Origin of the sequence: Alteromonas sp. Mac1 (assembly GCF_001562125.1) — a bacterium.
In the GTDB taxonomy this organism is placed as follows: domain Bacteria; phylum Pseudomonadota; class Gammaproteobacteria; order Enterobacterales; family Alteromonadaceae; genus Alteromonas; species Alteromonas stellipolaris.
The window spans coordinates 346,030-403,700 of record NZ_CP013932.1; the positions used below are offsets into that span (position 1 = coordinate 346,030).

Genomic DNA, 57,671 nt, shown 5'->3' on the forward strand with positions numbered 1-57,671 from the left:
GTGTGGTTACTCACATTACTGATAATTGTGCTAGTTACAATGAGGTTGAGCGCGACGGTTCAAAAACAAAGTGCAGTGTTAAACCAAGCGCAAGAGCGAACTATCCAGCTTGATGAAGACTTAGCCATGGCGAAATCTCAATTAGCTGAACGAAAGCCATCACAAGTTTTATCTGAAGAGCTCGAAACGTTAAACCTTTCGGTCAGCCAAAAAACTTTACTTATAGAAGAATTGAGTGGGCAAGAAACCAGAGAGCAGGCGCCATTTTACCAAGCCCTAAATGGTTTTGCCGATATTGCAGATGGTTCTCTATGGCTAACGCGATTTGTGGTGCACAGTGAGCGATTGTCATTATATGGAAAGGTAAACGACCCAGGTGCATTGCCAGCGTGGTTAAAACGACTAGGAAACGCTACCTACTTTGAAGAAAAAGAATTTGAAGTCATTAAATTAAGCCGTGATATCAACAAAGATGGCAATCCAAATGGTGTGTTGTCGTTTGAGTTACTCAGTGAACCAGCTGATCAAGACGGTGAGGTGGCACCAGAATGAGCAAAGATAGCTTGAACAGTAAACTAGCCGCCATGAGCCCCCGAGAACTCATCATGCTCTTCGTTGCGGGCTTAGTGGTGATTGTCCTTATTGGTTTTACGTTTTTCATCGAGCCACTTTGGAAAAAGTCGCAATCGATGGAAAGAAGGCTTGCGTCTGAAGCCACGCAAGCCTCTTCATTAAACCAACAATTGCAAATTTATCTCGAAGCGCTAGAAGAGGATCCCGACAAGGCCTTGATATCAAGCATTGCAGAATTAGAAGAAAAAGATGCGATATTGGAACAGCGATTTAGAGATGAACTTAAAACCCTAGTCACCCCCGATGAAATGCCAGCTTTGGTTAGTCGTATGTTTGACGATGCACAACAAGTGCGCTTGGAATCTATGGCAACTATTGCGCCGGTTAATATATTTGCAGGACGTGAAGACTTATCGGAGCTTACGCTTTATCGACATGGCCTAACCCTAATTTTCAGCGGTAGTTATTTTGATATAAGAGACTTTCTTCAACGTGCTCAAAAAGAAAATATAAAGCTTTATTGGGAAGCGATGGATTACCAAGTTAGCGATTACCCTAACGGAAAAGTGACAATAGAGTTTTATACCGTTAGCACGCAAAGGACATTTATCCGTGTTTAAACTAATACTAACGATAGTGCTCACTTTTAGCTCATTTTTGTTGTTTGCACAGCAAGACCCAACTCGCCCTGGAAATACCAAAATGGCAGGCATTGGTGCTACGCAGCAAGGGGAGTTTTCCTTAAGTGCCATTATGTATTCTGCGCAAAGTAAGCATGCCATTATTAATAATAAAGTGGTCAGGGAAGGGGATGATATTGCCGAGGGTAAAGTAGAAAGCATAACTAAGAATACCGTGGTAATTTTGAAAACCCGTTATGCCAAGCCCGTACGAACTGTATTGTCTCTAGCGCCAATAACAACAATTAAAAAAAATGTATCAGAGGATCTGTAAAATGGGCAAGTTACCCCGTCTGTTTGGAGTATTAAGCATAGCTTTAGCGATGACAGGTTGTCAGAGTACATCAGAGCCTCAGCAGCTCGTGTCAAAAGTTGAACAAGACTTACAAGAACAAATTGATACAGAAAAAGCGCGTAAATCTTCTCAAGTAAATACCCCAGTGCCCATTCCCTCTGCGGTATCAGCTGCATTGGCAGCACCTGAAAGTGTGTCTTCAACTAACAGTTTGTTCGGGCCACAGCGTTTCGATGTTAACGCGCAAAGCGTGCCTATAAGCGCCTTTTTCGCAGGCTTGGTTGAAGGTACGCCTTACAGTGTTGCTATTCATCCGCAAGTAACTGGGTCGGTATCGCTGCAACTCAAGCAAGTCACAATAGATGAAGTGATGTCATTACTCAGTGACTTATATGGCTATGACATTGCGCGCTCAGGAACGGTTTTTAAAGTGCGCGCTGCAGGTATGCGTACTGAAACCTTTGCCGTTAATTACCTCTACATGCAGCGAAGCGGCACAACCCAAACCAGTATTACCTCCGGCGGTGTAACGCAAAATAATAATCAAAATAACAACAATGGTTCTTCTTCGGGCTCGTACAGTGGCAACTTCAGTAGTTCCGATAGCTATGGAAGTCAGAACAACAGTAATACTAACGGCACAACCATAAACACTCGTACTGAAACAGACTTTTGGGCTGACTTAAAAGTGAGTCTTGAAGCTATGGTAGGTAAAGAAAACGGTCGTGCTGTATTTGTTACCCCGCAAGCTAGTTTGGTTACGGTGCGGGCCATGCCTGATGAGTTGTCTGACATACGCCGCTTTTTGAAAACATCAGAAGCTAATTTAACCAAGCAAGTTATTTTGGAAGCCCGTATTTTAGAAGTTGAACTGAATGACGGTTATCAGCAGGGTATTAATTGGAATGAAATACTGGCCAATACAGGAAATACCGACTTCTCACTTTCAACTACGGCGGGCACCTTAGGTAATGATATCAGCACTACCCTCGGTGGTGTGACAAGCCTCGCATTTTTGAACAAAGATTTCTCTGGGGTATTGTCGTTACTGTCGACGCAAGGGAATGTACAGGTGCTCTCAAGCCCCCGTGTTACCGCGATTAATAACCAAAAAGCGGTTATTAAAGTGGGTGACGATGAATATTTTGTCACTGATGTGTCAAGCGACAGCACGGTAACCAGTACGACAACGTCTATTTCACCGGATATTGAGCTTACACCCTTTTTCTCGGGTATTGCGCTAGATGTAACACCACAAATTGATGACAAAGGCACGGTACTTTTACATGTTCACCCATCGGTTATTGAAACCGCTGAGCAGCAAAAAGTTGTGACCATGGATGATGAGCAAATTGTATTGCCATTGGCACAAAGCACCATTCGAGAGTCAGACACCATAATTCGAGCTGGCTCTGGCGAAATTGTGGTGATAGGTGGGTTAATGCAAACCAGTCAAACCGATATGGTATCAAAAACGCCATTATTGGGTGACATTCCCTTGTTTGGTGAATTATTTAAGAATCGCCAAGTTAGCGAAACGAAAAAAGAACTTATCATTTTACTCAAACCCACTGTTGTAGGACACGACACGTTCGAACAGCAACTAGAAACCAGTCGCCAAAATATGGTGGATTGGTTGTATGTGGATTAAGTATGTACTTGTATCATTTTGGCATTAGAGAGCTTCCGTTTACTTTAACGCCAAACACCAGTTTTTTTTACGGTCTACCCAGTCATATTGAAGCCAGTGAGGTGTTACTCACTGCGCTTAAATCTGGTGAAGGTTTTATTAAAGTAACTGGTGAAGTCGGTACAGGCAAAACCCTTATTTGTCGTAAGTTTCTTAATGAGTTACCCGCGCATTTTCAATCAGCCTATATTCCAAACCCTCTTTTAAGCCCAGACGAATTGCGCCGTGCAGTGGCAAGCGAGCTAGGAGTAGATATTGGGCAAACCTGCGATCAGCAGCGTTTCACCCAATGTATTCAAGAGCGACTTATCGATATTAATGCCCAGCAGCGAAGTGCTGTTTTGGTGATTGATGAAGCGCAAGCGTTACCGGTTGAAAGTATTGAAGCGCTGCGTTTAATGACTAATTTAGAGACCGAAAGCCGCAAACTATTGCAGGTGGTGTTGTTTGGGCAGCCAGAGCTCAATCAAAAGCTTTCAATGCCAGAACTGCGACAGCTAAAGCAGCGCATTACATTCAGTTATTCGCTATCGCACATGGATACTGACCAAATATACCATTATGTAAAACATCGCTTAGTAGTAGCAGGGCATCCAGGCGAAGAGGTGTTCGACCTAGCGTGTTGCCGACTGATGTTTATGGCTACGAAAGGTACGCCAAGACTTGTCAATGTATTGTGTCATAAGGCCATGATGCTGGCGTACGGCGAAGGTAAGTACAAAGTGGATGTATCACACATTAAATTGGCGATTGCTGATACCGAAGCCACCACATTGCCTTGGTACGCTTCTCTTGCTCTATGGCCTTCTTTGGTAGCAGCCGGTGCGGTGGTTTCGGTTACCCTTGCCAGTGTGCTCGAGCTGGGAGGGATGGTATGAGTGTTGTGAATAAAATGCTGAAAGATCTTGAAGCTCGCGAGGGCGTTGAACAACCGCAAGCCCGCTATGAGGCCCCACAAAAAAAGCCAGTAAGTGCGCTTACTGTCGTTGTGGCGTTATTGGTTATCGTGACCATCGCGTTAGTTACGTGGGTGCTACTTAACCCTGCGGCATCGGTTTCATCATCGGTGATATCGTCTGAATCTCCCCCGGTATCCCCCACGGTATTGGCCTCTGAATCAAGGTCGATTACAGATATCGACGAAGTTGCATCAAGTGAGCAAAGCTCCGCTGTCTTGGCTGCCTCTTTGCCCGCCTCCTTGTCCACCCCATCTAATGCAAGCGCTCAACCAAGCACTGAATCTCGCGTTGTGCAAAACGACGACATGGATGCGCAGCAGATTTTATCAACAACTGTGCAGACGTCAGCCCCAGTAGCACCGGTTACTTTTTCAGAAACGGCGAAAAACATAGAGGGTAACGAGGGTAAAGAGGGTGAACCTCAGAAAAGCCCAAGTTCGGTTGCTGCTACTAATGCAAACCCTAACCCTATAACTAGCCCAGATATTAACGCCACTGGCATTGCTGAAGCGCAGACCACATCGAAGTCGGTAGACAGACTAAAAACAGTCGAGTCGGCACCAGTGCCGAGCTTTTCAAAACAGGTTGATAACACTAGAAGCGCCCCTGCGATAGAAGAGCAGGTTCGTTTAGCCCTAGATAATAATGACTACAACACAGCCATTGGGCTAATGCAGCAAAAAGTGCAAAGCCACCCAAGTGATAGTGGCGCTAAGAAGAAGCTAGCGTCCTTACTCTTTGCCAGCGGGCAAATAGACCAAGCGCAGGCATTGTTACAACGTATGCTTGTGAATACGCCGGATGATCACAGTGTTCGCCTAATGTTGTCGCGTTTGTATGTGAAGCAAGGGCTAACTAAAATAGCGATACAGAACGCAAGTGAGGCTGTTTCTTCACCCAGCAACCCACTGACTATTGAGTTACTCAGTTTTAGAGCGAATTTACTGCAGCAACATAGCGTGTTCGACAAGTCTCTTAATGATTATTTAGCGCTAACTAAGCGGCGACCTTTAGAGCCCAAGTGGTGGTTAGGTGCTGCGATAAGTGCTGACAGTCTGCAGCATTCGGCACTGGCGTTAAGCGCTTTCTCCCAAGTAATACAGATTGATACGCAGCAAACCCTATCACCAGACGTACACCATTATGTGCAAGAGCGCATAGCTAGGCTTCGGGAAGTAGTAAATGAATAAACCCAGAATTCGCCTTGGCGACCTTCTTGTTCAGCACAATTTGATCAGTGCTGATGAGCTAATGACAGCACTGTCTGAGCAAAAAAGTACAGGCCGTAAGTTAGGTGCCACATTGATTTCAATGGGGCTGGTGACTGAACACCAAATGCTTGAATTATTATCGCGGCATTTAAATGTTCCGCTTATCGATATCGATCAATATCGCGTGAATCAACAAGCGGTGCTGCTTCTACCTGAAATTCAAGCTAGGCGATATCGCGCACTGGTTATTGATGATAAGGGGGACACCCTGCTAGTCGCCATGTCAGATCCGGCAGATTTAACCGCGGTAGATCATCTTTCAGAAACGTTAAACAGGCAAATTGAACTCGCGGTAGTAAGCGAACAACAGCTGTTTACTGCTTACGATACTTTCTATCGAAAAACCCAAGAAATTGCGAGCTTTGCCCAAGAGCTGGCAGAAGAATACGATACCGAAGATAACTTCAATATAGAGCTTGGTGGTGCAGGGGATCAAGACACAACAGTTGCCCGCTTACTTCAATCTATCTTTGAAGATGCCGTGATAGCAAAAGCGTCTGATATTCATATAGAGCCTGATGAGAATCAGTTGAGAATACGACAGCGAGTGGATGGGGTTTTACAAGAAACTGTTATTCCCGAGAAAAGTATAGCGGCGGCATTAGTGCTGCGCTTAAAACTGATGGCGGGGCTAGATATTTCCGAAAAGCGTCTACCGCAAGATGGCCGCACTCAAATTAAAGTTAAAGGGCACAAAATAGACGTGCGTTTGTCCACCATGCCAGTACAAGGTGGTGAGTCTGTGGTGATGCGTTTGCTCGACCAGTCAGCAGGGCTACTTACCCTAGAACAAACCGGCATGCCTTCAGCGCAGTTAACCCGCTTTAGAAATTTATTACGCCGCCCCCATGGAATGATTTTAGTGACCGGGCCTACGGGTTCCGGTAAAACGACCACCTTGTATGGTGCACTAAGCGAATTAAATACGGCAAAGTCGAAAATTATCACCGTAGAAGATCCGGTGGAATACCGCTTGCCCCGTATTAATCAGGTTCAAGTAAACCCTAAAATCAACCTGACGTTTTCAAACGTACTTAGAACCACACTACGACAAGACCCCGACATTATTATGGTGGGGGAAATGCGAGATCAAGAAACGGTAGAAATTGGACTTCGTGGCGCATTGACCGGTCACTTAGTACTCTCAACCTTGCATACCAACGATGCTATCTCCAGTGTAGTGCGCTTATTAGATATGGGCGCGCCAGGTTACTTGGTCGCAAGTTCTCTTCGAGGCATTATTGCTCAGCGTTTGGTTCGTCGAATTTGTGATAATTGCACCACCTCCTATACACCAACAGATGATGAAAAGGTGTGGCTAAACGGTATTGATGAAAATGCCGCAGATGTTGCCTTTAAACAAGGTCGCGGATGTCAGAAGTGTAATCAAACCGGATACAGAGGGCGAATAGGGGTTTTTGAGTTGCTCGAAATGAGTGAGAACATGATGAATCATTTAAAGGCCAGTGATATTCAAGGGTTTAGCAATGCGGCTACTAAAAGCGCAGGTTATCGCTCTTTACCTCAATCTGCTTTGACTTACGCAAAAATGGGCGTAACCAGTGTGGAAGAAGTCTTAAAATTGGTTGAGATGGTAGCCCAAGATGCCCCCTCTTCTGAAACCACTGACCACGCCACATCACACCACGGCGCAACAGGGCAATGATAGATGGCACGGTTTAGCTACAAGGGGCGCGAACGAAATGGCGCCCTTACTGAAGGCGAGTTAGATGCGAACGATGCAACAAGTGCAGCGGCAATGTTGCGTGCTCGTAGTGTAACGCCCATTGCTATTGCCCCCCTGAGTGCAAAAAAAGAAAGTGTTGTTTCCGGCTGGCAAGGCTGGTTTGTACCAGAAGTTACCTTGGACGATTTAGTTATTTTTTGTCGTCAAATGTACTCACTAACCAAAGCGGGTATTCCTTTACTAAAAGCGGTATCTGGTTTAGCGGAATCCTGTAATTCTATTCGCCTTAAACTTGCTCTTGAAGATGCTATCGTGAGTTTGGAGCGAGGCAGAACCTTATCTTCTGGCCTAAATCAGCACCCTAAAATTTTTAATCAATTGTTTGTGAGCATTATTCATGTTGGCGAGAACACCGGTCAGTTAGAAGATGCCTTCGCTCAATTGGCGGTATATTTAGAGCGTGAGCAAGAAACCCGTAAACAAATTAAAGCCGCCACTCGTTATCCTATCTTTGTGCTTATTGCCTTAGCCGGCGCGTTTGTGGTGCTTAATATCTTTGTTATTCCGAAGTTCGCCGATATGTTTTCTAAGTTTAATGCTGAGTTGCCTTTAATGACCCGAGCACTTATAGGCACTTCAGATTTCTTGTTGAACTATTGGTACATGCTAATTGCTGGCGGGATATTTATTGCCTACATGATTAGGCGTTCATTAAGCACCAACGTTGGGCGTTTGAATTGGGATAGACGCAAGCTTTCACTGCCCATAGTAGGCAGTATTTTCAATCGTTCTTTACTTAGCCGCTACTGTCGAAGCTTTTCAATGATGTTGCGCGCGGGCGTCCCCTTAACCAGTGCACTAAACTTAACCTCAGACGCGGTGGGGAATGTGTATATGGGGCAAAAAATTATTGGGATGCGCGAGCGCATTGAAAAGGGCGAGGGGCTAGCACGAGTGAGTGCAGCAAGCGGACTATTTACACCTTTGGTGATGCAGATGATTCGCGTGGGTGAAGAGACAGGTCGCGTGGATGAATTATTGGTTGAGGCTTCGGAGTTCTATGAACGTGAAGTTGACTACGATCTTAAAAATCTGACAGCAAAGATAGAGCCTTTTTTGATTGTGGTAGTGGCAGCCATGGTACTGGTACTCGCACTGGGTATTTTCACCCCCATGTGGGACATGATGAATGCAATAAAAGGCGTATAACTCCCTATCTTAAAGATGTGCTATAACAGTATGTTAAGAACAATTAATGACTGCTAAAAAGCAATAGCAGCAAGGGTAGTAACATGGTGACGAAAAGCGAAGCCGCAAAAAATAACAACCGATCCCTATTTATCAATATTATTGTGATCACGTTGTTTGCTTCATTAATGGCCGTTTTTATAGTGCGACTGAATACCAGCGAAGCTAATTTTGAGGGCCAAATGCTTAGGCAGTTAGCGCTCAAGTTGGAAGAGTCTGCAGTAACCGCCCATTGGAAGTGGCAGTCAGAAGGGCGGCCAGTTCGCATTCTGCTTACGCACTATGATAGGCAAGGTAATGAAGTTGGACGTACGCCTGTGCTAATGAGTCATGAAGGATGGCCAGAAGTGTCGCCTTCTGTGCAAGGATGTAAGTCCCTTTGGAACGCGTTGCTAACAGTGCCTATGATAGTTAATGGTTTTAATGTACGTGGTGAATATTTCCGTGGTGAGTTAGTCGACGATGAGGCCGTGAATGCGCGTTGCCGATTTTCCTTAAGTGCGGGGGATTACTTTGACTACTTTGTATTTCGTGGTGATGTGGTTCCAGAAGACGAACAGTAGTAAACAAACTGAATTTTAATAATGAGAAAAACTGGGGTGGTCCAAATGAAAAAACAACGGCATCAAATAGCAGCAAAGCAATTAGGCTTTACGCTAATCGAGCTTGTGATTGTAGTCGTATTACTTGGGCTATTAGCGGCCGTGGCGATTCCACGCTTTCTTGATATTACTGAACAAGCTGAAGATGCCACAGTTGAGGGCGTTGCAGGTGGTTTCGCCACAGGTGTTGGACTAGTGCGCGCACAATGGGAGATAGAAGGTCGCCCGGAAGAGAATGCGTCTACCAATCAAACCTTTGTAACCCTTGATGGCATTAATGTTGCGGTTGATCAGGACACCGGTTATCCGACAGGCTTGCTAAATGGTGATGGTAACAGTCAAGATACGGCGATTACCGCATTAGACTGCGAAAGTATTTTTAGCTTAATAATGCAAAGTGCGCCTTCCATCACGTCGAGTTTTTCAGAGTCACCATTTGACGGTTACCGATACTTTGCTACAAATAGTAGTGGCAGCGGCGCAAGTGGTAATGACCTTTGCTATTATTACCTTAGCCAGTCTATAAAAAATCTGAACAGTAGCCCTACGAATGATACACAAGGTGATGGGTTTCTGTACGACCCACGGATAGGTCAAGTTATCGTATTTAGTAATGATTCAAACTCATAATTATGTATCGAGTTGTATACGTAAAGTAGTGATTTTTAAACTAAAGTTTTATATTCAATAACGTCATTTTTGTAATAATAAACGTAATTGAAACAAAAGGAAATTTTTATGCAGCAACGTGGTTTTACCCTTATTGAGCTAGTCATAGTTATCGTAATTCTTGGTATTTTAGCGGTGACCGCTGCGCCTCGGTTTGTAGGTTTCCAAACTGACGCTCGTATTGCTACGTTAGAAGGGGTGGAAGGCGCACTGATTAGTGCTACAGAAGCTATCCATGCAAAAGCAATTATTGCTGGCGCGACTGCATCGTCTAACACAACCATCACTGTGAACGGCACTGACATCAACGTTCGTTATGGTTACCCGTACAGCACATATTTCGATGACAACAACAACACAACGACTGTGCAGTTAGATTCGTACATGAACTTAGATATTCGTGCAGTAAACACCACAGCGGACCAAGGCACGACAGATTGGTATGTGAGTGCTAACGGTACGTGGGCTCGCATTTACCCTGACGGTTTTGAAGGTGCTAACTGTTTTGTTGAATACAGAAATGCGACAGCGGGTGGTTCACCGACTATCACATTGACCTCGACTGCTTGCTAAACATTACCTAGCACATGGCCAGGCATTTCGTTCCTGGCCAGCGTCAAGCCCGGGGCGCTGGCTTTACGCTCCTTGAGCTTATTATTGTCATCGTCGTTATTGGTATTATAGGCGTGGTCGCTTCTGCGCGAATACAAGATGATACCGGCTACACAGAATACTCCCTTCAATTTCGTTTTCTCTCTACCTTACGAAATATTCAAGGCAAAGCAATGCAAGATAACCGCGCAGGCTATTGCTATCGAACTATTGTAAGTTCGTCTGGTGACGGTGCTTACGGCCCTACTGTTGTTAATTACTCCAGTGCAAATCAATCAGCTAGCTGTGGCGCCACTATTGCCACCAATGCGCCCACATTTTTAGCGGCGCGGGGTGACGAAATAGGCGGTAAAGAAGTATCTGTTGCGTTTTCAGAAGGTGTTGCTTCGCCTTCTTATATTGACTTCGATTACCTTGGTCGGCCAATAACCTCCAGCGGAAGTTGCGCATCAAATATTTGCAGAGTGACCTTTTCGGGTACAGCTACAGTAGGCGTTTGCGTTGAAAGTCAGGGGCTTATTTATGCGTGCTGAGCAAGGTTTTACACTACTTGAGATAGTGATTGGCTTAGTGGTGACGAGCATTGTCATGCTAATTGTAACCGATTTACTTGGCGCGCAAGCGCAACAAAGCGTGGCACCTGTTACTCAAGCCCGAGCCAATGTGTTAGCTCAAGGACTACAACGAGAAATACTGAGTAAGGCATTTGACGAAAATAGCGGTGGGCATAATGCTGGTGAACGATGCAGCGACACCATTAGTTGCACAACTAGCGCAAATTTGGGGCCTGATAGTGGAGAAAATCGCAGTACTTTTGATGATGTAGATGATTACCACGGCTACAGCGTCATTAGAAACAGTGCGGGCCAAACCATCACGCAAAGTGGGCAAAGTCTATATCAAGGTTACCAGCTTAACGTAGTGGTGTTTTACGATGATAACCTTGATGGTATTGATGATGCGGCGGGCGTGGGTAGCTATACGGGCAATGCAAAATTGGTACGCGTGTCGGTTCTTACTCCTAACGATGAAACCATTGTCTTTAGTAGCTATCGGTGGAATTACTGATGGTAAATAGCACACCCATGAACCAGGTTCGAGGCTTTACGCTTGTAGAGCTTGTTATCGTGCTAGTGGTAATGGGGGTGATTGCCACAGGAATTGCAAAAGTGGTCACCAGTAGCATGTCTGTATTTGTTGGCGTAAGTGAAAGAGAGCAACTTGTCGCCCAAACGTCTTTTGCAATGAATCGTATGGCTCGTGAATTACAAAGCGCGGTGCCTGCCAGTGTTAGAGTAAGGGGCTCATCGTCTCAGCATTGCTTGCAGTTCGTGCCTGCTGATGTGGTAACAGGTTACAGCGACATTTCTATTCAACCTGCCGCTGAAAATACTATCGATATCTTATTTCCTGTGGACGCTCTCGATAACATTCAGCCCTTTTCCACCAGTGCATCTGTGATTGTTGCACCAAGTAGCGTATTAGATGTTTATAACGCCGCTAATGATTACCGCCAACCTATTGTAAATTGTACCGATGACGGCGATGGCGATTGTGCAACAAGAGACAGCACAGACGATACCCTCGAGGTTACGGTAAATGATGCTTTTGCTGAAGCATCACTCGTAAATCGTGCCTATATTGCTTCAAAAGCGGTGAGCTTTTGCTTAAGAAATTCTGTACTTCATCGGTTTGAGTCTGGGTTTACCACAACACAGCCTTTGGCTTCGGCAAGTAGCCCAAGGCTTGGAGTGGACTTCATTAACGCTTTATCTGCCTCGCCTGCTAGCGGTACCTTAAACGACGATCCTTTTCAAGTTCGTAGTGTGAACGGTGGGGTTAACAATATGGTGATGTTACGCCTACGCGCCCAAAAGGGCGATGAAGTTTTAAGTCTGACGACCGAGGTGGCAATTGAAAATGCGCCGTAAACCTTTGCCTCAAGAACACTCAGTGCATAAAGCGCTTTTAAGGCGTAAGAGCAATAGAACTGGGAAAACACTACCTAGTGTGGCAATGCTAGACGCTTCGTTCTCCACTATCTCGCTAAAACGCCAGCGAGGCAGTATGTTGGTCACGGCACTGTTTATTATGATAGTGCTGGCGCTGTTAGGCTTAACCCTAGCTTCGTCACTTTCTTCTACTGGTAACAAAGTTGTTGCGGATAACATCGGTTTTCGCGCCCAGTTGGCAGCAAAAGCGGGCCTAGAGCATATAAAGGCCACGGCAAACCCCGCAGGTGCAACCCCACTATCTTGCAGCGGTACTATTAATAGCCCCACTTCGTTTGGCCAAGTAAGAGGCCTTGAAGGGTGTGCGTATCAAGCCAGTTGCCAAACAACCAGTACAACGATTGCAGGCGTAGACTATTATTTCTATCGCTTTTCCTCCAACGCCCAATGCACCGCCAGCGAGTTAATTTCAACGCATACATTGACCGACTCAATGATGATTGAACAATAAATATCTGTATTTAAATGAAACTTGTGGTTCAAATGCTTGTCTACTCCACTGGTTTAAAAATAGCCGCTTAACAAGAAGTTGGTATGAAGTGAGTACAAGGTGCAGTGGGTTTCCACTTAATCGCAACCTAATCGTTTAAATAATGGTTCTCTGCTTGCCCAAATATGCCCCCATTGTTAAAGTGTGCGGATAAACATCGACTTCACGTTAAAGCGCTGTCATCTCACCCTTGCTAACACGCGATAACACAGAAACAGGAATACACTTTTCATGTTTAAAAAGCTTCGAGGCATGTTCTCTAATGATCTGTCCATCGACCTCGGAACAGCTAACACGCTGATTTACGTTAAAGACCAAGGTATTGTACTCAACGAACCCTCTGTAGTGGCTATTCGCCAAGAGCGAGCTGCTGGACCAAAAAGCGTTGCCGCTGTAGGTGCAGAAGCCAAACGAATGCTAGGTAGAACACCTGGTAACATTCGCGCTATCCGCCCTATGAAAGACGGTGTTATTGCCGACTTTTATGTCACAGAGAAAATGCTTCAGCACTTTATTAAACAAGTGCATGACAACAATTTCCTTCGCCCTAGCCCTCGTGTTTTAGTTTGCGTTCCATGTGGCTCTACTCAAGTAGAGCGCCGAGCCATTAAAGAGTCTGCGCTAGGTGCAGGTGCACGGGAAGTGTATTTGATTGATGAACCTATGGCCGCAGCTATTGGCGCAGGTTTGCCTGTATCAGAAGCAACCGGCTCAATGGTGGTCGATATTGGTGGCGGTACAACTGAAGTAGCTATCATTTCACTTAATGGTGTTGTGTACTCTTCATCGGTACGTATCGGTGGTGACAAGTTCGACGAAGCTATCATCAACTATGTACGTCGTAACTTTGGTTCACTCATTGGTGAAGCTACAGCCGAGCGTATTAAGCATGAAATTGGTGCTGCTTACCCAGGTGAGGAAGTGCGTGAAATTGAAGTGCGTGGTCGTAACCTTGCTGAAGGTGTACCTCGTGGCTTCACATTGAACTCCAATGAAATTTTAGAAGCCTTGCAAGAGCCGCTTACGGGTATCGTTTCTGCGGTTATGGTTGCCCTTGAGCAATCTCCACCAGAACTTGCTTCTGATATTTCAGAGCGCGGCATGGTGCTTACCGGCGGTGGCGCATTACTGAAAGATTTAGATCGTTTGTTAATGGAAGAAACGGGCATTCCAGTCGTTATTGCTGATGATCCACTAACTTGTGTTGCGCGTGGCGGTGGTAAGGCATTCGATATGATTGACCTACACGGTGGCGACCTGTTTAGCTATGAGTAAACAGGAAAGGCAACCTTAAGGTTGCCTTCTTTGTATTATGGATACTATTTTTACTCGCGGTCCCTCACTGAATAATAGATTAGCGCTGGCAATTGTGTTGTCAGCGTTACTTATTTTTGTGGATCACAAAGTGGAAGGGTTTAAATCGACACGGGTCTATTTAAATTCATTCATGAGCCCCCTTCAGTATTTAGCTAACTTACCTCGGTTAATGCTAAGCGAAAGCGCCCAGCGCTTAACCTCCCATGAAGATCTTCTCGAAGAAAACGACAAGCTAACGAATCAACTGTTGCTCATGAGCGAGAAGCTCCAGCGGTTTGAAGCCTTATCTCAAGAAAACAAACAGCTTAGACATTTACTGGATGCGCCTGTACGTAACGACTTACGTAAAATGGTGGCAGAGCTCATGGCGGTTGATAAAAACCCTTACAGCCAGCAGGTGGTTATTAACAAGGGTGCCATTGATGGAGTGTATTTATCTCAACCCATCATTGATGAAAAAGGCATTGTGGGGCAGGTTATGGAAGTGGGTAGCACTAACAGCCGTGTGCTATTGCTTGCCGATGTGACCCACGCTATTCCCGTTCGCTCCCAACGTAATGACATTCGCTTTATTGCGACTGGCAGTGGGGCGCTCAACGAGCTGTACTTAGAGCATGTTCCTCATAGTGTAGATATTAAAGCAGGAGATGTATTGATTTCCTCCGGCCTAGGAAAAATTTTTCCTGAAGGGTATCCCGTGGGTACAGTAAAAGAAGTACGGCGTGATGAAAGTCGCCCATTCTCTATTGTAACCGTAACACCTATGGCGAAATTAGACCGACTAAAGTACTTGTTACTCTTGTGGGCTGATGAAGGTAAACCTATCGACAGCGATGTGGATAATGAGAGTAAAAGCAACATGATAAGTAATGAGGAGACTGAAGATGATTCGTAAGCGTCATTCGGTTATCGTCACCACGCTATTGATTGCGCTTGTCCTTCAAATCGTGCCATTGCCTATTCAAGTTGATTTATATCGTCCAGATTGGGTTCTAATTGTGCTTGCGTACTGGAGCATGGCGCTTCCCCATCGCGTGAATGTTGGCGTGGCCTTCTTAACCGGCGTGGCGGTGGATATATTGGTGGGTACTACCTTAGGTATTCACAGTTTAAGCTTGAGTATCTCAATTTATATTTTGGCAGCGAACTATCAGCGGCTACGAAACTACTCTGTTTGGCAACAAGCTATCGTTATAGGGTTGCTTTCTTCGCTTTACCACTTGCTCACATTCTGGGTGCAGCACTTACTTACAGATATCTATTTCCAACTGGATTATTTGTGGCCTGTACTTACCTCTATGCTGTTATGGCCATGGGTATTTTGGCTACTCCGTAAAACCCGTCGCCAGTTTTCCATAAGTTAACGTTTGAGGCTCCTATCGTGAATTATTCAGTGGTTTTAGCCTCTGCTTCCCCTCGTCGCACCATGCTTTTAGATCAGATGGGCATTGCTCACTCAGTAAAGCCCGTAGACATCGATGAATCAGCTCTTGTTAATGAAACGCCTGAAGCTCAAGTGGCTCGTCTTGCTGAGCAAAAAGCGAAAACGGCCCTCGTACGGTTAGAGAATGAAGGGGGACTTAGCGAAAGTACGCGGGTGTTAGCCTCTGATACGCTTATTGCCTTTAACGGTGTTAGTTTGGGTAAACCAGAAGATAAAGAAGACGCTAGACGCATTCTTTCAATGTTGTCGGACAACCAGCATGAAGTACTGACGGCCATTAGTGTGGCGTCTACCACCAAGCAAGTCACACAAACTATTACCACCAAGGTAGCTTTTGCCGCATTGACGAACGATGAAATTGACGCATACTGGGACACAGGTGAACCTGCTGATAAAGCAGGTAGTTACGCCATTCAAGGTATTGGCGGTCAGTTTGTAAAAGCAATAAACGGCAGTGCTAGCGCAGTGGTTGGATTGCCTTTGTATGAAACAAGGCAGTTACTTAGAGAATTTGGAGTCGTGTCGTGAGTGCAGAGCTACTAATTAATGTTACACCGTCAGAGTCTCGTGTGGTTCTCATTGAAAATGGGATATTGCAGGAAATACACGTAGAGCGTCATACTAAGCGTGGCCTGGTGGGCAATATATATCGTGGTAAAGTTAGTCGAGTACTCCCCGGTATGCAAGCCGCATTCGTAGATATTGGTCTTGAAAAAGCGGCTTTCCTACATGCTTCTGACATTGTTATACATAATGAAATAGCTGAGGAAGTCTCAGCCAGTCACATTCAAAAACAAGACATTCGTGAGCTTGTTCGAGATGGCCAAGACATCGTTGTGCAGGTGGTGAAAGACCCTATTGGCACCAAGGGCGCTCGCCTTACTACCGACATTACTATTCCAAGTCGCTACTTAGTGTTTATGCCAAGCGTTACTCATGTTGGTGTATCTCAGCGTATTGAAGAAGAAGCTGAGCGTGAGCGCTTAAAAAACCTTGTGCAAGAATTCTGCGATGAAAACGGCGGCTTTATTTTACGTACCGCTGCTGAAGGGGTAGGCAAAGCTGAATTACAGCAAGATGCTGCCTTTTTACGCCGATTGTGGGACAAAATTCAATCGCGAATGAAGAAGCGTAAATCTAATGTTTTGTATGAAGATTTACCGCTGGCACGCCGCGTACTGCGTGATTTCGTCGGCACCGAGTTAGACAGAATTCGAATAGATTCGAAGCTATCTTTCCAAGAACTGTTCCAGTTCACGAAAGAATATGTACCTGAAATGAACGGTAAGTTGGAATATTATACGGGCGACAGGCCCATATTCGACTTGCATGATGTCGAAAATGAAACCCAGCGGGCGCTTGAACGCAGGGTCGATTTGAAATCAGGCGGCTATTTGATTATCGATCAAACCGAAGCCATGACCACCATTGATATTAATACCGGTGCATTTGTTGGGCACCGAAACCTAGAAGAAACTATCTTTAATACTAACACCGAGGCGACACAAGCCATTGCTAGGCAGCTTCGGTTACGTAATTTAGGCGGTATGATCTTAATCGACTTTATCGATATGATTGAACCAGACCACAAAAGACGTGTCTTACATAGTCTAGAAGTGGCGACAAGTAAGGACAGGGCCAAGATTAATATTCACGGGTTTACGTCGCTAGGGCTCATTGAAATGACCCGCAAGCGAACCCGCGAGAGTATTGAACACATACTGTGTGGCGAATGCCCCGTATGTAAGGGCCGAGGTACGGTGAAAACCGTTGAAACCATCTGCTTTGAAATTATGCGTGAAATTGTTCGTGTAAACCGCGCATATGATGCTGATAAATTTGTTGTTTATGCTTCGCCAAAAGTGGTTGAAGCATTAATGGGCGAAGAATCGCATATGCTTGCAGAGCTGGAAGTGTTTGTATCGAAGCAAATTAAAGTACAAACCGAAACCTTGTACAACCAGGATAAGTACGACGTCGTCATGATGTAATGCATTAACTATACGAAGGCGAAGTGTGACAAATTTAACGTCGGTAGCAGCCTATTTAGTTAAAAAAATATGGTTGCTGCTTGCCATCCTGCTTGTTCTATTCGCGCTGTTAATCAGCGCCGCTCGCTATGCGCTGCCGCATATTGAACACAACAAGCACCTGCTGGAAGACTATATCAGCCAGCGCTATGGCGTAAATCTTACTATTAAAAGCGTGCATGCAGTATGGCAACGCTCTGGGCCGAGTATTGTCTTAAATTCGGTCTCAATGGCGCAAAATGATGCGTCTCCTGTTGGGCTCAATATTCGTCAAGTCTATGTTGAATTAGATTTTTGGCAGTCTCTGAGACGACAAATGATCTCATCTACGCGCTTTGAACTTCGTGGTCTTAAGCTAGATGTTGATGCCGATAGGTTCGAGCGTGCAGGCGATAACAACTTCCCTGTTGTCGATGCATTAAAAAGCTTATTTCTAGAACAACTTCAAAGTTTCTCTCTCGAAGAGGGCGAAGTGATCCTCTCTAAAAATAGCCAGCCCCAGTCTTTTATCATCGACCAGTTAACGTGGAATAACAGCGGAAGACGTCACCAAGGCTTAGGGCAAATGAAGGTGGCCGATGTATCGTCGAATTCCGCTTCTTTCATTATTGATGTGACTGGCAATAAAGATGCTTTTGAAGGGGTGTTTTATGCCCGCGCTGAAGAGTTAGATATATCCCCCTGGGTGAGCGATTTGATTAAAACTAAGCGCCCGCTGACTGAAAGCCGAGCCAATTTTGAAATTTGGGCCGACGTACAAAGCAATGGCATTACGGGTGTTCAAGCCCAGTTTGAAGAAAGCTTATTGGAGTGGGGCGGAGAAGAATACTCAACCCTTGTCACGGGTATTCGCGGAGGCAGTATTGAAGCAGCACCCACGCAAGATGGGTGGAGCGTTAGGGTAGATCAATTGGTGATAGACTCTGGCAACGAAACCATAGAAGCTGATTTCGTAGGTAAAGTAACAAATGCAGGCGACGCAGTCGTCAGCATTGTAAAACCGGTTCAGATAAATCCATTTCTGATGCTTCTACCCTTGTTTATGGATGACACCAGCGAAGAGGAAATTCGCGCGTTAAATCCCACAGGGCAACTTGCCACGTTGGAACTTCAATTTAGAAATCGCCGCCCGGAATTAACCGCAAAAATTCTTGATTTGTCATGGGAGCAGGCTGGAAAAACTCCCGGCCTCACGTCGCTAGATGCCGATGTTTATTGGTATAAAGACGCTGGCGCTGTTTACCTAAAAAGTGAAAACAGTACCTTATCTGCCGACAATATCATTAAGCAAAATCTCGATATCAATGCCTTTAACGCCAATCTGTATTTTCACACCCAAGCGATAGGTGATGAAAAACAGTGGGTATTGACGGGTAAAGATCTCTTGTTCGATAGTGAACAGTTAGTGTTAGAGCCAGCATTTCGCGCCAATCTAACCTCAGGCCACCTAGACATATTTGCCAATATTGAACCCTTGGCATTAAACGCCGTCAGTGACTTCTTTCCTGCATCGTTAATGGGGGTTAACACCGATAAATTTCTTACCCGCGCCTTTACGGGCGAAGGTAGCGTAAGCAAAGCGCAAGTGTTGTGGCACGGAAACCCTAAGAACTATCCGTTTAACGACAATAGCGGAATTTTTCAAGCTTATGTCGATATTGAAGATAGCGACTTTCTATTTTCATCAAAGTGGCCTGCGTTAAATGAACTCGATTTGTCGGTGCGTTTTGAAAATGCCGGCTTAGTCATGATTAGTGATAAAGGAACGTTAGCCGGTATAGACGTGTCGGCTATGTCGGCAGAAATCCCGCGTTTACACCCCTCTTCAACGTTAACTATTGATGCAGAAGGCTCTGGCACAGGCGAAAAGTTAACATCGTTAATGAAGCAGTCTTCAATTGCCAGCTCGTTAGGGAAAGTGCTTGATAAAGACGTGCAAGTTTCAGGGCCGTTGTCAGCAAACTTGAAATTAGAGATACCGCTTAAAGGCAATAATGTTCGAGTTCAAGGTGCTGCCCAGTTAAACAATAATGACGTATACATCACTAGCACGCGTATGCAGTTTGGTGATGCCAGTGGAACACTTACCTTCGACAATGCAGAAATTGACGCTAATGGGTTAACTGCAAGCTTGTTAGGTCAGCCCGTGGAAATGTCACTGCAGGGGCGCCATAACGACAACTACGACGTTAATGTTAACTTGAAAGGGTTGTGGCATGTCCATCCGTTAGTGAAATATGTAAAAACCGACCTTATTGATTATCTAGACGGTGAAACCAATTGGCAGGCCGATGTGAATTTGAGCTTATCTGAAAACGACTTTTCCTATAATGCCCAAATTAACGCCGATTTAACGGCAACCCAAAGCTTGCTACCCGCACCGTTTGCGACAGTGCAAGGTACCAGCCTGCCACTTCAAATCAACAGTGAAGGTAATTTACAAGCCTCCAATGTAGAGGCAAGATTAGGTGACGATATTCATTTCGACGGCGTATTGCCTCATAAAGAAATGCAGTTCTCTCGAGCGCTCCTTTCCTTAGGCGATGCTGATGTGGGCGATAGAGGCACAGGGTTTAGTATTGCTGCAAACCTAGAGCAAGCGGACATTGTTGAATGGTTTACTACCCTGCAGACGCTGATCATGCCGAGCAAAATAGATGACGCTAGTACAAGCTTATCCGTTAACACAAGCTCCAGCGTAAATAGCGATACGTTATCGACGGAAGACCGTGCCCAAAAGAACAATATTTTCGGTGTGCCATCACGCATATTTGTAACCGCAGATACACTAAAGGGGTGGGGACATTCATTGAATAACGTGTCCTTAACCGCTCGGGAACAAGACAAAGATTGGCTGCTACAAGTTGATGCGGCGAAAGCGCGAGCAACCATTAGGGTTAACAACGATATTAATAACCAAGGTATTGATATCAAAGCGGATTACCTAGTGCTGGATAAACCTGCTACTGAGGGGGATGCTATTGAAGGTGGTGCTATTAAAGATGATAGTGATTCAAACGAAACCCAGATAGAAGAAATCGAGCTTGCTAGAAAGCAAGCTGATGTAGTGGAAGTTGACCCGCTAGATTTGCCTCCTATCTACTTCTATTGCAGCGTTTGTAGTGTCCATGGCCTTGATTTAGGCGAAGTCACCCTTGATGTAGCCAAAACAGACCAAGGTTTACAAATAAGACAATTACTTACGCGCTCTTCCAGTGCAGATGTTACCGCAACCGGATACTGGCAGCATGAAGACGGCGAAATCAGCACCCGTTTAAGCGGCACACTTTCTTCACCAGACGTAGGGCAAATGCTTAAACAGCGAGGGATAACGTCAGGTATTAAAGACTCTGAAGCCAATATTAAATTCGATTTAGGCTGGCCTTCTGCCCCGTTTGATTTCTCGTTAGATAAAGTAAGCGGCGACGTGGACTGGGCACTCACTGACGGTTACCTCACTGAAGTCAGTGATAAAGGGTCGCGCATATTTACGTTATTCAGCCTAAACTCGCTAGTACGTAAGCTAAGCCTAGATTTTAGAGATGTATTTGCCACTGGGTTTTTCTACGACAAAATGGGTGGAAGCTTACAAATTGCTGACGGTACTGCCTTTACCGAAGATACCGAAATAGATGGCGGTGCAGGTGAAATAGAAATTAAAGGGTATACCAATTTAAATACCGGTGGCCTTAATTACAATATTACCTTCGCCCCTAACGTAACGGGTAATTTACCGTTTTTAGTGTATTTTTTAGCTACGCCCCCAACGGCATTGGCAGCACTGGCACTAGATCAAGTGCTGACATCAGCTAAAGTGATATCGAACGTGAACTACAAGGTTTCTGGCACCATTGCTAATCCACAGTTCGATGAAGTAGAACGACATAGTAAAGATATAAGCTTACCGGCGAATGTGTCGCCAGAAAGCACTTCGCCATTAGATCGGCCGCTTACCGAAGATGATTTACGCAGAGTAAAAATGGAGGTTATCGATGGTTAATCTAGTTGCAGTTCAAATGACATCTACGCCCAGTGTAGAAGATAATTTGAATCATGTAGAGCAGGCTATTGCTCAAGAACAGGTTCCAAAAGACAGCTTGGTGGTATTGCCAGAATGCTTTGCCTGTTTTGGTACCAAAGATGGTGAGCTACTTAATGCCGCCGAAGTTAAAGACGAAGGGCTAATACAGCAACGTTTATCGGCGCTAGCCAAAGCCCATGAGTGCTATATTGTTTCGGGCACATTTCCTATGGCTACCGACGATGCATCAAAGTTTTCAGCGGCGTGCTTATTGTTTGGCCCAGACGGCACAGTATTAGCCGATTACCGTAAAATTCACCTTTTTGATGTGTCTGTTGATGACAATACGGGCAGCTACAAAGAATCTAAGTTTACAAACCCAGGCAGTGAAGTTGTTACTGTAGAAACGCCAATTGGCAACATTGGCCTAGCGGTATGTTATGATGTGCGCTTTCCAGGCTTGTTTACTGCTATGGGCGATATTGATATTTTAGTATTGCCTGCTGCGTTTACGCAGAAAACGGGCGAAGCACATTGGCACACGCTAGTGAAAGCCCGCGCCATTGAGAAACAATGCTATGTGGTAGCTGCCAACCAAACCGGTGAGCACCAAAATGGCCGTGAAACCTTTGGTCATAGCCTTGTCGTTTCGCCGTGGGGTGAAACCTTGAGTGAGCTACCTCAAGACATTGGCGTTATCCAAACCAGTGTTGATATTGAAGCGCGACAAGCCATTAAACAAAATATGCCGGTTGCCGAACATAACCGATTCAGGAGTCACTTTGTCTAAATCTGTTGAACGCCATTTACTGTCTGACTCTGGACTAGATGTAGCGTCGCTAGAAAAAGCCCTTTCGGGTATCCATCGTCACGATACCGATTATGCTGATCTTTATTTTCAGTCGAGCCAACACGAAAGTTGGGTTCTCGAAGATGGCATTATTAAAGAGGGTAGCTACAACATTGAACGTGGTGTTGGGGTTCGTGCCATTAGCGGTGAAAAAACCGGTTTCGCCTATTCAGATGAAATCAGTGAAGATGCTTTAGTAAAGGCGTGTAATGCTGCGCGCAGTATTGCCCCTGATGGTGGTTCTCAGAAGGTGTCATCGTTAGGGCGTAGCGATTATCAACCTCGCTATGGTGAGAAAAACCCTATTTTTGCCATGCAAGATGCTGAGAAAATCTCTCTACTAAAAGCCGTGGACGCGTACGTTAGACAGCAAGAGCCAACAGCCAATCAGGTTGTGGTTAGCATTAGTGGTGTGTACGAAGAAATTTTGGTGGCTGCCAGTGATGGCACCTTCGCCACCGATATCCGTCCCTTAGTTCGCCTAAACTGTTCTGTATTGCTTGAAGACGGTGATCGTCGTGAGCGCGGCAGTGCAGGCGCTGGCGGCAGATACGCGTATTCTTTTTTCGAGTCTGATAAAGACGGGCGCCCCTACTATGAGCAGTTAGCCGACGACGCCCTGCATATGGCGCGAGTTAACATGCAAGCGGTAGCATCACCAGCGGGTGCTATGCCGGTAGTGTTAGGTAATGGCTGGCCTGGTGTATTGTTACACGAAGCGGTGGGCCATGGCCTTGAAGGCGATTTTAACCGCAAAGGTGCGTCTACCTTTAGTGGGAAGATTGGTGAACGTGTTGCCGCTAAAGGCGTAACAGTGGTAGACGATGGCACATTAGCTGATCGTCGTGGTTCGTTATCGGTAGATGACGAAGGTACACCAACCCAGCATAATGTACTTATTGAAGACGGTATTCTAAAAGGCTACATGCAAGATAAGCATAACGCTAAGCTAATGGGTGTTGCGCCAACCGGAAACGGTCGTCGTGAGTCTTATGCGCATTTACCCATGCCGCGTATGACCAATACCTACATGCTAGAAGGGCAGTACGATCCTAAAGAGATTATTGCCTCTATTGATAAAGGTATTTACGCGCCTAACTTTGCGGGTGGGCAGGTTGATATCACATCAGGCAAATTCGTATTTTCTAGTGCAGAAGCATACCTGATAGAAAACGGAAAAATTACCGCACCAGTCAAAGGCGCTACTTTGATTGGAAATGGCCCTGAAGTCATGCAGAAGATTTCTATGATTGGAAACGATGTGGCATTAGACAACGGCGTTGGCGTATGTGGTAAAGACGGTCAAAGCGTACCTGTTGGCGTGGGCCAACCCACACTGAAAATAGATGAGCTTACCGTGGGCGGAACTGCGTAAATTACGCGTTAAGCGAGTGTAAGAATTTGAAAAAGGCGCCGGTTGGCGCCTTTTTTATTGCAATTTTTATCACTACTTATAGACGGTTATTGCAGCATGTCAGCTATATGAGAGCCAGCTATCGTAAGACGGCTAATCAAGAGCCTGCTATTCTAAAGTAACCACCATATCAAGACTGGTAGTAACGCCGCTGGGAGAGGTCACTAGCGCGCTAACAATCGAACTGGTGCTGGCTTCTGACTCATCTAATAGGTTAGTCAGTACGAATGTTAGTTGTCTGTTACCTGCCGCGTTGGTAGAAGGTACGGTGGCTTCAAGTGAACCTGAAATCCCTCCTTCAGAGCTTGTAATGCTAATTTCTGTATCTTCCGCTAATGGCTGATTGGCGGTATCTGAATACGCTAGCGATAGCAACGCATTGCTTCCTCTTGGGATACTCAATACAGGTGTTAACCCAGGCGGATTAGTATTGTTTGCTAGTTCATCGGTACTGCTGTTAAACGTAAGCAATGCCGACGACGATGACATAATAACCACCATAGCGCGCCTAACATGCAGCGCACTATTTCCGCAGCTTGTAGCATCGCATTGCGGGCCATCAAATAACCCATTGGCAGCAGTGAAGCTACCTGAACTGTCGTAGTCGAAAAATGGCTCTGTGGCATCATAACTACCGTCTTCGTTATCGTCCCGCCATGCTTCTGGGTAATCGATAAAACCCGTGGTGTCAGGTAGTAGTATAGAAATACCATTGCCTGTGCTACCGGTAATCGCGCCGCCATCAGCATCGTCGTATAGGTTATTGCCGTTAGCGTCTATTAAAGTTTCATGGCCTACCGCTGTCACCATTACCGTAATGCGGTGATCGGCTACTCTTGGCTCGGCACTCGTCCAAGTTACGCTGCAACTGCCGCTTTCAGTGGTGCAGCTTGGTTCAATTAACCCGCCTTCGGTGGTGAAGTTTAGCGTAGTGCCATCAGGCACTGGGTTATTAAACGCATCAGCTGCGCTAGCGGTAATGGTTAATTCGTTGCCGTTAATGTTGTGCGCTTCAGGGTTCAAACTCGATGGCGACAAACTAATACTGTTTTGATCAGGCAGGCCAGTGTTCACGCTAAGTAAGTCAGACTGAGACTGAATGCTAGTATCATCAATTTCAGTAACAGCAGTGACTCGAACTGCAGTAGGCACGCTACCCGCTGTCACAAAGGTGCTGACTTGGCCTTCAGAATTAGTCAGTGCAGTAGCAGGAGACAGCGCCAATCCACCAATATTACTGTTTAAGTTAAACGCCACTTCTTGTTGGGCAAGAGGGTTACCCAGCGCACTATTTACTTGAAAGGTTACCCGAGATACCGAACTCGCGTCTTGACCGCCGGTTCCACTTATCACAATAGATGAAGGAGACGCATCGATAAAAGCAATGCTACCTGCGGTTTCAGGCAAAATTTCTATAGAACGAGACACACTCAGTGTGCTGCTATTGATAGTAACCGTTGCACTTATCTCGTCGTCGAAGCCGGTATTTCCCGCGCAGCTATTATCCTGAAAGGTAGAGCGAGCTTGTCCGCTGGCGGTAAATACGGTTTCATCAATATCGGCGGTCTCGTTTGCCACACAAACAGAACTAAAGGTAACAGGAATGCTGGTGGCATAAGTTTCGCCTTCAGAATTAACCAGTGCTACGTTAACACCCAGGGTTGCGCCAGCCGCGATGACAACGTCTTCGTCCGTGGTGTAACCGTCTATTCCTAATAAACCAGCTACAAATTCACCGTTATCAAACGTACCAATTTGGATAACCTCATCGGTTACCGCAGAAGACTGAATTTCATAGTTGAGCGTGGCTGTTAAGGTTTGCTCATTATAAACGTATGACGCAGTGGCCGTGCCCGCACCTAGGTCGTTGTCAGTAGGAAGTAATTGGCTATTGGCTAGGCCGCCATTAGTTGTGAGAGCATCGTCTATGCTTACCGAGCCGCGAGACACTTGGAAGCTAACAATAGCATCTGTAATTGGGGTGTCATCGATATTTACCAGCGAAGCGCTAAGGGTACCGGTTTCATCAGCGGTAATTCTACTGACTTGATTACCTGCACTATCGCTTAAGGTGAGTGAAAGGGTAGGTAAAAAGACCGTGTCTGTGTCGGCAATCAAAAACTCAATGTTTGCTTGTGATGATGTGCTGTCGTAAGTGGCGGTAATTGTGCTGGCACCAGCAATAGCGCTATCTGAGTCTAAATACACAATCGCCTCACCGTTACTATTAGTGAGTTTGTCGCTAACAGAGAGTGTGCCGATACCGCTTGTAAAACTGACGATTTCTCCGGCTAACACCGTACCATCTTCGGTAATGGTCGCAGTGATACAGGCAGTATCACCAATATCGAAACTTGCTTGATTAACCGTATTACAGTTTGCGTCGCCTATTTCAAGTGAGAGTGCTACAACTGGAGAGGTGGTACTATCGTCGCCATCCGCACTGCCAAAGGGGTCGTCGCCGTTTGCCCCCGAGGTACCGTTACATCCTGACAATACCCAAACGAAAGCAAATGCCGCTAAAAGCCGCCCCATATACCTCTCCTTATGTTGCTACTCTTTTTGAGTAACGTCTTTTAAATATTGGAATAACTCCCTGTAAGCTTTAGGAGGAGCATTCTTTTCTTGCTCTTTTTTCACTTGGCGATGGAACTGCCTTAATTTTTGTCTATCTAGCTCAGGGTATTGTTCAATAAGCCCCTGAATGGCATCGTCACCACGAGTGATCACATCTTCGCGAGCACGTTCTAATTCATGGAACGCAGCGTTATTTGCTTGATGTTGATGGGTTATTTTAGCCAAGGCGACTTCAATAGGGGAATTATCCCTTTGTCTAAGTAGCTTACCAATGAACTGAAGTTGCCGTCTGTAACCGTCTTTTTTCTTATTGATGACACGTGCAATATCTAGCGCATCTTTCAATTCTTCATCAAGCGGAATGGTGGCGTAGTGGGCAGGGGTAAGGTTTACTACGGTTTGCCCTAGCTTTTGTAAGTCTTTAGATTGGCGCTTTAGTTCGCTTTTACTAATGAGCTCTTCTTCTGGCTCGGCGCTTTCTAACTTAGATTGTTGTCGTGATTTAGATTTCTGATCGCTCATTTCAAACTCATAAGTGTTACACTTTAGCTAAATTGTAACTATCACAGTCGGATTTAGACAGCGAAACTTACTATGCAAATTGAGCAACAGTTATCAGAAATTCAGAATGTCGTCGATGATGTACTGAAATTAGCCCTAAAAAATGGGGCAACCCAAGCAGAAGCAAGCATGTCAAAAGTGGAAGGTATTGCGGTATCTTCACGTATGCAAGAAGTTGAAAACGTAGAGTTTACTAACGATGGCGGCTTGGGCATTAGTGTTTACGTAGGTAAGCGAAAAGGCAGCGCCTCAACGGCTGACTTAAGCAAAGAAGCACTTACTCGTGCCGTGGAAAAAGCCGTAGATATTGCTAAGTACACCAGTGAAGATCCTTGTACTGGTCTTGCTGATGCTGAACTTATGGCCACAGAATTCCCCGATTTAGATTTATATCACCCGCAAGATCTTGATACAGAGAAAGCCATTGCCACCACAATTGAAGCTGAATCTGCCGCGTTAGATTACGACCCGCGCATTACAAATTCAGACGGTGCATCGTATAACGCTAATCTTGGTATGCGAGTTTACGGTAATACCCACGGTATTAATGCCGGGTATCCAAGTAGCCGTTACAGCCTTAGTTGTATGGTGATTGGTTCTCAAAATGGTGATATGCAGCGCGATTATGCGTACACAGTCGACCGTCAGGCGCCTTTATTGCAATCGGCAGTCTCTATTGGCACCGATGCAGCAAAAGCCACTGTAGAGCGTTTAGGTGCCCGTAAGATAAATACGGCTCAGGTGCCAATTCTGTTGCACAAAGATATAGCGTCCAGTTTATTTGGCCATTACGTGGGGGCAATCAGCGGTGGTAGTTTGTATCGTCGTTCATCGTTTTTGTTAGATAGCTTAGGGAAACAAATTTTTCCTGAGTGGCTAAACATTGAAGAACGCCCATTTATAAAGTCGGGCTTGGCAAGTTCTAGTTTCGACAATGAAGGCGTGGCTTGTAAAGACATGACCATCGTAGAGGGTGGAAAGCTCTCTACTTATCTTTACACCACCTATTCTGCGCGTAAGCTAAACACCCAAACTAATGGTCACGCAGGTGGCATTCATAACTGGTTGGTGGGCGACACAGGTCATAGCGACAGCGACTTGCTAAAAGAAATGGGCACTGGCCTGTACGTTACTGAACTTATGGGGCAGGGCGTTAACACGGTTACCGGCGATTATTCTCGCGGCGCCGCTGGGTTTTGGGTAGAAAATGGTGTTATTCAATATCCAGTCCACGAAGTGACCATTGCAGGCTGCTTACAAGATATGTTCGCTGGCATCGTGGCAATTGGTAAAGATAAAGATTTGCGCGGTAGCGTGCATACTGGCTCTATTCTTATTAATCAGATGAAAATAGCAGGAAGCTAGAGTCTCTGTTTCGATTTAAGTCGTTCAATCTCATTCGTTATATTTAGCGAGCTTGAACGAACTTGCTTAATTTAAAGATTGCCGCTGGCGAAATTCGCTGGGCGGCATGCCTTGTGACTTTTTAAACCGCTTCGAAAACGTAAATACATTGCTATAGCCCACGTAGTTGGCAATATAAGCAATGGGCCATTGCGTGCTAATCAGTAAATTTTTCGCCCTAAGCATGCGCAAATAAATAACATGCTGCATGGGGCTTCGACCGAACTGCGCAAGACATAGCCTGTGTAGGTGAGGGGCCGAGTAATGTACTTTGTCTACCAAGGCGCCTATATCCCAATTGAACTGCAATTGCTTTTCTACCGCCGCAAACAGAGCCGACAATCGAACTTGGTGCGTGCTTTTCACCGGGGTGGCAATATGCTGCAAATATTGCTGAATAATAGGAATAACCGCCTGTCGGTGCTGGCTGTTGGTTTCTAAATACAGTAACTCCATCGCATGATGTAGCCCTGACAACTCAATGTTGTGCTGTACGGGGTGCTCGACATCAAAAAAATGCTGCCATCGAGGACAATCAGATAAATTCAGCCAAATGATGTCCCACGGTTTTTGACCTGGACGTGGCGCTCTTTCGAGTTGCGGGGCTTTCTCGCCGTTAATTTTATTTTGTACTTCACTAGCTTCGTCTAGCACAGCGTTGGCTTTGCCTTGCATCGCATTAATTGCATCTGGCGTTGCGCTACTTTCATCAAAATGCGCAATTTGCACTTCAAAACTTTGGTGCGCAGGCAAAATAATCACACTTGAAGCAGGCAATGCATACTCGCCACTCGGTGTGAGTATTTTACCGCTACCTGTTAATGAATAAAAAATAGTGTGGTTAGGCGGGGTAACTCGGCCTACTTGATAAGTCCCTGATAAATTTGAGCAACCCGCCAACTCAATGTCTAGCGCTTTAATTTCTGGCGCATTCGTACTATCTATAAAACGTTCAAGGCAGTGTGGACCAATATTCACAATATCGCGAAAGGTTCGCTGCGCATGCGCGTTTTGGGAGCCATTGGAAATAAAGTTGGTAGGTTGCATAATTGTAAAATGAGAGTTTTGGATAAATCAAAGAGAGAAACAAGCATAAAGGATTGCGCGTGTTTCCGCTATATTTCACCTGTTATTAAAAAACCTTACCGTAAAAGGAGCCAGTAATGGCAAATGTTGCTCAAGTTGTTGCGCAAAAAGATTGGCAGAACCCTGTCGTATTTCAAAGAAATCGCGTGAATGGACATAGTCCATTAAACGGTTTTGTAACCCAAGACGATGCTAAACAAAATGTTAATGCGCAAAAACAAAGTTTAAATGGTGAATGGGAATTTAGGTTATACCCCCAACCTGAAGCCGTTGATGAAGACTTACTGAGCGAAGAGCTGTCTGAAGCTGCAAACTGGCAACCTATTACTGTACCTTCAAATTGGCAAATGCAGGGTTTTGATAAGCCTATCTACTGCAATGTTAAATATCCTTTTCCGGTAAACCCACCTGAAGTACCTAGCGATAACCCCACAGGCTGCTACCGTACTACTTTTTCGGTAACTGAAAATGCGTTGCAGCAGCGTAACCATATCGTGTTTGAAGGGGTTAATAGCGCGTTTCACCTGTGGTGTAATGGTGAATACGTAGGTTATTCGCAAGATAGCCGTCTACCGGCTGAATTCAATTTAACGTCCTTTTTAAAAGCCGGTGAAAATCGCTTAGCGGTTATGGTTATTCGCTGGTCTGATGGCAGCTATTTAGAAGATCAAGACATGTGGTGGTTAAGTGGCATTTTCCGCGATGTGGTGCTGGTAACAAAGCCACAACACCATATTCAAGATGTATTTGCTACACCAAAACTAGATGCTTGTTATCGCGACGGCAGTTTAGATGTGCGCACCGCCATTAACGCACCAGCAAGCTATACGGTGGGTATTCAGTTATTTGATGGTGAAACCGCCGTTACCGAACAAAGTGAGTCGGGCACCAATAACCGCCGTATAGATGAGAAAGGCGGGTGGGACGATGTGATATTTCAATCGTTAGCCATCACCGAGCCTAAGAAGTGGACGGCAGAGACTCCCTATTTATATCGCTTAGTCGTGACATTATTTGACGATGCGGGTGATGTGGTGGTGGCCGAAGGTTACAACATAGGTTTTCGTCAGATAGATATGCTTGATGGCCAGTTATGCGTTAACGGAAAGCCTATTCTTATTCGTGGTGTAAATAGGCACGAGCATCACGAAAGCAAAGGTCATGCGGTAAATGAAGCCGACATGATTGAAGATATAAAACTATTAAAGCAAAACAACTTCAATGCAGTACGCACCGCCCACTACCCAAATCATCCACGTTGGTACGAACTGTGTGATGAATATGGTTTGTACTTAGTAGATGAAGCGAACATTGAAACCCACGGTATGTTTCCTATGGGGCGATTGTCGAGAGATGCATTGTGGGCAGGCGCTTATTTAGCCCGCTACACACAAATGGTAGAACGAGATAAAAATCATGCTTCAATTATCATTTGGTCATTAGGTAATGAATGTGGCCACGGACCGAACCAAGATGCCATGTACGGTTGGTCTAAAGCGTTTGACCCTTCGCGACCTGTGCAATACGAAGGCGGTGGTGCCAACACTACCGCAACCGATATTATCGCCCCTATGTATGCTCGGGTAGATACCGATGTGCTAGATGACGCCGTGCCTAAATGGGCAATTAAAAAGTGGTTATCGTTACCTGGTGAAACCCGCCCTGTTATTTTGTGTGAGTACGCCCATGCCATGGGGAATAGTTTAGGGAGCTTTGCGGACTACTGGCAGGCATTTAAAGACTATCCCCGTTTACAAGGTGGATTCATTTGGGATTGGGTCGATCAAGGCTTAGTAAAGCATACAGACGGCGGTGAGGCCTATTGGGCCTACGGTGGTGACTTTGGTGATACTGACAACGACCGTCAGTTTTGCATAAATGGTTTGTTGTTTCCTGATCGCACGCCGCACCCTGCATTATTTGAAGCTAAATACTGCCAACAGCACTTAGCATTTACGCTTAAAGCACTAGAGCACGAACAAGCTGGCAGATATCAATTAACCATTACCAGTGACTATGTATTCCGCTCAACCGATAACGAAGCACTGCATTGGCAATTACTGGAAAACGGAGAGTGCGTTGCCAGCGGCACTAAAACACTAAGTATTGGCCCCCAGTCGTCACAAACGTTAACGATTAAACCAAATTTTAAGTTTGTACCTGATGCGACATATCACTTGAATATTGATGTAGTCCTAGCAAACGATTGTGATTGGGCGAATGCTGGGCATGTGTTAGATACCGAGCAGTTCGAGATTGCTAACACCGCTGGATTCTCTGTTTTTACATCGGCCAACACCAATACTGGTGACGCCACAAATGGCGAGAACAAAGACGAGGGCAAAGCCAAAGCTCAAGATAAATTAACGGTAGAGCACACTGAATCGAAGGTGAGTATTCAGGCGACAAGCAATTGTTTCGTTCTTAATGCTGACACTGGGTTACTTACGTCATGGCTAGTTGATGGCGAAGAGCAGTTAAGTGCACCATTGGAAGATAACTTTTTCAGGGCACCGTTAGACAATGATATTGGTGTAAGTGAAGTGGATAACCCCGACCCTAATGCGTGGGAGTCACGTTGGCGCCGAGCTGGAATAGGGCAATGGCAACGCAACTGTGCAGGTGTCGATGTAGTTGTAAGCACACAAGACGTGCGGGTGACGGCACTGTTTAACTATCATTACGATAATGCCTTAGTGGCATCAACAAGCTGGTGTTACCGCGTGAATGCTACAGGCACATTAGACTTAGATGTTCAGGTTAAGTTAGCCGATGCATTACCTCCGATGCCGCGTATTGGTTTGCAGTGGGCCGTGCCTCGTTCAAGTCAGGCTGAAGCAAAGATTCAGTGGAAGGGGTTAGGCCCATTTGAGAACTACCCCGACCGGTTAGCAGCAGCTAGATTTGGGAGTTACAGTGAAAGTATTGCCTGCATGCATACGCCTTACATCTTTCCTACCGACAACGGGCTTCGTAGTAATTGCCGAGAACTTAGCATTAACGCTATAAAAGTAGCGGGTGATTTTCACTTTGCTGTAAGCCCGTACGGGCAAAAGCAGCTTGATGAAGCTAAACACACCTGCGACCTAACGCCAGCCGACAATACCTATGTGTATTTAGACCATGCCCACATGGGGGTAGGAGGCGATGATTCGTGGAGCCCGAGTACACACAAAGCCTTTTTGTTAGAGAAAAAAGCGTATCGGTATCACTTAAGCTTGAGTGCTTTAAAAGCCAGTGCTGCAAATTTCTAAAGCAAAGTAAGAGGCCCGAAAGTTCGGGCTGTGATTGTTTGCGCACTGTTAATCGAGAAGCATGCACTAGCAGTCTGTCATAGTATGCAGAACTTAGTATAAGCTACACGAAAAAAAGCCGCTCTATTGAGCGGCTTTTTGGTATTTAATCAGGCTATTACTTACAACGGGAATACCGTTAGTATCTCTGTTTGGGACAATTAGCCGTCAACAGAGCCGCAGAAGCGGTAACCTTCACCGTGGATGGTCACAATCAACTCTTCATCAGAAGGATCTGATTCGAAGTGCTTGCGAATACGGCGGATAGTTACATCTACAGTACGGTCGTTAGGGCGAAGCTCACGACCTGTCATTTCCATAATTAGCTGCTCACGGGTAAGAATTTTACCTGGGTTGCTAAGGAATAAATGTAATGCACGGAATTCACTGCGTGGTAAACGGAACTCTTTACCTGTTGGTGAAATAAGTGAACGGCTGTCGCCATCCAAAATCCAGCCATTGAAGTTTACACGGCTTGGTAAATCATCGTCTTCTGCTGAGTTAGTGGTGCGAGATAACAAGTTACGCGCACGAATAGTCAGTTCACGAGGATTGAAAGGCTTGGTTAGATAGTCATCTGCGCCAATTTCTAGACCTAAGATACGATCGACATCGTTATCACGGCCAGTAAGGAAAATAAGACCTACGTTTTTACGGTCGCGTACTTCACGCGCCAAAATTAGGCCATTTTTACCTGGCAGGTTAATATCCATAATAACCAAATTAATTGCGTGATTTTCAAAGAAGTCATGCATTTGATCACCATTTTCAGCTTCAAATACATTGTACCCTTCTGCTTCGAATAAACTCTTTAGCGTGGTACGTGTGACCACTTCATCTTCAACAATTAACACATTTGGCGTCTGCATGGTGTTTTACACTCTTTATAAAATCGGTTTAAGCAATTACTGATTAAATTTTAATATTCGTTTACTTATATGCAAGTTACTACCGAATATTATTAAATTCAAGGTATTGGGGTTAGCCAACGAATTTCAAGCAAAGTTCAATAGTTATACAGGTATTATGACGTTTTCGCACTGGAAACAGGAAAAACAATAACAAATTCTACACCACTACCTACTTCGCTGGTAATCGATATAGAACCATTTAGCGCTTGAGTGACTAAATTGTACACTAAGTGCATGCCTAATCCAGACCCCCCTTGTCCACGCTTTGTGGTAACGAAAGGGTCGAAAATACGTTTACGAATATCTGATGGGATCCCGATACCGTTATCCCGATACACTAACTTTAGCTTGTTCGTTGTAATTAATTCAGCACAGATATCAATCTGGCCTTTTTCTATGTTCTCAAAACCATGAATAACCGAATTCATAATAAGGTTAATAATGATTTGATTAATAGGACCAGCCTTCGTTTCAACGCATAAGGTAGGGTCGCAATCTACGTTGATGTTGTGTTGTAATTTTTTTAAGCGAGGCTGTAACGACAGTAGTATCTCATTAACTAGCTGTGCAAAGCAAAAAGTTCGGCTACTTTCGCTCGATTGATCCACTGCAACCTGTTTAAAACTGGAAATAAGCTCGGCAGCGCGGTTTAAATTGCGATAAATGATGTTTAAATTTTCATGACTTTCATCCATGAAGCGTTTCATGGCACTGGCTTTTAGGGTTTTATTCTCAAAATCCCTTTCAATAACTGCAAGTCGGTCGAGCATCATAGTAGAAGCGGTAACCCCTAAACCAATGGGGGTATTAACTTCATGGGCAACTCCGGCCACCATGTCACCCAACGATGCCATTTTTTCATTTTGTACAATTTGGCGTTGAAACTCATGCAGCTTTTCAAGGGTTTGAATTAACTCTTGGTTGGCGTCTTTTAGCGCATTAGTTCGTTGGCTTACCATTTCTTCTAAGCTGGCATTCAGCTTTCTGTGCTGCTCTTCGGCCTGTCGCTGTTTATGCATGTATTCTTGTATGCGAGACAGCATAATATTCACATCATCAGACAGTACGTTTATTTCTTTAACATTCGACGGCTTTGCTCTAGCCGAATAGTCGCGCTGCCTAGAGGTGCGCTGTAAGAAAAATGAGAGCTTTTCGATAGGTGTGGTGACACGCCGCTGAAAACGCACGGCTAATAGAAAGCTGAATACCAGTAAAAAAAGCATTACGCTAAGATTAATGATGATGGTTTTAACTATATGATGATTAAAGTCTTCTGCCGACATGCGAAGGTAAACCCAGCCTAAAACATCATTCGTTTCTCGGTCAAAAATTTTCCTGCTACTTTCAAGGTAATCGTTGTCTTCCGTTAATAAAGGATTTTGATCTAAATTGATTAGCTGCTTTTGCTTGCCAGGAATTAGTAATTGACCGCCCTTGTTGTAAGAGGCGAAACGTTCTACAGAGCTTTGGGTTTCAGAGTCATCGGGTAAGCTTTTATAGATATGAACGTTTAATACTTTGTCTGCAGCGTCTAAAAATTGCAAAGACTCTTCAACCAAAGCTTGGCTAGAATTTTTAAGTGGGCTAGCAACAATGTTAACCGTCATTGTTAATAGTAGATTTGCGTGGCTATCCAGTTCATGTCGATAAGCATTAATTTGGGTGTAGATAGACAAACCGGAGGTACTTACCAGCGAAATGGTGGCGATAGACATCACCACCCACAAAAATAAACTTCGTATAGAAAGCTTTAAAGCCCGATCTGCCATGCTAATTATCAGATTTTCTAATTCAATGAACGCTCAATAATAGTGGCGCATTCTTTAACAAAAAGAAAGAAACGCCGTACAAGCCACTAAAGGCCGTATATCTAAACGAACATAGATTCGTAAAGTTTTATATATTCACCTGCAGCTCGTTCCCAAGTAAAGCGGGTGTTCATGCCTCTTTGCTGCATTTCTCTGAACTTCACTGGGTGTTCATAGTAAAACAATAAAGCGCGACGAATACAGGCAAGTAAGGCTTCAGGCCGTGGCTGTTCAAACACAAAGCCTGTGGCATCTTTGCTATGGCGATTATCCACTACAGTGTCTTTTAAGCCACCTACCGCTCGCACAATAGGGATAGTGCCGTAGGCCAAACTGTACATTTGATTTAAACCGCAAGGTTCAAACTGTGATGGCATCAAGAAAAAGTCGGCACCTGCCTCAACAAGATGCGCATGCTCTGAACTAAACCCATTAATAAACGCGAACTGAGAAGGGTTATTTTGCGCAAATTCACCTAAATCCATACACATTTTAGGATCGCCTGTGCCTACGATAACGATTTGCACATTATGCTGAACCAGTTCATCAAGAATAGGCAGAATATAGCCAAAACCTTTCTGCTCGGTAAGACGGCACACCATACCAATAAGTGGAATGCTTACATTCTTCGGCAACCCAGACTTTTCTTGTAAGGCGCTCTTACAGGTTTGCTTAGGCAGTAAGTTATCTACATCGTAGTGTTCTGGTAAGAAGGAATCAGTAGCGGGGTTCCATTGGGTATAGTCGCACCCATTTAATATGCCGGAAAGGTCGGTTTTGCGTCTAACCAAACGCTCGTGCAAACCGTGGCTGCCTAGGTCGGTTAACAGCTCTTGCGCGTAATGTGGGCTAACAGTCGTTACCTTGGTCGCAAATTCAATACCCGATTGAAGCATATTGATATAACCACCGTGAACCTGTGCCAATATACCGGGGTGATGGCGTAGAAACGGTACTTTTTCAAGCAGGTTTACCCCTTGGAACGCGGCATTGTGAATGGTAAACACGGTGCGGGTTTTATCAAAAAAACCTGTGTTATCGTAAGCCGTTAAGTATGGCAACATGGCTGTATGCCAATCGTGGCAATGAATAACATCTGGCGAATAATTAATGGCTTGAAGGGCAGCTAATACTGCGCCACTAAAGAAACAAAAGCGCTCGCCATTGTCTTCATAGGCTTCGTACGCGTTGGAGTACAAGCCTTCACGCATGAAGTATTCCGGATAATCTACAAAGTATACGGGTATGCCATGCCAGTCCATCACTCGCACTTCAAAATTATATACCTTGTATTCGGTGAATAGCGTTTGTGTTTCACATGCCGTAGGTAAGTCAAACGAGTCTGCTAATACCTTGTAGTAAGGCATAACAATGGCTACATCTTCTCCTGCGTCTTTTAATGCAAGTGGAAGTGCTTTGCCTACATCTGCTAAGCCACCTGTTTTTACCAGTTCTTCTACTTCAGAGATAGCGAATACAATTTTCACACGAATGCCTCGTATTTTATAAACGCGCCTATGGCCTCTGAATGGGCTCTATAGCTGTTGCGCGAATTAGGGCTGACATCTATTCAGCCCCATATATCGAATATAGGGGGAATTTATTTACGTTAGCACAGGCTTGAGTAAAAGTACTATTACTATGCTGCCTGATATAACGAAAATTGTGTGGTTTGTGCAGTTGTTAACACCCTTGGAAAGTGTTCAGCTAGCAGCCCTGGGTAGGGCAAGAAACGGTTAGCAACCATTTGCAACGTGCCGCTTTGACTTAGCATTTTACGGGCATCTTCAATAAATCGCTTAGTAATGGTGTAGTCGGTTTTAAGGCCAGTATGAAATGGTGGGTTGGTGACAATATGCTGTACTTTCCCCTCGATGCCATACAAACCGTTCGCAGCATGCAAGGTGGCTGATTGACCATTGGCCGCTAACGTCATCGCACTGGCATAAATTGCAAGGGCGCTAATATCTGACAGCTGCATTTTTAGGTGAGGGTAGGTAAGCATTAGGTAACTAGCAATTACCCCAGCACCACATGCAAAGTCTAATACGTTGCCACTCATACCCGAGGTATGCTTTTCTAGCAGTAGCTTGGTGCCCTTATCGAGTTCGCCATGGCTAAATACGCCAGGTAAAGAGCACACAGGCCAGCTTGTGCTGCCAATCTCATAAGTGTCGGTTTCAAGCCAAGCTTCTGGTTCAAACGCTAAGTGAGGCTGTTCAACAATGGTGGTTATTAAACTGCAGTGACGGGCAGAATCTACTTTATGGGTAACCCCGTAAGGTTGCATGAGTTTAGCCGCACTTTTAATGCCGCCTTTGTTTTCGCCTACTACATGGATACGGCCGTTTTGACCTACCATGCCTGCAGCCATACGCAATAGCATTTGAAAATGAGATTTTGCTTTAGGCAGGAAAATTAGCACGTCAGTGTGGGTATGCTCATTACGCATAAATGGCGTGAAATGATGGGTGTGCGCCCCCACTTTTTGTACTACCTCAAAGCCATCTTTGGTGATATCGCGGCTATCAAAGCTGGATGACGATATCACACGAACACATTCAGAAAATATGTCGAAGTACTGGTGCATTACCGTGACATTTTTATGCTTAAGGGCATCAAGGAAGTAGGCATCAGAAGGGTTAATAAACAACCATTCGCCTTGCTCAAAAATGTTGATATTGCGTTCTAATAGTTGGCTTTGAGGCGTTAAAATCATTACTGCGCTCGCTCGTAAATAAGATCCCAAACACCGTGACCTAGTTTTTGTCCACGGGTTTCAAATTTAGTGATAGGTCGATATTCAGGGCGAGGCACATAGGTACCTTCTTGTGCAGTATTTGCATAGCCTGAAGTAGCATGCATTACTTCGGCCATGTGTTCTGCGTAAGGTTCCCAGTCGGTAGCCATATGAAAACAGCCACCCTTTTCTAATTTGGTTAACACAAGGGCAGCAAACTCAGGCTGAACTATACGGCGCTTATGGTGACGCTTTTTATGCCAAGGGTCGGGGAAGAACAATTGCAATCGAGACAAAGCGCCATCTGGGATCATATTTTTAAGCACTTCAACCGCATCGTGATCCATCACACGCAAATTAGTTAAACCTTGTTCGCCAGCTTCAGCTAAACACGCACCTACGCCGGGTTTATGCACTTCAATGCCAATGAAATTTTTCTCAGGGGCAGCTGCGGCCATTTCAACCAATGATTTACCCATACCAAAGCCAATTTCAATGACTACTGGCGCGGTTCTGCCGAACAGCACAGATAGGTCCAGTTCAGCATTTTGGTAATCAATACCCATGGTAGGCCAAAATTCTTCAATGGCGCGAGTTTGCGCTTTTGTTAAGCGGCCTTCGCGCTTTACAAAGCTTTTAACTTTACTTACGTGAACACCAGCGGCTTCAGCCTCGGCCTGGCTTTTAAATGGCCTCATTTGTATTACCTTTCTTGCCCCAATTTACTGGTGGCGCATTATCCAGTTAGCAGCATGTTATGCAACGCTATATTTAGTAAAGAGCGCATAAAATGCGTTTTTTTTAAACATCTATACAATTGCTAAGCAGTGTAGCAAGCTTTTCGGGTTGTTCCATAAGCATCATATGACCAGCATTTTCAACTTTGTATATGTTCGCAGAGGGAATACTATCTGCCATGGTTTGTAACGAGGCAAAGGGAACAATTTCGTCATCGGTTGCTGCAATAATATTGACGGGCACTTTCGATTTCACCAGCGCTTTTACAAAATCTTCTCTTGGCGTAGTGGCCTGTGTATGAGCTAGCAACGTATTTTTACCTAAGTCTTCTGCCATTGATTGTACAACGCCCATTACATCAGCATTTTCCTGATGGGTTGGATGCACAAAACGTGCGAAATAGGCAGGGTTCTCTGGTTTAAAGTCGCCATTGCTCAGCATAGTGACCATTTGCTTACGTCTGGCTATTTCTTCTGTAGACAAGCCTTTGGCATCGTATCCAATAAGCGTAATAGAGGCTACGTGCTCCATATTTTGAGACGCCCATAACGCGGCAATGTAACCGCCCATGGAATAGCCCACAAGATGTACTTTTTCATCTTGAATGACGCGGTCAGATGTAAGCGCGAGCATGTCGTCTTTGGTGGCAGCCCATTGCAAGGGCACATAGCGACGCTGGGAAATTTTCATGCGTTGCCAAACGGGCAACCAAACACGTTCGTCGCATAAGGTTCCGGGTAAAAATAGAACAGGGGCGCTGGTGGTCACAAAGACTCCTAAAATACATTTGTACCTTCACATGCTAACATATCAGGCCATTTATCAATAAAACCTAATGGCTATTAAATGTAGCTAACGGTCATTCATTGCGCAGTTTTTATGACAAATACGGTTATACCTAATACTTTTGCTGAACGCGTGCTTGCTTGGTACGACATTCATGGCCGCAAGCATCTGCCATGGCAACAAGATATTACCCCCTATAAAGTGTGGGTATCTGAGATTATGCTACAGCAAACGCAAGTCACCACCGTCATTCCGTATTTTGAACGGTTTATGCAATCTTTCCCAAGTGTGGTGGCGCTAGCCAATGCAGCGCAAGATGACGTACTGCACCATTGGACGGGGTTAGGCTACTACGCCCGCGCTAGAAACTTACATAAAGCGGCGAAGCAAATTGTAGAGCAGTACGGCGGTACCTTTCCTGACAATATAGACGATGTAATAGCCTTGCCCGGAATAGGGCGCTCTACCGCTGGCGCGGTATTGTCTATTTCACGCAATCAGCGCCACCCCATATTAGATGGCAACGTAAAACGCGTACTTGCTCGCTTCTATGCTATTGGCGGCTGGCCTGGCCAAAAAGCAGTAGAGAATGCGCTGTGGGAGGTGGCAGAAAAAAATACGCCAGAAAAACGCAGTGCCAACTACACACAAGTGATGATGGATTTGGGAGCTATGGTATGTACCCGCAGCAAGCCAAAGTGTGATGAGTGCCCGTTACAACACGATTGCTTAGCATATGCTCAAGGGGCACAAACTGAATTTCCCGGTAAAAAGCCCAAGAAAGCCATACCAGAGCGAAGTACGTTACTTATAGTGCCGCTGTTCCAACAGCAGGTTTATTTGGAGCAGCGGCCTTCTAGCGGCTTATGGGGTGGTTTATATGGCTTTATTGAAGCTCAAGATCTACAAAGCGCCGAAGCTGAACTTGCTAAGCGAGGTATTGAAGCCAGTTCATTTGAAACCCAAACCGCGTTTAGGCATACCTTTAGCCACTTTCATTTGGATATAACACCGGTGTTTGCCGTGATAAACTCAGTACCCAGAAAGCAGGTGGCAGAACAAAAAGCCCAATGGTTTATGTTTAACGAACCTATTGAGGTAGGTTTAGCTGCCCCCACAAAGAAAATCATTCAGCAATTAGTGCATGTGCTTTAGCGCATCAAATAGGTTAAGGACATACAATGAGTAGAGTGGTATTTTGCCAACGTTTACAAAAAGAAGCCGACGGCTTGGATTTTCAGCTTTACCCCGGTGAGCTAGGAAAACGTATTTACGACAACATTTCAAAAGAAGCATGGGCCGACTGGCAAAAGAAACAAACCATGCTAATTAACGAAAATAAGTTAAATATGATGGAACCGACCGCCAGACAGTTTTTAGAACAAAGTATGTCGGCTTACTTGTTCGACGGCGTAGAACCTACAATTGAAGGCTATGTTCCGCCTGAAAAGTAATCAAAAAAGCGTATTTTGCATAAACAATGTGCAAACGGTAACAAAACCGAAAAAAAACCAACAAAAACGGTTGACTTGTTAGTCGGAAATCCGTTTAATACGCACCCACAGCGAGACAGGCAGTAAACGCCCAAACGCTAAAAGATTTTGCCTCGATAGCTCAGTTGGTAGAGCAGCGGATTGAAAATCCGCGTGTCCCTGGTTCGATCCCGGGTCGAGGCACCATTATTCGAAGAGCCCTGAACAGAAATGTTCGGGGCTTTTTTGATCTAGGCTATTGTATTAAGTTAGCGGAACACGCTGGCGTGTCCCTGCGTTTGCACCGCGCGTTACAATCCCGGGTCGAGGCACCATTATTCAGAAAGCCCTTGCAGAAATGCGAGGGCTTTTTTGATCTCGGTGGTTTAAAAACATAGAAACACGCTGGCGTGTCCCTGCGGTTGCACCGCGCGTTACAATCCCGGGTCGAGGCACCATTATTCAGGAAGCCCTTGCAGAAATGCGAGGGCTTTTTTGATCTCGGTGGTTTAAAAACATAGAAACACGCTGGCGTGTCCCTGCGGCTGCACCGCGCGTTACGACTCTAAATCAGATTCTGATTTTGCATCAAGCACTAACTGATTAACCTCTTTGATCCTATCACTGGGAGACATAGGTGTAGTGGTTGTTTGGTCTGATAATGAAGACGATTTCATAGCACTAGCATTTTGCTGAGGTTGAAACGTACTAATGCTAGATTGGCGAATGGAAGAAAAGAAGCTGTCGTATACCTTATCAAGCTGCCTATTGTAATCAGTCCAACCTTCCATCCCTACACGGAATTCTAGATTCGATTTCGCATACTCGTACAATGCATTTATATTCGTATTATTCCACTGCTGCTCTGGTGGCAAAGCTGCATCAGCGGTAACGCCGTTTATCCCAAACCCGTAGACCATAGAAAACATGGTTAGCTCCATACGTGCTTGCTCTCCCCAATCCATACCTTCTGTTGCTTTATCCCATGCGGCTTTTACATAAGCGGGGGCGTTGACAGGAGGAAAGTGAATAGTTTTACCTATGCCTATTTCAACAATACCATCATTGTTTAAGTCAACAAGGTCAGAGCCATCTGGTTGGCTTAATAGGTTTTGAGCACCTTCTTGACTAAGGGAGTCCACATCGATATTTGCTGCAAGGCTATTGGCTTTCTTTACTAATTGCAGTTCGTCGGATGACAGTGATTTCAAAAACTCTTTCGATGTAGTTGTTTGCTCATTCGCCTGGCGAAGAATGTTGCCGAAGCCAGATATTTCGTCGTCAGTTAAGGAGCGAACCTGAAGTTGATTTAACGAGGACTGACTGAATTCTGTATTGGATTTGATAATACTATCAAGCATAAGTATCTCCGTTCTAAATGAGTTCCCCCAGGCAAGCATCAATAGGACACCTGCGTTGCGGGGAAAGAGTAACGAGTTATCACACTATAAAGCGGCAACAAACCACCGATTTTCACTAAGGGGCGGAATAATCTCACCTATTCTTCAGCTGGCTATAGCCTAGTTTCAGTAATTGGTAGCAACAGCCTGAAAGGTGTTCAATAAGTGTGCCGCAACTTATATTAAAGGTAGGGAAACTGTTGTTACTAAAACCCAATAGTTACTGCTATTCAAAAATTGTAATCGTTAATGCGCATATGGCAGCTTTAGCCGTAAACCCTGTATAATAGTTAGAATGAGTGGGGCTGTTGAGGGAATTGGTTGTGAACCGTCGTAAAAAAATCATTAAAAAACTTCAGAAGAAAGATAAAAAAGCGAACGCTAAAATTCACAAGAGTAATAAGCCGGTTTATGTTTCTAAAGCTGAACGGGAAAAGCTAGCTGAGCAAGCGAATAGCGAACAATCATGTATTGAGGAAGAGGGAACTGATTCAACGAGCAATAAGGAACCATAAGTGCAGCGTCAAAATGAACAAAAATAACCTTCTATACATCCCTTCAGTCTAAATGTAACAAATGTAAAAACACTACCTTTTATCCAGAAAGTAAATGAGAATGTTTCTTATTTAGAATAACTAAACATTTAACTGGAGCCATCCTTGAAAAAACTAGTGTTCATTAGTGCAGTTTGCACACTATCTAGCGCGCTTTCCTATGCCCAAGCGCAAGAGACTGACGAAACAACTTCTGTCGAAAAAATCTCTGTAGTAGGTGCTACAACAAACCTAAGTATTACTGCTGAAGACATCGAGCAATACCAAGCTAATGATCTCGCTGATATATTTCGTAACTCGCCTTCAATTAGTGTCGGCGGTTCGGTAGGCGTGGCGCAAAAAATATATATCCGTGGCCTAGAAGACGCTTATTTAAATGTCACCGTTGATGGTGCGCAGCAAACGTCAACCCTGTTTCACCATATTGGCCGAGTAACTATCGATCCAGATTTACTGCAGCAAATTGATGTACAAGCAGGCGCTGGTGAAGCAACTAGTGGCCCTGGCGCAATTGGTGGTTCAATTCGATTTAAAACCAAAGATGCTGACGACCTTTTAGCTAAAGGTGAGCAATTTGGTGGCCGAGTTAAAGCAAGCTACTTTTCGAACGACGGCACCCGCTATAGCGGTAGCCTTTACGGTAAGCTAAGTGATACATGGGGCGTGCTAGGTTATTACAGCACAGTCGATCGCGATAACATGGAAGATGGCGACGGTAACGAAATTTACGGTACAGCAGCCGATCAAGACATGTTGTTCTTTAAAGCCAGTGGTGATATTGCTGAAAACCATTACTTGTCGTTAAGTGTTGAGCAGCGTGATGAAGAAGGTGAGTTTTCTGCCCGCCCTAACTGGGTAGTCTTGGAAGGCGCAGCACTTTACCCAAGTGAAGCACAGCGTGATACTTATGTAGCTAACTACCGTTTCGCGCACAGCGATATGGTGTACTTAGAAGCCACGGCCTATCAAACCGATTCTTCATTCCAAGGCGGTCGTTTTAACTGGTTAGCTGAAATCGACACTTACGGTTTCGATATTCGCAATACCAGTGAAACTGCCAAGCATAAGTTTGTGTACGGGGTAGATTATCGCAGTGATGAAGTTACAAGTGGTTCTGCTGGCGGTACAACAGATAACGCAGAAGAAAGCAGCGTAATGGGCATCTACGCTCAAGGTTACAGCGACATTACGCCTGAACTATTACTTAGCTACGGTGTGCGCTACGACGATTATGACTTCCAGCAACGCATTTTACTCGAAGAGTATTACGGTACACCAGTTACTGACAGCGAAGCTTCACTAGACGACTCTGAACTAAGCTTCAATATTGGTGTTGCTTATCAGCTGACAGAAGCTTGGACCTTAGGGTTAGGTTATGCCGAAGCCGCCAGAGGAAAAGAGATTGGCGATGGTTTCACTATCGACGGTTACCTTTACGATGGCTCAGATATTCCAGTGGTTGCTGATGATTTAGTGCCAGAAACGGTTCAAAACATTGAAGCCTCAATTGAGTACAGCGCTAATAACCTAAATGCGAGATTAAGCGTTTATAACTCAACCCTAGATGATGTGATTTTTGAAGGTTACGAAGGCAATTCTGTTTTCAATAACATTGGTACGGTAGAAAGCAGCGGTATTGAATTCGACCTTGCCTATCGCGTAGATTCATTCGACTTTTTCTTTGGTTTCTCAACTGCTGATAGTGAACTTGACCCAAGAGATGGCATTTACAACGTAGACTACTCGTCAATTGATTTGAACGGTTATGAATTTGTGGGCTTAGGTAATAGCCGCGGCGATACTATAGTGGTTGGCGTAGATTACACGGTTAACGCCGATATTAGCGTAGGTACAAGTATTAGACAGGTTAGGTCTATTGATATTGATACCTTGCATCAGGCGGTTGATTTGGGTTGGACAGACAGTTTGTATAGCTTGAACAAACCAAGCTACACCCTTGTTGACTTGTATGGTGAGTGGCAGGCCACAAGCAATATTCTGGTTAACCTAGCAGTGTCTAACTTGTTTGATGAGTACTACATCGACCATTCAAGTGTAGGTGACTACAGTGAAGTGTTTGCTACTGTTATCGGCCCCCATGAAGCAGGTAGGGATATTAGACTATCAGTATCTTATAACTTCTAGTACGCGTAAGTTATGAGTGCTAAATCTATAAAGAAGTGGGTCTTTTGGGCCCACCTTATTGCCGGCTTAATTGCCGGCATATTTGTTTTATGTATGTCCTTTACGGGGGTACTACTGACCTATGAACGGCAAATCGTTGAGTTTAGCGAAAGACGGTACGACGTAGAGCCTATACACGTAAATACGAATTCAGCTAAACAAAAAAACGAGCTTGCTAGCACTGAAGTCAGCTCAGGTAACAGCTCAGGTACCAGCACTGGCAGCAGCACCCGCATTAGTACCGATGATGTGGTGTCGATACTGCAAACGCTTAAACCTGATGAACCGCATATTTATGTTCGTTTGGTAAATCAAGAAGGTGCGGCTATTCCTGCATGGGCAGGCCGGCACAGCTTTTTACTACACCCTTACACCGGTGAAGTGCTTCGAGAAGGCGAGGGTTCTGTGGGTGAATTTTTTCACTTGGTCACCGACTTTCATCGCTATTTATCTCTTGCAGGTGACTATCGGGTAATAGGCAAAAACATCACGGCATACGCCAATCTTGTGTTTATCTTTTTGATCGTAAGTGGCCTTTATTTATGGCTACCCAAGCGTTTCAATTTAAGAGCCTTTAAACAGCAAATCCTATTACCCAAAACCTATCAAAATTCACATCATAGAAATCGGCAATGGCATTTTGTCTTCGGTATTTGGTGTTTAATACCGCTATTTGTTATTGCGTTAACAGCTACTATTTTCCATTTCGATTGGGCAAATAAAGCCATATACGGTGCCTTTGGCGAAAGTATACCTGCACGAGAGCAGCATGAGGAAATTACCAGTTTAGCGGCAGATATAGTGCCTTATGAAACGCTCTTTAAAGCAGCCCAGCAACATGCCAATGCGAATAGGTACGAAGATTGGTATTCAATGTGGATGGAAATAGGTGAGCATAAACACGAAGCCCGTTTCTTCATTGATAAAAGCATTGGGCATAGACAAGAACTCGCTTATTCGCTTTTTTTCGATACCCAAACAGGCGAAGTAACTCAGGTACTAAGAAAACAAGATTGGTCTCTTGGCGGGCAAGCCTGGGGTACCGCACGTTTTCTACATACCGGTGAATACTTTGGGGTTGTTGGTCAAACTGTGGCGGGGGGAGTGTCATTGTTTGCGTGTATGCTGGTTTATACCGGTATTGTGCTGGCGTGGCGCAGATTAATAACTGAACCTAGACGACGACAACGCAACGCTGAATTACAACCTTAACAATATGACAATAATTGGGCACACAGGGGTGTGAGTGAGCTGTGACGTTTAGGAACGCGGTAATTCAATTTGAATTTTTAGCCCGCTTCGCTGCCCAGCTTTATGCTTTTCGCTCTGGGCTTCATTTATATAGCTCTGGGCTTCCACTATATAGCTCTGAGCTTCATTTATATGGCTCTGGGCTTCATTTATATGGCTCTGGGCAGTATCCGTATAGTTTTGAGCCTTGATACTGCCGCCTACGGCTTCAATTTGTCGGTGGGCTAACGCCAAACCTAAACCAAAGCCAGTGCTTTGCGATGAATCTATTCGTTCGCCAATGGATGCTCTGGCTTTATCCACCCGAAAGAATGGCTTAAAAATGTCCCCAAGCATATGTTCAGGCACGCCAGGGCCATTATCTTTCACACACAACTGGTAGCCCTGTTCGGAGGTGGTGAGCATAACTTCTACTTCCGATTTTTCAGGCGTATGGCGTAATGCGTTACGAACAATATTCTCTATCGCTTGGCCCAATGCTATTTGGCTGCTTTGAGTTAACGGCGCTTTTTCTGGCAGCGTGCTAACAAGGTTTTTGTCAGGGTATTCGAATCGGGCGTCTTCACAAATAACCTGTATTAATTCCACCAAATCAAAGTCATCAGCATTTAGCTGTGGCGATTCTGTGTTCAACCACGCAAGGGTAAGCGTATCTTCAACTAAATTGCGCATGGTAGAGGCTTCGTAGCGAAGCCGAGCTAACGCTTGTTGCGGGTTAATTTGTTGCTCTACAAAATCAACTGCCATATCTATGCGGGTTAGTGGTGTACGTAACTCATGAGATAAATCTGCCAGTAACTGGCGTTGATTATAAATAAGTTTGCTGGTTCTATCGGCCATTTTATCGAAAGTAACGGCTAAGCGGGTAAGTTCGTCATTACGCTCAAGTAGCGACGCATTGGTTCTTACATCATAATGACCCGCACTGAATGATTTGGTAACGTTTTCCAGCTTTCTTAACGGCGACATTACATGGCGGTATAACACTAAACTTAATATGCACAGTAATATTAGCGGCAACGCAATTTGAAGCAGTGCGTTGGCATACAGCAACATCGCTCCAGGGCGCATACGCTGGGGCAATTCAATTAAAAGGTGTGTGCTCGCATCGGCAAAGGGGATTTCCATCACGGGGTTTTGTTGAAAGTATAAGTGTATTTTCCATTCCACACTTCTGCCGTATTGGAAACGGTCGAAAAACGGTTTGTAAAGGCTGGATCCAGCCAAAGGCGTAATATCTGAATTGACTACACCCACCCACGTTTGCTCTTTTTCTTGAAGCATCTTAAGCCAAACCGACAGGGCTTCTTCACCTTTATTTTTCCAAATTTCATCGGCTTCTTTTCCGTAATCTAGCAATTGCTGCTGATGTTTCTGTGCAATAAAGCTCATGCTAGATTCGGTATGGTTAGTTAACCAATCTATGGCCCAAAAAAGCAGTACGGTACCTACGCCAATTACAGTACACATACGCCAAAACAGGGTGTACTTCATGAAAAGCGATAGCCTTTGCCATGCAAGGTAGAAAGCCTTTCTGGTGGCATACCTGCTTCTACTAGCTTTTTACGCACGCGACTAATGTGCATATCTAAACTTCTATCATAACGACTGAATGGCCTGTTAAGCACACTTTGATACAAGAAGGCTTTGGTCATCACTTCATGATGGTTTTCTAGTAGCACCCATAGTAACTTAAATTGAATGGGGGTGAGCTCAACGCCGTTCCCCGAAAAGCGAACATCTTGCTTAATTCGGTTAAGTTGAAGCTCATCAATGATTAACTGTGAAGCTTGTTTGGGGGGAGCGATGTCTCGCTGGCTACGGCGTAACAAAGCCTCTATCCTAAGCATCATTTCTGTAAAGTTAAACGGCTTAGGTAAGTAATCATCAGCGCCTTTTCTATAGCCTTCAATGCGCTCTTGTTCAGCACCACTGGCGGTAATCATCATTACAGGAGTATGTTTAACTTTTCGAATTTGATTCAAAACAGCCAAGCCATTAAGCGAAGGCAATAAGATATCGAGTAAAATGAGATCGAAGCTTTCCTGCAGCGCCGTTAGCAAGCCTTTATGGCCATCTAAGCACTGGGTAGTGGTAAACCCTTTTTCTTTTAGCAGCATAGCTACCTGATCGCTAAGGGTTATATCGTCTTCTATTATCAAAATGCGAGCGGCAGACATAATATGTACCAAAGTTGTGAGTCTGTATGCTATTGATAATTGTTCTTATTTGCAAGTTGCTTGAGGTATCGCTTCCAAACATTAAGTATATTTGCTACTTTCAGCACACATTACGCAATATTGTACACTCGTACTTTTATCTTTTTTCTTCATCTTAAAACGGCAAGGACTAGTAATGCCCTCTCATTTTCTTAATTCGCTTTTTATTGTGTTGAGCGTGCTTTTTACCATTGTTGGGTGTAGTAATAACCCCTCGCAAACGTCAACAGACGGGGCTTCAGTGAACGAAGATGAATCTGCAATTACCCTAACAGGTACTTGGCAGGTGGAAAGCATCGACATGGGCGGCATTATCGATAGCAGTATGATGACCGTGGAGTTGGTAACAAAAAATCGAATTTCAGGCTTTACTGGCTGTAATCAATTTTCGGGCATACTTAATTTAAAAGCGGGCGAATTAGCAGAAGGTGAGTTTGCAACATCTAAATTGGTAACGACTCGCCGCGCATGTGTAGGTGCCATGTCAGCGCAAGAGCAGCGCTTTGTGAAAGCACTAGAAACGGCCAGTCGTTACGAAATTCAAAAGGGCACTATTCAAAAGGGCGCTTGGTTGGTTATTTATGATAACGCCGGTAAACAAAGGCTGAAGTTAATAAGAATGTCAGCACAAGACACGGCGAAGAATGAAAAAATGGATATAGCGACCACGGGAACGCATCAGTTTAATTGTGCAACCGCAGGAAACATTGTGGTGCGCTTTTTAAGCCCAGAAACAATCAAGCTATCTGAAAAAGGTAATATTCATATATTGCAGCGTACGCGTTCAGCCTCAGGGGCGCGTTATATCGGTATGAATACAGAATTTTGGAACAAGGGGAATTCAGCCGTTCTTAGCCTACAAAACCAATCGTATTCATGCACTAAGTAATTGAACTAGGTTATTTGAGTTCATATCCACAGGTTACATCTACAGTTCGCCGACTTTTATAGGTTTTTTTGCACATATAACAGTTTTTCGCATCTCGTTACTTGCCAACTTTCCAAATTGGGTACTACGCTTAGTCCATATTGTAATCAACATTGACTAACGCGTTGCCTACTTACTTCTTATTAATTTAAGAGTAAGTACCTTTATGACATTGAACACACATCATGCACATTTCACTCGGTTAAATCTGGAGTGATGAAGGAGTAGTGGCAAGGTATAAGGAGATCCTTTTGCATTCAAACGTGGAAAGTTCATCTACACAATCAGAAAGTAGCAATAATATTTATCTGGCAGGCGCAGTGGTAGGGCTATTGGCATCTTGGGCGCTGTTCTTTTTTGGCTCAGCGCTTTTCGGCTTTATTTTGCTTACGGTGGTACTAATAGGCTTTGTTGCTTACGCATCAAGTAAGAGAACATCGTCTGATGCCAATTCCTCTATTGAAGAAACATATTCCAGCACGGCTCATGTGGAAGATAATATTGCATTAGCAGGGGGAGAGATTGCCCACTCGCTATCAATATGTGAGGGAAACCTGTCTTCTATTAAAACAACTCAAGATGATGCGGTTGTTACCCTTAGTCAAGCCTTTACCAGCTTAAAAGACCTCGTAGCTGCACAGGTTAATTGTATTGATGCTCTGCTTAGTATCGATGCAACAAACAACACCGCTTACTCAGATAAAATGCGCAATTTTGCTGAAAATACCGATAGCACTCTTGTGAGTTTTATCGATTCTACCGAAAAAATGTCGTCTTCAACACAGCATTTAATGAGCCAAGTACAAACCATTCAACAAGCAATGCCCACGGTTATTGATGCCCTTAGTGGAATAGACGATATTTCAGCTCAAACTAATTTGTTAGCGTTAAATGCAGCCATAGAAGCAGCGCGGGCCGGTGAAGCTGGAAGAGGTTTTGCCGTGGTGGCGGATGAAGTAAGAGCCCTGTCTACCCGCTCAACCCAATTCAGTGATGTTATTAAGAAGCAGGTAGAGAATATTAAAGGGTTGGTAGACAAGCTCACCGAAACCGCCGAATTTGTTGCTTCTCAAGACATTTCCCATGTGGTTGAAGCCAAAAATCATATCAGTAAAGAGCTAAAAGACATTATTCGTAAAGCAGAATCAGACCAAGTTACCACTAAGCAACTAGAGGGTATTGGACAACAACTAGATGATGCAATAAATAACGCGATAAGAGGTATGCAGTTTGGCGATATAAATGGCCAGCACATTGATTATACGAAAGATATTGTAAAATTTATTATCGAGCGACTCCAACAACTAGAGCCTGAAAATTTAGAGGCTTTTGCTTCTGAATTAAAGGCTTACCAACAAGCGCTTGCCCAACGAGGAAAAACCGACCACAACCCAGTTTCTGCAACATCCATGCAGTCGGGAGAGGTAGAGTTATTCTAGGGTACAAAGGATTTTGACATTAAATGTAGTTACTTTTAGGCAGTTAGGGAATAGAAAGTATGAGCAAGCATATTTTAGTAGTTGACGATTCTATATCAATTCGTCAGATGGTAGAGATGACCTTAAAAGGTGCTGGCTACACAGTTACCACCGCACAAGATGGTCAAGAAGCATTAGACAAATGTAAGTCTCAGCAATTTGGATTTGTATTGACCGATCAAAACATGCCCCGCATGGACGGTTTAACACTTATCAAAAACTTGCGTAGTTTAAGCGGTTTTAATCGCACGCCTATTGTCATGCTTACCACGGAAGCGGGCCCAGAGATGAAAGCCAAAGGGAAAGCGGCGGGCGCTACAGGTTGGATGGTGAAACCTTTCGATCCTAATAAGCTGCTAGATGTGACAAAGCGCGTTTTAGGCTAATCCTTTTCACATCATACCGGCCTGGAAGGATTCAGAATGAGCATCGATATTGAGCAGTTTCATGGCGTGTTTTTTGACGAGAGCGATGAGCATCTCGACGATATGGAACAACTGCTAATTAGCCTTGATGTAGACTCGCCTGACTCGGAAGAACTAAACAGTATTTTCCGCGCGGCCCATTCTATTAAAGGGGGAAGTGGCATTTTTGGCTTCAATGCCTTAATGAATCTTACCCATGTAATGGAAAACCTGTTAGATAAGGCCCGTAATCAAGAGTTATCAGTTACCACTAATATCGTTAACCTGTTACTAGAAACCCTTGATGTATTAAAAGCGACATTAGCGGCCTATCGCGATCAAGTAGATGTGCCAGAACAAGCCATTGCAGTGAGTATTACCAAGCTGGAAAGAGCGCTAACAGAAACCCAAGATACAGATACATATATTGAGGCTTCTAGCGATAGCGACGCGTTTGGCTTTTTTGAAGATGAACCTGACAGCGACGCTTTTGGCTTTTTTGATGATGAGCCTGACACCACCTTAGATATCAGCCAACAGAGCGCAACCAGTGACAACGAATTGTCGACACCAAGTGATGATGGTTTTGGATTTTTTGATGATATTCCCAACGAACAAGTGGCTAGCGCAGAAGACGACGGCTTCGGATTTTTTGATGAACCAGACGTACCTGCAATAACAACAGTAGCCAGTGACGAAAGCTTTGGTTTTTTCGACACCGCAGATATGCCCAAGCCAAGTTTAAAAGCGAATGATTCCGTACTTAAAGAATCGCCCACATCACCTGTTCCCACTAATACCATACAGAGCTCTACTGCGCCCGACGCCGCTGCAAACAAATCTACCTCGCCGCCTCCCAGTATTTCAAAGTCGCCAGCTAGGCCAGCAAAAAAATCGGGTGGGCGAGACAGTGCTTCTATTCGAGTAGACACCGGTAAAATAGATGCCATGGTCAACCTCGTTGGTGAACTTGTTATTACTCAATCCATGTTGTCCTTGATTGGGCAGGAAGTAGATGGGCAGGTAGGCGAGCGTTTGCAGGTAGCGATAGACGAATTGCAGCGCAATACCCGAGAAATCCAAGAGTCGGTAATGTCAGTAAGAATGTTACCACTGACAGCGACATTCAATCGCTTCCCTAGGCTGGTGCGTGATTTGGCTGGCAAGCTAGACAAAAAGGTCGATTTAGTCTTGCAAGGTGCCCACACAGAAATTGACAAAAGCTTGATTGAAAAGCTGGTCGACCCGTTAACACATTTGGTTAGAAACAGTATCGATCATGGCATTGAATTGCCCGAAAAGCGACGTGCTGCCGGAAAACCAGAAATGGGCACCGTGATACTAGGCGCTGAGCAAAAAGGCGGCAGTATTATCATTAGCATTATCGATGATGGCGGCGGGTTGAATAGAGCCCGTATTTTAGATAAAGCACACGCCAACGGATTAGCCGTTAGCGATGACATGCCAGACAGTGAAGTGTGGCAGCTTATCTTTCAAGCTGGTTTTTCTACCGCCGAAGCGGTAACCGATGTGTCTGGCCGTGGTGTGGGCATGGATGTGGTAAGGCGGAATATTGAAGCCATTGGTGGGCGCATAGAAATAGAGTCTTCATTAGGAGAGGGATCGGGCTTCTTTATACATTTACCACTCACTCTCGCTATTGTTGATGGCATGTGCGTGACTGTGGGAAATCAGATTTTTGTTATCCCTTTGCTCAACATTGTGGAGTCTTTTCAGCCCACAGCCAGTCAGCTTAAAACCTTGGGCAACGATACGGTACTTTATATTCGCGACCAATACTGGCCCCTTGTGCCTCTTCACGATTATATGGACGTAGAAAACGCCAACCGAAAACCCACCGAAGCCATTGTGGTGCTACTCGAAAGCAGTAAGAAGCGTTTCGGGGTGCTGGTAGACGCCTTAGTTGGCCAACAGCAAGTGGTAATCAAAAGCTTAGAAGATCACTACCGAAAAGTAGCTGGAATTGCAGGCGCTACCATCATGGGCGACGGAAAAGTTGCACTCATTATTGATGCCGACTCTATCGCAACTACTTATACCTCAAGTCAATTAGAGGACATGCTCGCATGAGTGATACCGCATTACATCAAGCAGTTATCGGGGGCGATGACAAAGAATATCTGAGTTTCGTACTCGCCGATGAGCACTACGCTTTAGATATCAAAACCGTGAAAGAAATTCGTGGCTACGAGCAAGTCACTAAAATTGCTAACGCGCCAGCCTTTATTAAAGGGGTTATTAATTTACGAGGGGACATTGTGCCAATTGTAGATCTACGCCTTAAATTCAATGTTGGCGAGGCCACTTACACCGAATTTACCATCGTGATTATGCTTAATATTCAAGATCGCATTGTGGGCATTGTAGTAGATGGCGTATCGGACGTTATTCGTTTAATGGAAGACCAAATTCTAGCACCACCTGAATTTGGTGTGGCTTTTGACAGCCGTTACTTGCACGGGTTAGCAGATGTAGATGGTCAGATGGTTATTCTGGTGAATATTGAAAGCCTTATCACCAGCGAAGAAATGGGCTTAGTTGCTCCCGAAAGCGTTAACGAAGACGCGTAACAACTAAGACTGCAACGGTAAAAAATTTCGCAAATTTAGGATGAACTGGTTATGGGCGTGTTTAACTTTCTCAACAATGATGAGCTTAAAGCTGCACAGCACGAGGCGCAGCTAAAAACGCAGATCCTCGATGCAAGCACCGCAAGCATTATGGTAATTGATGGCGCGGGTAATATTGTATATCACAACCCTGCTTTTTTAACGTTGGCGCAGCAATATCCTGATGATTTTACGGTATCCACTCACGGTGGTCATGCTTCTTTGAAAGGGCAGAATTTATCGACGATCGTAAAGGGAAATACCCAACTGCTGAACGACATTTTGCAGTGCCGTGAAGCCAGCCTCTATGCGCAAATGGCCGAGACCGTGTTTACTCTTAATATTACCGCCCTTAGTGCGTCAAGCTCAGATCCCGCGCAATATGTTGTGCAATGGAATGACAGCGAACAAGAAGATCAGCGCGCCGGTATGGTTAATGCCATTAACCGAAGCCAAGCGGTTATTCTTTTTACTCCCGACGGTAATATTGTTAAAGCGAATGAAAACTTTCTATCTGCCATGGGGTACTCAGAGAGCGAAGTTGAAGGTAAGCATCACAGTTTGTTTGTTACTCGCGAGTACGCCGGTAGCCAAGAATACAAAGATTTTTGGTCAGTATTACGAAGCGGTGAAGCACACAGCGGTGAGTTTTGCCGAGTAAATAACAAAGGCGAAGACGTTTGGATTCAAGCTTCTTACAACCCTATTTTTGATCATAGTGGCAAGGTTACCGCTATCGTGAAATTTGCTATCGATATCACCGATGAGAAAAAGCAAAACGCCGATTATGAAGGGCAAATTAATGCCATTAGCAAGTCGCAAGCTGTTATCGAGTTCGACCTACAAGGCAATATTCTTACCGCGAATGATAATTTTCTCAGTGTGATGGGGTATTCCTTAGAGGAAGTAAAAGGTAAGCATCATAGTACGTTTGTGGAAAAGGAAGTAAAGCTTAGCCCCGAATACGCTGCATTTTGGAGAGATTTGCAAGCAGGTAACTATCGAACAGGTGAATTCAAAAGGTTAGGTAAGGGGGGCAGTGAAATTTGGATCCAAGCTTCTTACAACCCTATTTTAGACAGCAACGGGCAACCTTTTAAGGTGGTTAAATTCGCCACTGATATTACCGCTGAAAAAGCTAAGAATGCATACTTCGAAGGCCAGCTAACCGCCATTAGTAAGTCACAAGCGGTTATCGAATTTGATTTAGATGGCGTGATTTTAGATGCCAACAGTAATTTCTTATCGGCACTTGGTTATACCCTAGATGAAGTGAAAGGAAAACATCACAGCATATTCGTAGAGGCTGCTTTTAAAAATAGCCCAGAATACGCGGCGTTTTGGGAGCAATTACGCAAAGGGGTTTACGCCAGTGGCGAGTACAAGCGTATTAGTAAATTAGGCAATGCGGTCTATATTCAGGCTTCGTACAATCCCATACTTGATCAAAATGGCAAACCCTTTAGGGTGGTGAAGTACGCCACCGATATTACGGGGCGCACGGTAGCGGTAGACAGCATTAAAACCGTGATGTCTAAGCTTACTGAAGGCGATTTACTGCATAACATTGAAGAGCCACTAGATGGCGACTTCAAAGTACTTGGTGAGTCAATCAATCAGTTTGTAGATGAACTACGCGACACCATCATTAAAATTCACGATGCGGTGGAAACTATTGATACCGCCTCTAATGAAATTGCCACAGGAAACGCTGACCTATCAAGTAGAACCGAGCAGCAAGCGTCTAGCCTAGAGGAAACCGCATCGGCTATGGAAGAGCTCACAGGGACGGTAAAACTGAATGCGGAAAACGCTGACCAAGCGAAAGGCTTGGCCAGTCAGGCCTCAGATGTAGCATCAGAGGGCGGAAAGGTGATTGAAAAAGTGGTTCATACCATGGGAGAAATCAACGATTCGGCCCAGCGCATTTCTGACATTATTGGTGTTATTGATGGCATTGCATTTCAAACCAACATACTTGCCCTAAACGCTGCGGTAGAAGCGGCACGAGCTGGCGAGCAAGGCCGAGGGTTTGCTGTAGTGGCATCGGAAGTACGCACATTAGCCCAGCGCTCAGCTGAAGCGGCTAAAGATATTAAAGGGCTTATTTCAACCTCGGTAGAGAAGATTACCAATGGCAATGTGTTGGTGAATAAGTCTGGTGAAACCATGGCCGATATCGTCACAGCAATTAAGCGGGTGAACGACATTATGTCAGAAATTGCTGCGGCGAGTTCTGAGCAAGCCACCGGTATTCAAGAAGTGAACAATGCCGTGGTGCAAATGGATGAAATGACCCAGCAAAATGCAGCGCTTGTAGAAGAAGCGGCAGCCGCTGCAGACAGTATGAGGCAGCAATCTGGACAGCTAGCCCAGCGGGTCGCTGTATTTAAAGTGGGGCAGCAAAATTTTAGTTCAGCCTCTGCGTCATCGAATAGCATGACATCGTTTCCTACGTCTGCGCCAAGAGCGATATCTGGGCCTGGGCCTTCTAAGCCAAGAGTAGCGTTAAATCCAACGTCTCCAGATGAAGCAGAATGGGAGGCCTTTTAGTGTATGACGGAGTTACACGAGGTAGTGGCGCAAAGGGAATTTGCCTACAGTCGGCGGGACTTCGATAAAGTTAGGCGGCTACTGTTTGAGCGTGCCGGTATTCGCCTAGCCGATTCTAAAGATGCCATGGTGTATAGCCGCTTAGCGCGGCGCTTGCGCATATTAAAATTAACCCGTTTCAAAGACTACTTGGCAGTAGTGGCCGACAACCACCAAGAACAAGAGCATTTTGTTAACGCGCTAACGACCAACTTAACCTCCTTCTTTAGAGAGCCTCATCATTTTGAGGCGCTTTCAACGTACTTAAAGCAGCACCCTAATACCAAACGGATTTGGTGTTCGGCCAGCAGTACGGGGGAAGAGCCTTATTCCATTGCCATGACGGTGGCATCGGTATATGGCACCTTTACTCCCCCTGTGTCTATTGTTGCCACTGATATCGACAGCCGCGTGTTACAAAAAGCCGCCGCAGGAATTTATAGTGCAAGCGGCATTGAACAATTACCTCCTCACTATCGCCAACAGTTTTTCTATAAAGGCAAAGGCGCGCAGCTAGGAAAAGTGCGTGTAGCCGATGAGCTTAGGCGTATGGTGCAATTTGCAACCCTAAACCTGATGTCTCCTACTTGGGACATTGAAAGCCCAATAGATATTATTTTTTGTCGAAACGTCATGATCTACTTCGATCGAGACACCCAGCGTAAAATTCTATCCCGCATGGTTAAGTTAATGAAACCTGGGGGAATGTATGTAGCTGGTCATTCTGAAAACTTCACTATGTACCCTGAGTTGGTACGGCCAATGGGTAAAACTATTTATCGGCCAGCAAA

General features: G+C 44.8%; 49 protein-coding genes and 1 tRNA gene (2 of these 50 only partly in view). 38 read left to right on the forward strand and 12 right to left on the reverse strand.

Features of this window, described 5'->3' with window-relative positions; all coding sequences use genetic code 11:
- The 23 genes from AV939_RS01370 to tldD form a co-directional block, all read left to right on the forward strand.
- Positions 1-552: the 3' portion of a hypothetical protein gene (locus AV939_RS01370; protein ID WP_057794604.1), read on the forward strand. It extends 78 nt beyond the left edge of the window; 552 of the gene's 630 nt are visible here — the last part of the coding sequence; its start codon lies off the left edge, out of view; the stop codon is at positions 550-552.
- Positions 549-1,193 carry a type II secretion system protein GspM gene (gene gspM / locus AV939_RS01375; RefSeq protein WP_057794601.1) on the forward strand — a complete coding sequence of 215 codons (645 nt, stop codon included), beginning with the start codon at positions 549-551 and terminating at the stop codon, positions 1,191-1,193. The genes AV939_RS01370 and gspM overlap by 4 nt, the downstream gene beginning before the upstream one ends.
- The gene (locus AV939_RS01380; RefSeq protein ID WP_057794599.1) at positions 1,186-1,527 is read left to right on the forward strand and encodes a hypothetical protein; all 342 of its coding nucleotides are present in this window, start codon (positions 1,186-1,188) and stop codon (positions 1,525-1,527) included. The genes gspM and AV939_RS01380 overlap by 8 nt, the downstream gene beginning before the upstream one ends.
- A 1-nt stretch (position 1,528) precedes the next feature.
- A complete protein-coding gene (gene mshL / locus AV939_RS01385; RefSeq protein ID WP_057794597.1) occupies positions 1,529-3,199 on the forward strand; it encodes a pilus (MSHA type) biogenesis protein MshL in 1,671 nt (556 codons plus the stop codon).
- A 2-nt stretch (positions 3,200-3,201) separates the two neighbouring features.
- The gene (locus AV939_RS01390) at positions 3,202-4,116 is read left to right on the forward strand and encodes an ExeA family protein (protein ID WP_057794594.1); all 915 of its coding nucleotides are present in this window, start codon (positions 3,202-3,204) and stop codon (positions 4,114-4,116) included.
- The gene (locus tag AV939_RS01395; RefSeq protein WP_057794592.1) at positions 4,113-5,387 is read left to right on the forward strand and encodes a tetratricopeptide repeat protein; all 1,275 of its coding nucleotides are present in this window, start codon (positions 4,113-4,115) and stop codon (positions 5,385-5,387) included. The genes AV939_RS01390 and AV939_RS01395 overlap by 4 nt, the downstream gene beginning before the upstream one ends.
- A complete protein-coding gene (locus AV939_RS01400; protein ID WP_057794590.1) occupies positions 5,380-7,134 on the forward strand; it encodes a GspE/PulE family protein in 1,755 nt (584 codons plus the stop codon). Before AV939_RS01395 ends, AV939_RS01400 begins: the two co-directional genes overlap by 8 nt.
- Positions 7,135-7,137: 3 nt before the next feature.
- On the forward strand, positions 7,138-8,364 hold the full coding sequence (locus AV939_RS01405; protein WP_057794588.1) for a type II secretion system F family protein: 1,227 nt from the start codon (positions 7,138-7,140) through the stop codon (positions 8,362-8,364).
- An 83-nt stretch (positions 8,365-8,447) separates the two neighbouring features.
- On the forward strand, positions 8,448-8,966 hold the full coding sequence (locus AV939_RS01410; RefSeq protein WP_057794587.1) for a hypothetical protein: 519 nt from the start codon (positions 8,448-8,450) through the stop codon (positions 8,964-8,966).
- Between the two features lie 45 nt (positions 8,967-9,011).
- Complete coding sequence (locus tag AV939_RS01415; RefSeq protein ID WP_082604984.1) at positions 9,012-9,635, forward strand: prepilin-type N-terminal cleavage/methylation domain-containing protein; 624 nt, start codon at positions 9,012-9,014, stop codon at positions 9,633-9,635.
- Positions 9,636-9,743: 108 nt separating this feature from the next.
- A complete protein-coding gene (locus AV939_RS20450; RefSeq protein ID WP_057794583.1) occupies positions 9,744-10,247 on the forward strand; it encodes a type II secretion system protein in 504 nt (167 codons plus the stop codon).
- 14 nt (positions 10,248-10,261) lie between these two features.
- On the forward strand, positions 10,262-10,819 hold the full coding sequence (locus tag AV939_RS01425) for a prepilin-type N-terminal cleavage/methylation domain-containing protein (RefSeq protein WP_057794581.1): 558 nt from the start codon (positions 10,262-10,264) through the stop codon (positions 10,817-10,819).
- A complete protein-coding gene (locus AV939_RS01430; protein WP_057794579.1) occupies positions 10,809-11,354 on the forward strand; it encodes a type IV pilus modification PilV family protein in 546 nt (181 codons plus the stop codon). The genes AV939_RS01425 and AV939_RS01430 overlap by 11 nt, the downstream gene beginning before the upstream one ends.
- Positions 11,354-12,217 carry a prepilin-type N-terminal cleavage/methylation domain-containing protein gene (locus tag AV939_RS01435; RefSeq protein WP_057794577.1) on the forward strand — a complete coding sequence of 288 codons (864 nt, stop codon included), beginning with the start codon at positions 11,354-11,356 and terminating at the stop codon, positions 12,215-12,217. Before AV939_RS01430 ends, AV939_RS01435 begins: the two co-directional genes overlap by 1 nt.
- A complete protein-coding gene (locus AV939_RS01440) occupies positions 12,207-12,749 on the forward strand; it encodes a pilus assembly PilX family protein (protein WP_057794575.1) in 543 nt (180 codons plus the stop codon). Before AV939_RS01435 ends, AV939_RS01440 begins: the two co-directional genes overlap by 11 nt.
- Before the next feature lie 270 nt (positions 12,750-13,019).
- Complete coding sequence (locus tag AV939_RS01445) at positions 13,020-14,063, forward strand: rod shape-determining protein (RefSeq protein ID WP_013785855.1); 1,044 nt, start codon at positions 13,020-13,022, stop codon at positions 14,061-14,063.
- A 37-nt stretch (positions 14,064-14,100) separates the two neighbouring features.
- Entirely contained in the window at positions 14,101-15,000 is a 900-nt protein-coding gene (mreC, locus tag AV939_RS01450; protein WP_057794573.1) for a rod shape-determining protein MreC, read from the forward strand.
- On the forward strand, positions 14,993-15,469 hold the full coding sequence (gene mreD / locus AV939_RS01455; protein WP_041453083.1) for a rod shape-determining protein MreD: 477 nt from the start codon (positions 14,993-14,995) through the stop codon (positions 15,467-15,469). The genes mreC and mreD overlap by 8 nt, the downstream gene beginning before the upstream one ends.
- Positions 15,470-15,486: 17 nt before the next feature.
- Entirely contained in the window at positions 15,487-16,077 is a 591-nt protein-coding gene (locus AV939_RS01460; RefSeq protein ID WP_082604983.1) for a Maf family protein, read from the forward strand.
- Positions 16,074-17,540 carry a ribonuclease G gene (rng, locus tag AV939_RS01465; RefSeq protein ID WP_057794571.1) on the forward strand — a complete coding sequence of 489 codons (1,467 nt, stop codon included), beginning with the start codon at positions 16,074-16,076 and terminating at the stop codon, positions 17,538-17,540. The genes AV939_RS01460 and rng overlap by 4 nt, the downstream gene beginning before the upstream one ends.
- A 25-nt stretch (positions 17,541-17,565) precedes the next feature.
- Positions 17,566-21,579 (forward strand): YhdP family protein, encoded by a 4,014-nt coding sequence (locus AV939_RS01470; protein WP_057794569.1) that lies wholly within the window; start codon positions 17,566-17,568, stop codon positions 21,577-21,579.
- Entirely contained in the window at positions 21,572-22,390 is an 819-nt protein-coding gene (locus tag AV939_RS01475) for a carbon-nitrogen hydrolase family protein (protein ID WP_057794567.1), read from the forward strand. The genes AV939_RS01470 and AV939_RS01475 overlap by 8 nt, the downstream gene beginning before the upstream one ends.
- Positions 22,383-23,825: a metalloprotease TldD gene (gene tldD / locus AV939_RS01480; RefSeq protein WP_057794566.1), complete on the forward strand. Its 1,443-nt coding sequence runs from the start codon at positions 22,383-22,385 to the stop codon at positions 23,823-23,825. The genes AV939_RS01475 and tldD overlap by 8 nt, the downstream gene beginning before the upstream one ends.
- 147 nt (positions 23,826-23,972) lie before the next feature.
- On the opposite strand, the gene AV939_RS01485 is transcribed toward tldD, so the two are convergent.
- On the reverse strand, positions 23,973-26,399 hold the full coding sequence (locus AV939_RS01485; RefSeq protein WP_057794564.1) for an Ig-like domain-containing protein: 2,427 nt from the start codon (positions 26,397-26,399) through the stop codon (positions 23,973-23,975).
- 18 nt (positions 26,400-26,417) lie between these two features.
- Positions 26,418-26,963 (reverse strand): ribosome biogenesis factor YjgA, encoded by a 546-nt coding sequence (yjgA, locus tag AV939_RS01490; protein WP_057794562.1) that lies wholly within the window; start codon positions 26,961-26,963, stop codon positions 26,418-26,420.
- 72 nt (positions 26,964-27,035) lie between these two features.
- Between yjgA and pmbA the strand changes: the two genes are divergently transcribed.
- The gene (gene pmbA / locus AV939_RS01495; protein ID WP_057794560.1) at positions 27,036-28,367 is read left to right on the forward strand and encodes a metalloprotease PmbA; all 1,332 of its coding nucleotides are present in this window, start codon (positions 27,036-27,038) and stop codon (positions 28,365-28,367) included.
- 66 nt (positions 28,368-28,433) lie between these two features.
- On the opposite strand, the gene AV939_RS01500 is transcribed toward pmbA, so the two are convergent.
- Complete coding sequence (locus AV939_RS01500; RefSeq protein ID WP_057794558.1) at positions 28,434-29,453, reverse strand: helix-turn-helix transcriptional regulator; 1,020 nt, start codon at positions 29,451-29,453, stop codon at positions 28,434-28,436.
- A gap of 116 nt (positions 29,454-29,569) precedes the next feature.
- On the opposite strand from AV939_RS01500, the gene AV939_RS01505 reads away from it, so the two are divergent.
- Positions 29,570-32,746: a beta-galactosidase gene (locus AV939_RS01505; RefSeq protein WP_057794556.1), complete on the forward strand. Its 3,177-nt coding sequence runs from the start codon at positions 29,570-29,572 to the stop codon at positions 32,744-32,746.
- A 200-nt stretch (positions 32,747-32,946) separates the two neighbouring features.
- Here AV939_RS01505 and arcA read toward each other — a convergent pair whose 3' ends face one another.
- The 6 genes from arcA to AV939_RS01535 form a co-directional block, all read right to left on the reverse strand.
- Positions 32,947-33,654, reverse strand: a complete 708-nt coding sequence (gene arcA, locus AV939_RS01510) for a two-component system response regulator ArcA (protein ID WP_013785842.1) — start codon at positions 33,652-33,654, stop codon at positions 32,947-32,949.
- Positions 33,655-33,809: 155 nt separating this feature from the next.
- Complete coding sequence (locus AV939_RS01515; RefSeq protein WP_057794554.1) at positions 33,810-35,465, reverse strand: HAMP domain-containing sensor histidine kinase; 1,656 nt, start codon at positions 35,463-35,465, stop codon at positions 33,810-33,812.
- 101 nt (positions 35,466-35,566) lie between these two features.
- Entirely contained in the window at positions 35,567-36,991 is a 1,425-nt protein-coding gene (gene glgA / locus AV939_RS01520; protein ID WP_057794551.1) for a glycogen synthase GlgA, read from the reverse strand.
- A gap of 152 nt (positions 36,992-37,143) precedes the next feature.
- Positions 37,144-38,223, reverse strand: a complete 1,080-nt coding sequence (locus AV939_RS01525; RefSeq protein ID WP_057794549.1) for a methyltransferase — start codon at positions 38,221-38,223, stop codon at positions 37,144-37,146.
- Positions 38,223-38,942 (reverse strand): tRNA (guanosine(46)-N7)-methyltransferase TrmB, encoded by a 720-nt coding sequence (gene trmB, locus AV939_RS01530; RefSeq protein ID WP_057794547.1) that lies wholly within the window; start codon positions 38,940-38,942, stop codon positions 38,223-38,225. The genes AV939_RS01525 and trmB overlap by 1 nt, the downstream gene beginning before the upstream one ends.
- Positions 38,943-39,045: 103 nt before the next feature.
- On the reverse strand, positions 39,046-39,750 hold the full coding sequence (locus AV939_RS01535; protein WP_057794545.1) for an alpha/beta fold hydrolase: 705 nt from the start codon (positions 39,748-39,750) through the stop codon (positions 39,046-39,048).
- A 111-nt stretch (positions 39,751-39,861) separates the two neighbouring features.
- Here AV939_RS01535 and mutY point away from each other — a divergent pair, with 111 nt between their 5' ends.
- The 3 genes from mutY to AV939_RS01550 all read left to right on the forward strand — a co-directional run bounded on the left by mutY (position 39,862) and on the right by AV939_RS01550 (position 41,447).
- On the forward strand, positions 39,862-40,923 hold the full coding sequence (gene mutY / locus AV939_RS01540) for an A/G-specific adenine glycosylase (protein ID WP_057794543.1): 1,062 nt from the start codon (positions 39,862-39,864) through the stop codon (positions 40,921-40,923).
- A 26-nt stretch (positions 40,924-40,949) separates the two neighbouring features.
- Complete coding sequence (locus AV939_RS01545; RefSeq protein WP_013785835.1) at positions 40,950-41,222, forward strand: oxidative damage protection protein; 273 nt, start codon at positions 40,950-40,952, stop codon at positions 41,220-41,222.
- Between the two features lie 149 nt (positions 41,223-41,371).
- Positions 41,372-41,447, forward strand: a tRNA-Phe gene (locus AV939_RS01550).
- Positions 41,448-41,797: 350 nt separating this feature from the next.
- Here AV939_RS01550 and AV939_RS01555 read toward each other — a convergent pair.
- The gene (locus AV939_RS01555) at positions 41,798-42,601 is read right to left on the reverse strand and encodes a hypothetical protein (RefSeq protein ID WP_057794541.1); all 804 of its coding nucleotides are present in this window, start codon (positions 42,599-42,601) and stop codon (positions 41,798-41,800) included.
- A 362-nt stretch (positions 42,602-42,963) separates the two neighbouring features.
- On the opposite strand from AV939_RS01555, the gene AV939_RS01560 reads away from it, so the two are divergent.
- The 3 genes from AV939_RS01560 to AV939_RS01570 all read left to right on the forward strand — a co-directional run bounded on the left by AV939_RS01560 (position 42,964) and on the right by AV939_RS01570 (position 46,590).
- A complete protein-coding gene (locus tag AV939_RS01560; RefSeq protein WP_057794539.1) occupies positions 42,964-43,155 on the forward strand; it encodes a DUF2986 domain-containing protein in 192 nt (63 codons plus the stop codon).
- 144 nt (positions 43,156-43,299) lie between these two features.
- The gene (locus AV939_RS01565) at positions 43,300-45,339 is read left to right on the forward strand and encodes a TonB-dependent receptor (RefSeq protein WP_057794537.1); all 2,040 of its coding nucleotides are present in this window, start codon (positions 43,300-43,302) and stop codon (positions 45,337-45,339) included.
- A gap of 12 nt (positions 45,340-45,351) precedes the next feature.
- Positions 45,352-46,590, forward strand: a complete 1,239-nt coding sequence (locus tag AV939_RS01570) for a PepSY-associated TM helix domain-containing protein (protein WP_057794536.1) — start codon at positions 45,352-45,354, stop codon at positions 46,588-46,590.
- Positions 46,591-46,638: 48 nt separating this feature from the next.
- On the opposite strand, the gene AV939_RS01575 is transcribed toward AV939_RS01570, so the two are convergent.
- Together AV939_RS01575 and AV939_RS01580 are read right to left on the reverse strand one after the other, a co-directional pair.
- Positions 46,639-48,123, reverse strand: a complete 1,485-nt coding sequence (locus tag AV939_RS01575; RefSeq protein ID WP_231751152.1) for a sensor histidine kinase — start codon at positions 48,121-48,123, stop codon at positions 46,639-46,641.
- Entirely contained in the window at positions 48,120-48,809 is a 690-nt protein-coding gene (locus tag AV939_RS01580; protein ID WP_057794534.1) for a response regulator transcription factor, read from the reverse strand. The genes AV939_RS01575 and AV939_RS01580 overlap by 4 nt, the downstream gene beginning before the upstream one ends.
- Positions 48,810-48,984: 175 nt before the next feature.
- On the opposite strand from AV939_RS01580, the gene AV939_RS01585 reads away from it, so the two are divergent.
- From AV939_RS01585 to AV939_RS01615, 7 genes are all read left to right on the forward strand, one after another.
- Positions 48,985-49,737, forward strand: a complete 753-nt coding sequence (locus AV939_RS01585; protein ID WP_057794532.1) for an META domain-containing protein — start codon at positions 48,985-48,987, stop codon at positions 49,735-49,737.
- Between the two features lie 290 nt (positions 49,738-50,027).
- Positions 50,028-51,215 carry a methyl-accepting chemotaxis protein gene (locus AV939_RS20455; RefSeq protein ID WP_057794529.1) on the forward strand — a complete coding sequence of 396 codons (1,188 nt, stop codon included), beginning with the start codon at positions 50,028-50,030 and terminating at the stop codon, positions 51,213-51,215.
- Positions 51,216-51,274: 59 nt separating this feature from the next.
- Entirely contained in the window at positions 51,275-51,640 is a 366-nt protein-coding gene (locus AV939_RS01595; RefSeq protein ID WP_013785776.1) for a response regulator, read from the forward strand.
- Between the two features lie 36 nt (positions 51,641-51,676).
- Entirely contained in the window at positions 51,677-53,749 is a 2,073-nt protein-coding gene (locus AV939_RS01600) for a chemotaxis protein CheW (protein WP_057794527.1), read from the forward strand.
- On the forward strand, positions 53,746-54,249 hold the full coding sequence (locus AV939_RS01605; protein WP_057794525.1) for a chemotaxis protein CheW: 504 nt from the start codon (positions 53,746-53,748) through the stop codon (positions 54,247-54,249). Before AV939_RS01600 ends, AV939_RS01605 begins: the two co-directional genes overlap by 4 nt.
- 51 nt (positions 54,250-54,300) lie before the next feature.
- Positions 54,301-56,841, forward strand: coding sequence for a PAS domain S-box protein (locus tag AV939_RS01610; RefSeq protein WP_057794523.1), 2,541 nt, complete (start codon positions 54,301-54,303; stop codon positions 56,839-56,841).
- Positions 56,842-56,844: 3 nt separating this feature from the next.
- On the forward strand, positions 56,845-57,671 hold the 5' portion of the coding sequence (locus tag AV939_RS01615; RefSeq protein WP_057794521.1) for a CheR family methyltransferase. 4 nt of this gene lie beyond the right edge of the window; 827 of the gene's 831 nt are visible here — the first part of the coding sequence; it begins with the start codon at positions 56,845-56,847; its stop codon lies off the right edge, out of view.

Excerpts from the sequence above, each read along its gene's own strand:
- gspM (WP_057794601.1), top strand. The coding sequence starts at position 549 with ATGAGCAAAGATAGCTTGAACAGTAAACTAGCCGCCATGAGCCCCCGA.
- mshL (WP_057794597.1), top strand. The coding sequence starts at position 1,529 with ATGGGCAAGTTACCCCGTCTGTTTGGAGTATTAAGCATAGCTTTAGCG.
- AV939_RS01390 (WP_057794594.1), top strand. The coding sequence starts at position 3,202 with ATGTACTTGTATCATTTTGGCATTAGAGAGCTTCCGTTTACTTTAACG.
- AV939_RS01395 (WP_057794592.1), top strand. The coding sequence starts at position 4,113 with ATGAGTGTTGTGAATAAAATGCTGAAAGATCTTGAAGCTCGCGAGGGC.
- AV939_RS01400 (WP_057794590.1), top strand. The coding sequence starts at position 5,380 with ATGAATAAACCCAGAATTCGCCTTGGCGACCTTCTTGTTCAGCACAAT.
- AV939_RS01405 (WP_057794588.1), top strand. The coding sequence starts at position 7,138 with ATGGCACGGTTTAGCTACAAGGGGCGCGAACGAAATGGCGCCCTTACT.
- AV939_RS01410 (WP_057794587.1), top strand. The coding sequence starts at position 8,448 with ATGGTGACGAAAAGCGAAGCCGCAAAAAATAACAACCGATCCCTATTT.
- AV939_RS01415 (WP_082604984.1), top strand. The coding sequence starts at position 9,012 with ATGAAAAAACAACGGCATCAAATAGCAGCAAAGCAATTAGGCTTTACG.
- AV939_RS20450 (WP_057794583.1), top strand. The coding sequence starts at position 9,744 with ATGCAGCAACGTGGTTTTACCCTTATTGAGCTAGTCATAGTTATCGTA.
- AV939_RS01425 (WP_057794581.1), top strand. The coding sequence starts at position 10,262 with ATGGCCAGGCATTTCGTTCCTGGCCAGCGTCAAGCCCGGGGCGCTGGC.
- AV939_RS01430 (WP_057794579.1), top strand. The coding sequence starts at position 10,809 with ATGCGTGCTGAGCAAGGTTTTACACTACTTGAGATAGTGATTGGCTTA.
- AV939_RS01435 (WP_057794577.1), top strand. The coding sequence starts at position 11,354 with ATGGTAAATAGCACACCCATGAACCAGGTTCGAGGCTTTACGCTTGTA.
- AV939_RS01440 (WP_057794575.1), top strand. The coding sequence starts at position 12,207 with ATGCGCCGTAAACCTTTGCCTCAAGAACACTCAGTGCATAAAGCGCTT.
- AV939_RS01445 (WP_013785855.1), top strand. The coding sequence starts at position 13,020 with ATGTTTAAAAAGCTTCGAGGCATGTTCTCTAATGATCTGTCCATCGAC.
- mreC (WP_057794573.1), top strand. The coding sequence starts at position 14,101 with ATGGATACTATTTTTACTCGCGGTCCCTCACTGAATAATAGATTAGCG.
- AV939_RS01475 (WP_057794567.1), top strand. The coding sequence starts at position 21,572 with ATGGTTAATCTAGTTGCAGTTCAAATGACATCTACGCCCAGTGTAGAA.
- AV939_RS01485 (WP_057794564.1), bottom strand. The coding sequence starts at position 26,399 with ATGGGGCGGCTTTTAGCGGCATTTGCTTTCGTTTGGGTATTGTCAGGA.
- yjgA (WP_057794562.1), bottom strand. The coding sequence starts at position 26,963 with ATGAGCGATCAGAAATCTAAATCACGACAACAATCTAAGTTAGAAAGC.
- pmbA (WP_057794560.1), top strand. The coding sequence starts at position 27,036 with ATGCAAATTGAGCAACAGTTATCAGAAATTCAGAATGTCGTCGATGAT.
- AV939_RS01500 (WP_057794558.1), bottom strand. The coding sequence starts at position 29,453 with ATGCAACCTACCAACTTTATTTCCAATGGCTCCCAAAACGCGCATGCG.
- AV939_RS01505 (WP_057794556.1), top strand. The coding sequence starts at position 29,570 with ATGGCAAATGTTGCTCAAGTTGTTGCGCAAAAAGATTGGCAGAACCCT.
- arcA (WP_013785842.1), bottom strand. The coding sequence starts at position 33,654 with ATGCAGACGCCAAATGTGTTAATTGTTGAAGATGAAGTGGTCACACGT.
- AV939_RS01515 (WP_057794554.1), bottom strand. The coding sequence starts at position 35,465 with ATGGCAGATCGGGCTTTAAAGCTTTCTATACGAAGTTTATTTTTGTGG.
- AV939_RS01525 (WP_057794549.1), bottom strand. The coding sequence starts at position 38,223 with ATGATTTTAACGCCTCAAAGCCAACTATTAGAACGCAATATCAACATT.
- trmB (WP_057794547.1), bottom strand. The coding sequence starts at position 38,942 with ATGAGGCCATTTAAAAGCCAGGCCGAGGCTGAAGCCGCTGGTGTTCAC.
- mutY (WP_057794543.1), top strand. The coding sequence starts at position 39,862 with ATGACAAATACGGTTATACCTAATACTTTTGCTGAACGCGTGCTTGCT.
- AV939_RS01545 (WP_013785835.1), top strand. The coding sequence starts at position 40,950 with ATGAGTAGAGTGGTATTTTGCCAACGTTTACAAAAAGAAGCCGACGGC.
- AV939_RS01555 (WP_057794541.1), bottom strand. The coding sequence starts at position 42,601 with ATGCTTGATAGTATTATCAAATCCAATACAGAATTCAGTCAGTCCTCG.
- AV939_RS01570 (WP_057794536.1), top strand. The coding sequence starts at position 45,352 with ATGAGTGCTAAATCTATAAAGAAGTGGGTCTTTTGGGCCCACCTTATT.
- AV939_RS01575 (WP_231751152.1), bottom strand. The coding sequence starts at position 48,123 with ATGAAGTACACCCTGTTTTGGCGTATGTGTACTGTAATTGGCGTAGGT.
- AV939_RS01580 (WP_057794534.1), bottom strand. The coding sequence starts at position 48,809 with ATGTCTGCCGCTCGCATTTTGATAATAGAAGACGATATAACCCTTAGC.
- AV939_RS01585 (WP_057794532.1), top strand. The coding sequence starts at position 48,985 with ATGCCCTCTCATTTTCTTAATTCGCTTTTTATTGTGTTGAGCGTGCTT.
- AV939_RS01595 (WP_013785776.1), top strand. The coding sequence starts at position 51,275 with ATGAGCAAGCATATTTTAGTAGTTGACGATTCTATATCAATTCGTCAG.
- AV939_RS01600 (WP_057794527.1), top strand. The coding sequence starts at position 51,677 with ATGAGCATCGATATTGAGCAGTTTCATGGCGTGTTTTTTGACGAGAGC.
- AV939_RS01605 (WP_057794525.1), top strand. The coding sequence starts at position 53,746 with ATGAGTGATACCGCATTACATCAAGCAGTTATCGGGGGCGATGACAAA.
- AV939_RS01610 (WP_057794523.1), top strand. The coding sequence starts at position 54,301 with ATGGGCGTGTTTAACTTTCTCAACAATGATGAGCTTAAAGCTGCACAG.